Source organism: Providencia sp. Marseille-Q8014 (assembly GCF_965112055.1).
Genome location: NZ_CBCOPT010000001.1, coordinates 749,729 through 807,399, shown reverse-complemented (window position 1 = coordinate 807,399; position 57,671 = coordinate 749,729). Strand labels below are relative to the sequence as shown.

45 protein-coding genes (1 of these 45 cut by a window edge) are annotated in these 57,671 nt (G+C 40.5%); 15 read left to right on the top strand and 30 right to left on the bottom strand.

From position 1 onward, the window contains the following. Positions 1–1,033 carry the 5' portion of a phosphate regulon sensor histidine kinase PhoR gene (gene phoR, locus ACWPW6_RS03430; RefSeq protein ID WP_154624269.1) on the bottom strand. It extends 281 nt beyond the left edge of the window, so the window shows 1,033 of its 1,314 coding nt (coding positions 1–1,033); its start codon is at positions 1,031–1,033; the stop codon falls past the left edge of the window. Between the two features lie 21 nt (positions 1,034–1,054). Beyond that, positions 1,055–1,744 (bottom strand): phosphate regulon transcriptional regulator PhoB, encoded by a 690-nt coding sequence (gene phoB / locus ACWPW6_RS03425; protein ID WP_154624270.1) that lies wholly within the window; start codon positions 1,742–1,744, stop codon positions 1,055–1,057. 316 nt (positions 1,745–2,060) lie between these two features. On the opposite strand from phoB, the gene sbcD reads away from it, so the two are divergent. Both sbcD and ACWPW6_RS03415 read left to right on the top strand, forming a co-directional pair. Continuing rightward, positions 2,061–3,278, top strand: coding sequence for an exonuclease subunit SbcD (gene sbcD, locus ACWPW6_RS03420; RefSeq protein WP_154624271.1), 1,218 nt, complete (start codon positions 2,061–2,063; stop codon positions 3,276–3,278). Further along, positions 3,275–6,952, top strand: a complete 3,678-nt coding sequence (locus ACWPW6_RS03415; protein ID WP_249999871.1) for an AAA family ATPase — start codon at positions 3,275–3,277, stop codon at positions 6,950–6,952. The genes sbcD and ACWPW6_RS03415 overlap by 4 nt, the downstream gene beginning before the upstream one ends. A gap of 66 nt (positions 6,953–7,018) precedes the next feature. On the opposite strand, the gene ACWPW6_RS03410 is transcribed toward ACWPW6_RS03415, so the two are convergent. Both ACWPW6_RS03410 and ACWPW6_RS03405 read right to left on the bottom strand, forming a co-directional pair. Next, on the bottom strand, positions 7,019–8,302 hold the full coding sequence (locus ACWPW6_RS03410) for a cystathionine gamma-synthase family protein (protein WP_196713796.1): 1,284 nt from the start codon (positions 8,300–8,302) through the stop codon (positions 7,019–7,021). A 45-nt stretch (positions 8,303–8,347) separates the two neighbouring features. Further along, positions 8,348–9,382: an isopenicillin N synthase family dioxygenase gene (locus ACWPW6_RS03405; RefSeq protein WP_249999869.1), complete on the bottom strand. Its 1,035-nt coding sequence runs from the start codon at positions 9,380–9,382 to the stop codon at positions 8,348–8,350. Positions 9,383–9,611: 229 nt separating this feature from the next. On the opposite strand from ACWPW6_RS03405, the gene ACWPW6_RS03400 reads away from it, so the two are divergent. The 3 genes from ACWPW6_RS03400 to ACWPW6_RS03390 all read left to right on the top strand — a co-directional run bounded on the left by ACWPW6_RS03400 (position 9,612) and on the right by ACWPW6_RS03390 (position 12,174). Next, positions 9,612–10,472: a MetQ/NlpA family ABC transporter substrate-binding protein gene (locus tag ACWPW6_RS03400; protein WP_196713795.1), complete on the top strand. Its 861-nt coding sequence runs from the start codon at positions 9,612–9,614 to the stop codon at positions 10,470–10,472. Positions 10,473–10,787: 315 nt separating this feature from the next. Next, positions 10,788–11,387, top strand: coding sequence for a nitroreductase family protein (locus ACWPW6_RS03395; RefSeq protein ID WP_154622320.1), 600 nt, complete (start codon positions 10,788–10,790; stop codon positions 11,385–11,387). Positions 11,388–11,871: 484 nt separating this feature from the next. Then, positions 11,872–12,174 (top strand): hypothetical protein, encoded by a 303-nt coding sequence (locus ACWPW6_RS03390; RefSeq protein ID WP_154622321.1) that lies wholly within the window; start codon positions 11,872–11,874, stop codon positions 12,172–12,174. A gap of 92 nt (positions 12,175–12,266) precedes the next feature. Here the strand turns inward: ACWPW6_RS03390 and ACWPW6_RS03385 are convergent, their stop codons facing one another. The 8 genes from ACWPW6_RS03385 to mak form a co-directional block, all read right to left on the bottom strand. Beyond that, complete coding sequence (locus ACWPW6_RS03385) at positions 12,267–13,421, bottom strand: fimbrial protein (protein ID WP_454210129.1); 1,155 nt, start codon at positions 13,419–13,421, stop codon at positions 12,267–12,269. A gap of 81 nt (positions 13,422–13,502) precedes the next feature. Next, positions 13,503–14,711: a fimbrial protein gene (locus tag ACWPW6_RS03380; RefSeq protein WP_163860701.1), complete on the bottom strand. Its 1,209-nt coding sequence runs from the start codon at positions 14,709–14,711 to the stop codon at positions 13,503–13,505. A 7-nt stretch (positions 14,712–14,718) separates the two neighbouring features. Beyond that, positions 14,719–17,187 carry a fimbria/pilus outer membrane usher protein gene (locus ACWPW6_RS03375; protein ID WP_163860700.1) on the bottom strand — a complete coding sequence of 823 codons (2,469 nt, stop codon included), beginning with the start codon at positions 17,185–17,187 and terminating at the stop codon, positions 14,719–14,721. Between the two features lie 14 nt (positions 17,188–17,201). Then, a complete protein-coding gene (locus ACWPW6_RS03370) occupies positions 17,202–17,951 on the bottom strand; it encodes a fimbrial biogenesis chaperone (RefSeq protein WP_196713793.1) in 750 nt (249 codons plus the stop codon). A gap of 86 nt (positions 17,952–18,037) precedes the next feature. Then, positions 18,038–18,550, bottom strand: a complete 513-nt coding sequence (locus tag ACWPW6_RS03365; protein WP_154622576.1) for a fimbrial protein — start codon at positions 18,548–18,550, stop codon at positions 18,038–18,040. Positions 18,551–18,656: 106 nt separating this feature from the next. After that, entirely contained in the window at positions 18,657–18,932 is a 276-nt protein-coding gene (locus tag ACWPW6_RS03360) for a helix-turn-helix domain-containing protein (protein ID WP_154622577.1), read from the bottom strand. A 928-nt stretch (positions 18,933–19,860) separates the two neighbouring features. Next, positions 19,861–21,810: a bifunctional 2',3'-cyclic-nucleotide 2'-phosphodiesterase/3'-nucleotidase gene (locus ACWPW6_RS03355; protein ID WP_249999861.1), complete on the bottom strand. Its 1,950-nt coding sequence runs from the start codon at positions 21,808–21,810 to the stop codon at positions 19,861–19,863. Positions 21,811–22,025: 215 nt separating this feature from the next. Continuing rightward, complete coding sequence (gene mak / locus ACWPW6_RS03350; protein ID WP_249999860.1) at positions 22,026–22,931, bottom strand: fructokinase; 906 nt, start codon at positions 22,929–22,931, stop codon at positions 22,026–22,028. 196 nt (positions 22,932–23,127) lie between these two features. Between mak and rdgC the strand changes: the two genes are divergently transcribed. Continuing rightward, positions 23,128–24,033, top strand: coding sequence for a recombination-associated protein RdgC (gene rdgC / locus ACWPW6_RS03345; protein WP_196713791.1), 906 nt, complete (start codon positions 23,128–23,130; stop codon positions 24,031–24,033). Positions 24,034–24,260: 227 nt separating this feature from the next. After that, positions 24,261–24,776: a GNAT family N-acetyltransferase gene (locus ACWPW6_RS03340; RefSeq protein ID WP_154622317.1), complete on the top strand. Its 516-nt coding sequence runs from the start codon at positions 24,261–24,263 to the stop codon at positions 24,774–24,776. Positions 24,777–24,972: 196 nt separating this feature from the next. Here the strand turns inward: ACWPW6_RS03340 and yedF are convergent, their stop codons facing one another. Together yedF and yedE are read right to left on the bottom strand one after the other, a co-directional pair. Further along, entirely contained in the window at positions 24,973–25,212 is a 240-nt protein-coding gene (gene yedF / locus ACWPW6_RS03335; RefSeq protein ID WP_004926886.1) for a sulfurtransferase-like selenium metabolism protein YedF, read from the bottom strand. Continuing rightward, positions 25,209–26,423: a selenium metabolism membrane protein YedE/FdhT gene (yedE, locus tag ACWPW6_RS03330; RefSeq protein ID WP_250000484.1), complete on the bottom strand. Its 1,215-nt coding sequence runs from the start codon at positions 26,421–26,423 to the stop codon at positions 25,209–25,211. Before yedE ends, yedF begins: the two co-directional genes overlap by 4 nt. Positions 26,424–28,796: 2,373 nt before the next feature. Here yedE and ACWPW6_RS03325 point away from each other — a divergent pair. Beyond that, positions 28,797–29,687: an alpha/beta fold hydrolase gene (locus ACWPW6_RS03325; protein ID WP_247046863.1), complete on the top strand. Its 891-nt coding sequence runs from the start codon at positions 28,797–28,799 to the stop codon at positions 29,685–29,687. Between the two features lie 381 nt (positions 29,688–30,068). Here the strand turns inward: ACWPW6_RS03325 and exbD are convergent, their stop codons facing one another. Together exbD and exbB are read right to left on the bottom strand one after the other, a co-directional pair. Further along, entirely contained in the window at positions 30,069–30,494 is a 426-nt protein-coding gene (gene exbD / locus ACWPW6_RS03320) for a TonB system transport protein ExbD (protein ID WP_154622415.1), read from the bottom strand. 5 nt (positions 30,495–30,499) lie between these two features. Then, the gene (gene exbB, locus ACWPW6_RS03315; RefSeq protein WP_249999858.1) at positions 30,500–31,435 is read right to left on the bottom strand and encodes a tonB-system energizer ExbB; all 936 of its coding nucleotides are present in this window, start codon (positions 31,433–31,435) and stop codon (positions 30,500–30,502) included. 360 nt (positions 31,436–31,795) lie between these two features. On the opposite strand from exbB, the gene metC reads away from it, so the two are divergent. Next, on the top strand, positions 31,796–32,983 hold the full coding sequence (metC, locus tag ACWPW6_RS03310; RefSeq protein ID WP_249999855.1) for a cystathionine beta-lyase: 1,188 nt from the start codon (positions 31,796–31,798) through the stop codon (positions 32,981–32,983). 167 nt (positions 32,984–33,150) lie between these two features. After that, positions 33,151–33,822, top strand: a complete 672-nt coding sequence (locus tag ACWPW6_RS03305; RefSeq protein ID WP_154622418.1) for a DedA family protein — start codon at positions 33,151–33,153, stop codon at positions 33,820–33,822. Between the two features lie 43 nt (positions 33,823–33,865). Here the strand turns inward: ACWPW6_RS03305 and ACWPW6_RS03300 are convergent, their stop codons facing one another. Next, positions 33,866–34,894 carry a MerR family transcriptional regulator gene (locus ACWPW6_RS03300; RefSeq protein ID WP_249999853.1) on the bottom strand — a complete coding sequence of 343 codons (1,029 nt, stop codon included), beginning with the start codon at positions 34,892–34,894 and terminating at the stop codon, positions 33,866–33,868. Between the two features lie 171 nt (positions 34,895–35,065). Between ACWPW6_RS03300 and ACWPW6_RS03295 the strand changes: the two genes are divergently transcribed. Continuing rightward, positions 35,066–35,467, top strand: a complete 402-nt coding sequence (locus ACWPW6_RS03295; RefSeq protein ID WP_154622420.1) for a hypothetical protein — start codon at positions 35,066–35,068, stop codon at positions 35,465–35,467. A 66-nt stretch (positions 35,468–35,533) separates the two neighbouring features. Here ACWPW6_RS03295 and carB read toward each other — a convergent pair whose 3' ends face one another. The 3 genes from carB to dapB form a co-directional block, all read right to left on the bottom strand. Further along, positions 35,534–38,755 (bottom strand): carbamoyl-phosphate synthase large subunit, encoded by a 3,222-nt coding sequence (gene carB, locus ACWPW6_RS03290; protein WP_249999850.1) that lies wholly within the window; start codon positions 38,753–38,755, stop codon positions 35,534–35,536. Between the two features lie 14 nt (positions 38,756–38,769). After that, positions 38,770–39,933 (bottom strand): glutamine-hydrolyzing carbamoyl-phosphate synthase small subunit, encoded by a 1,164-nt coding sequence (carA, locus tag ACWPW6_RS03285; RefSeq protein ID WP_154622422.1) that lies wholly within the window; start codon positions 39,931–39,933, stop codon positions 38,770–38,772. 446 nt (positions 39,934–40,379) lie between these two features. Next, entirely contained in the window at positions 40,380–41,201 is an 822-nt protein-coding gene (dapB, locus tag ACWPW6_RS03280; RefSeq protein ID WP_154622423.1) for a 4-hydroxy-tetrahydrodipicolinate reductase, read from the bottom strand. 298 nt (positions 41,202–41,499) lie between these two features. On the opposite strand from dapB, the gene ACWPW6_RS03275 reads away from it, so the two are divergent. After that, on the top strand, positions 41,500–42,522 hold the full coding sequence (locus ACWPW6_RS03275; protein ID WP_247046868.1) for a TerC/Alx family metal homeostasis membrane protein: 1,023 nt from the start codon (positions 41,500–41,502) through the stop codon (positions 42,520–42,522). A gap of 70 nt (positions 42,523–42,592) precedes the next feature. Here the strand turns inward: ACWPW6_RS03275 and ACWPW6_RS03270 are convergent, their stop codons facing one another. The 6 genes from ACWPW6_RS03270 to ribF all read right to left on the bottom strand — a co-directional run bounded on the left by ACWPW6_RS03270 (position 42,593) and on the right by ribF (position 49,088). Beyond that, positions 42,593–43,252 carry an HAD family hydrolase gene (locus ACWPW6_RS03270; protein WP_249999848.1) on the bottom strand — a complete coding sequence of 220 codons (660 nt, stop codon included), beginning with the start codon at positions 43,250–43,252 and terminating at the stop codon, positions 42,593–42,595. A gap of 86 nt (positions 43,253–43,338) precedes the next feature. Continuing rightward, positions 43,339–44,292 carry a 4-hydroxy-3-methylbut-2-enyl diphosphate reductase gene (gene ispH, locus ACWPW6_RS03265; protein ID WP_154622425.1) on the bottom strand — a complete coding sequence of 318 codons (954 nt, stop codon included), beginning with the start codon at positions 44,290–44,292 and terminating at the stop codon, positions 43,339–43,341. Further along, positions 44,273–44,743 carry an FKBP-type peptidyl-prolyl cis-trans isomerase gene (fkpB, locus tag ACWPW6_RS03260; protein ID WP_154622426.1) on the bottom strand — a complete coding sequence of 157 codons (471 nt, stop codon included), beginning with the start codon at positions 44,741–44,743 and terminating at the stop codon, positions 44,273–44,275. The genes ispH and fkpB overlap by 20 nt, the downstream gene beginning before the upstream one ends. Positions 44,744–44,810: 67 nt before the next feature. Beyond that, entirely contained in the window at positions 44,811–45,311 is a 501-nt protein-coding gene (gene lspA, locus ACWPW6_RS03255; protein WP_154622427.1) for a signal peptidase II, read from the bottom strand. Next, positions 45,311–48,121, bottom strand: coding sequence for an isoleucine--tRNA ligase (gene ileS, locus ACWPW6_RS03250; RefSeq protein WP_154622428.1), 2,811 nt, complete (start codon positions 48,119–48,121; stop codon positions 45,311–45,313). Before ileS ends, lspA begins: the two co-directional genes overlap by 1 nt. A gap of 28 nt (positions 48,122–48,149) precedes the next feature. Further along, positions 48,150–49,088, bottom strand: a complete 939-nt coding sequence (ribF, locus tag ACWPW6_RS03245; protein WP_154622429.1) for a bifunctional riboflavin kinase/FAD synthetase — start codon at positions 49,086–49,088, stop codon at positions 48,150–48,152. A 601-nt stretch (positions 49,089–49,689) separates the two neighbouring features. Here ribF and rpsT point away from each other — a divergent pair. Then, a complete protein-coding gene (rpsT, locus tag ACWPW6_RS03240) occupies positions 49,690–49,950 on the top strand; it encodes a 30S ribosomal protein S20 (RefSeq protein ID WP_154622430.1) in 261 nt (86 codons plus the stop codon). 52 nt (positions 49,951–50,002) lie between these two features. Here rpsT and nhaR read toward each other — a convergent pair whose 3' ends face one another. Then, positions 50,003–50,926: a transcriptional activator NhaR gene (gene nhaR, locus ACWPW6_RS03235; RefSeq protein ID WP_154622431.1), complete on the bottom strand. Its 924-nt coding sequence runs from the start codon at positions 50,924–50,926 to the stop codon at positions 50,003–50,005. 184 nt (positions 50,927–51,110) lie between these two features. Continuing rightward, positions 51,111–52,283 carry a Na+/H+ antiporter NhaA gene (gene nhaA / locus ACWPW6_RS03230; RefSeq protein ID WP_249999845.1) on the bottom strand — a complete coding sequence of 391 codons (1,173 nt, stop codon included), beginning with the start codon at positions 52,281–52,283 and terminating at the stop codon, positions 51,111–51,113. Between the two features lie 394 nt (positions 52,284–52,677). Between nhaA and ACWPW6_RS03225 the strand changes: the two genes are divergently transcribed. Then, positions 52,678–53,526 (top strand): EamA family transporter, encoded by an 849-nt coding sequence (locus ACWPW6_RS03225; protein WP_196713784.1) that lies wholly within the window; start codon positions 52,678–52,680, stop codon positions 53,524–53,526. Positions 53,527–53,580: 54 nt separating this feature from the next. Here the strand turns inward: ACWPW6_RS03225 and dnaJ are convergent, their stop codons facing one another. Together dnaJ and dnaK are read right to left on the bottom strand one after the other, a co-directional pair. After that, positions 53,581–54,723: a molecular chaperone DnaJ gene (gene dnaJ, locus ACWPW6_RS03220; protein ID WP_154622434.1), complete on the bottom strand. Its 1,143-nt coding sequence runs from the start codon at positions 54,721–54,723 to the stop codon at positions 53,581–53,583. Between the two features lie 110 nt (positions 54,724–54,833). Then, positions 54,834–56,747 carry a molecular chaperone DnaK gene (gene dnaK / locus ACWPW6_RS03215; RefSeq protein ID WP_154622435.1) on the bottom strand — a complete coding sequence of 638 codons (1,914 nt, stop codon included), beginning with the start codon at positions 56,745–56,747 and terminating at the stop codon, positions 54,834–54,836. 335 nt (positions 56,748–57,082) lie between these two features. On the opposite strand from dnaK, the gene satP reads away from it, so the two are divergent. Beyond that, positions 57,083–57,649: an acetate uptake transporter gene (gene satP, locus ACWPW6_RS03210; protein WP_154622021.1), complete on the top strand. Its 567-nt coding sequence runs from the start codon at positions 57,083–57,085 to the stop codon at positions 57,647–57,649. The last annotated feature ends 22 nt before the right edge of the window (positions 57,650–57,671 follow it).

Below are 57,671 nucleotides of genomic sequence, written 5' to 3'. Positions count from 1 at the left end.
TTTGCCAACCTACACGAATTGTCGTCCCTTCCGGTGTGTGCATAATGGCATTATAGACAAGGTTCGCTACTGCACTACGTAATTGCTCTTCATTACCATAAACACGTAACTTTTCATCCACTGAAAATACCAATTGCTGTCGGCCTTGGCTTAAACTTATCGCCTCCTGCTCTATCATTTTTAAAATGACCGGAATATTCACTTGTTCATCTAAATTGATATGAGGCGCGACTTCAATACGAGATAATTGCAGTAATTGTTTCACTAAATTATCCATCCGATGTGCTTGCTCTTGCATCACCATCAAGGCTTTTTTATTTGCCGGAGAAGTATTTTCTTGGTCTTCCAATACTTCAAGATACCCTTGAATGACTGTCAACGGTGTCCGTAGCTCATGACTAACGTTCGCAAAGAAATCTCTACGCGATTTTTCTAAGCGACGCTTTTCAGTGACATCACGAGCCACCATTAGGAGCTGGTCTTCGCTATAAGGCAAGATACGAAATTCGACAATAGCGCCACTGTTTAACTCTATCGTTAACGCTTGTTCATAATTTTGTAACGTGAAATACCGACTAAAGTCAGGATAGCGCAATAAATTAAAAATAGGTTGCCCGCTATCTTCCGGCCAACGAAAACCTAATAGGTGCTGGGCATGCCGATTACACCAAAAAATGTTACCTTCAAGAGTCATCATCACAACCGCATCCGGTAAAGACTCTGCCCCACTGCGAAAGCGTTTAATCAATTGGCCTAATTCACGACGGCGTTTACGGTTTCGTTGTTGAAGTTGGTAGATGCCATAAAATATGGGTTCCCATCCCCCTTTGCCATCAGGTGGAAGCATACTGCGATCAAGCCATAACCAATATGAAAGCTTCATCAGGTTATAGCTATGCCAAATTAAGGCCGCCGCCAATGAAATCACTAAAAGCCATGCTAGATGGCCGATGAAAATAGACAATATTAAGGCTGGTAAGATAAATAAAAACAGCCCCCAAACTAGCTGCTTCCATGATAAGCGTTCAAGCAAACTGGAATCTCCTGTTATTTCTCAGTAGCGCACTGAAAAGCGATAGCCAGTGCCACGAACCGTTTGAACCATTTTATCATGTCCTTCCGTCTCTAATGCTTTTCTGAGACGACGAATATGAACATCAACCGTTCTATCTTCAACATACACATTCGCCCCCCACACATAATTAAGTAACTGTTCACGGCTATATACGCGTTCGGGGTGAGTCATAAAGAAATGCAATAATTTATATTCCGTTGGCCCCATATCAATAGGCACATCGTTACTGCTAACGCGGTGAGACGTTGGGTCGAGTGTTAACCCATTCATTTCAATAATATCTTCAGTCGCCATTGGCGAAATACGGCGTAAAATGGCTTTTACTCGCGCGACTAACTCTTTAGGCGAAAAAGGCTTGATTAGATAGTCATCTGCACCAACTTCCAATCCCTTTACGCGATCTTCTTCTTCTCCCCTTGCTGTTAGCATCATCACAGGAACATCGCGAGTATCACTGTCACGTTTCATGTGCTTAATCACTTGAATACCGGATCCGCCAGGGATCATCCAATCCAATAGAACTAGGTCAGGTAATGGGTCAACCAACTGCGCAATCGCGGAATCATAATCATCAGCTTCAATAGACTGAAAACCATTCTGCTCCAGTACAAAACAAACCATTTCTCGGATGGGCGCTTCATCTTCAACAACTAGAATGCGTCTTGCCATGATTAATCCTGTAAATAAGAAGAGATTATTAAAAGTGAAACCATTATGCGTCACTTTTATGACAGAATTATGAATCCCGTCATCCAATGACACGACTCTTTTCTATATTAGTGGTAAATTGTCATTTTAGTGAAATAAACTTGTCATACATAATGCCGTGAATGGATTTATCTTCATACGGCATCATCATCTACTGGGCAATATGCCTAACACCTCTTCCCACTCAATTCGCTATTTGTTCTGATATTGCCATTAACGACCTCTAATAAGGTATACTCATCATCGCAACTCTATCAAGCAGCAGGAATCAGCCCTTATGCGTATCATTCATACCTCCGACTGGCACCTTGGCCAATATTTTTTCACCAAAAACCGAGCTGTTGAGCATCAACACTTTTTAACTTGGCTGATTGAGCAAGTTAAACAATACCAAGTGAATGCCGTGATCGTTGCCGGAGATATTTTTGACACAGGCTCCCCGCCTAGCTATGCGAGAGAACTTTACAACCAATTCGTTGTGTCACTCCAACAAACTGGCTGCCAGCTAGTCATACTGAGTGGTAATCATGATTCCGTTTCGGTCTTAAACGAAACCAGCTCGTTGCTTGCGTATTTAAATACCCAGGTTGTCACCTCTGGCAGCCATCCACAGGTGATCACCTTAAAAAATGCACAAGGCCAACCTGGGGCACTACTTTGTGCCATTCCTTTTCTACGACCAAGAGATATTCAATTGAGCGTGGCAGGACAAAGCAGCGAAGAAAAACAGCTATCACTACAGACCGCGATTAGCGAGTATTACCAAAATAGCTATCAACTAGCAGTACAACAACGGGCATCACTCGGATTAGATATCCCTATTATTGCCACTGGCCACCTAACGGTTGTCGGCGCCGAAGTGTCCGATTCTGTGCGCGATATCTATATTGGTAGCTTGGATGCATTCCCTTCCGGCGCATTTCCTCCTGCTGATTACATCGCATTAGGGCATATTCACCGCCCACAAACGATTGGGGGACAGCAACATATCCGTTACTCTGGCTCTCCTATTGCTCTAAGTTTTGATGAGGCTCAGCAACAAAAAAGTGTCTGTATGGTGGAGTTTGACGGCCATCAAATCTCACAAATTTGTCAACTCCCTATTCCTCTATTTCAGCCACTACAAACATTAAAAGGCTCACTTGCTGACATTGAAAAGCAATTAAAGACATTAAAACATACGCCTGACACCCCACCTATTTGGTTAGATATTGAAGTCGCATCGCAAGACTATCTTGCGGATATCCAACAACGTATAGAGGTCTTAGTCAAGGATTTACCTGTTGAGGTGGTTTTATTACGCCGTGCGCGTAAACAACAAGGTCAGTCTGTGACGATAGCTAATGAAACCTTAAATGAGCTCACTGTAGAAGAGGTTTTTTTACGTCGTTTAGCAGAGGAAGCGTTGGACGATAAAGAGAAGGAACAACGCCTATTATTACTCTTTAGGCAATCCTGCGAAGCACTACGCGCTGAATTAGAGGGAGACGCATGAAAATCTTGAGCTTACGTTTAAAAAATATTAACTCCCTTAAAGGCGAATGGAAAATAGACTTTACCCAAGAACCGTTTGCTAGTCAGGGACTGTTTGCGATTACTGGCCCAACAGGGGCAGGCAAAACAACATTGCTGGATGCTATTTGTTTGGCGCTCTACCATCAAACGCCTCGCTTGAGCACTTTATCTGCCAGCCAAAACGAACTCATGACACGTCATACTGGTGACTGCTTGGCTGAGGTTGAATTTGAAGTAAAAGGTATTGCTTATCGCGCATTTTGGAGTCAACGCCGAGCGGGTAATAAACCTGAAGGTAAGCTGCAATCTCCAAAAGCGGAGTTAGCAACTAGCGATGACGGTAAAATTATTGCTGAGAAAATCAGTGAGGTAAGAGAAAAAATCATTCAGGTGACAGGACTCGATTTTGAACGTTTTACCAAATCGATCTTATTATCACAGGGTGATTTTGCCGCCTTCTTAAATGCTAGCGAAAAAGAACGCGCTGACTTATTAGAAGAGATCACAGGAACCGAGATTTATAGCCAAGTGTCCAGCTATATCTACCGTCAGCATAAGCAAGTTAAACATGATTTAGAGCTGTTAAAAACTCGCGCACAAAGCATTCATTTACTTACCGAGAGTGAACATCAAGCATTCGTCGCCCAGCAAACGCATTTGGCTAGCCAAGAAAGCCAGCTAAATGATACACGCGCCCAATATCAACAGGCCTTATATTGGCAGCAACGTCGGCAACAATTAGCGGCGCGTTTGAGCCAATTACAATATGAAAAACAACAGGCAGAACAAGCCTACAACGATGCACAGCCTAAACTAAAAAAACTGGCAAACAACTTACCAGCAGAGAGTATGCGACCGCTATGGCTAGATTTAGAGCGCCAACAACAATCCCTGAATGAACTCACTGAAAAACAGCGCCAGCTTTTACAGCATATCGAACATCAACACCAACAACTCACCCCGTTGCAAATGCAGCTCACGCAGGCACAAGATAAAGACAAGCAACATCAAGCTTACGTGCAGCAACAAACCTTGTTGATCGATAGTCAAGTTCGCCCTCTGGACAATGAGATCGCTCATTTACATCAGCAGATTAGGGAAGTTTCAGAGCAACAAGCACAAGATCAAGCTGAATATCGTTCAAAACAGGCCTTAATTTCCGATGCCCAACAGCAGGCTAAACTGGCAAATACAGAACAACAACACATTCAGCATTACCTAGAACAAAATGCACAAGATGCCCGCATTCTGCAACAAATTGGATTATGGCGCCAACAAGGCCACTCTATTGATGAGTTAAATCAACGCGTACTGGCATTAAAACAAAAACATCAAGCTTTAACGCAAGAGCAGTTAACCTTGTCCGCCGAGCAACAGCAGCAAGTTGAGCAAAATACGCAAACTCAACAACAGCTCGAACAAGAGACGATGACCTATCAAGCAGTTGAAGCACACTATTTAGCGTGGCAGAACAAACACGATGTTGAGCAGCTTAATCACGCAATAGAACAGCTGCGAACAAGATTGCAACATGCCCAACTATTGCCTTTATTATTATCGCAATGGCAGGAACAACAGAAACAATTAAAGCAAAAACAAAGCCAACAAGATGAAATTACTCAGTCTATCTCTCAAGCTGAACAACAAATTCAACTCACTGAAACACAAATTAATCATCTTCAGCCACATTTAGCAGACTTGACTGCACGGTTACGCTTAGAACAAAAAATCGTCAGTTTGGAAAAGGAACGGCAGCAATTACTCTCGGGCGAGCCTTGTCCTTTGTGCGGGTCGACTGAGCATCCTTCGATTGAACAGTATCAAGCCATTGCGCCGACGCAAACGGAACAGCGATTAGCTGAGCTAACCAAGCAATTAGAAGAGTTAAAGCAAACGCAGATGGCCCAGCATTCACTGAAACAACAAGAAATCCAGCGTCAAGCTGAGAACCAAAGATCACAACAACAATTAATTGCCCAAGAAGGCAACTTACATCAGCAATGGGTAACCGCTTGCCAACAAGCCTTAGCGCCTCAATTAGAGATGACAGATGTTGTTGTTGAACAATTCATTGCTGAGCTTCAGCAACAACTCGCCATACAACAACAATTGTTGCAGGATTTCGCTGTCCTTGAACGCAAATATCAACAACTAAAATATCAATTACATGAAAAACAGTCTTTAAATAAACAACAGCAATCGGCACTTGCCTTGGTAATCGAACGTATTAAGCACTTACATCAACTTATCGATGAAACACAAACCGAGCTGAACATACAGCAGCAACGTCAACATGAGCAAAAGCAGCAATTACACATTGCACTGGCTGACTTTGATCTGCCCATCAACGAAAGTTTTGATAACCGTTTTGCTGTATTAGAACAGCGAGGCCAACGGTATGAACAACAAAGACAAGCAGCTCAAGAGATAGCAAAGAAAATTGCCGTCAATGCAGCAACCTTACAAGCGCAAATGGCACAACAGGCTGATTTAAATAAACGACTAGAGAGCACCTGCCAGCAGCTACAACAATTAAAATTAACGCTACAACAAAAGCAAGCTATGCGCCAACAATTATTAGATGGGCAGCCCATTACAGCGTTTGTCGCCCAACTTCAGGCACAGCAAGACAAACTGACTCAACATAAGCAACAGCTCACAGAGCAAATCAGCCACTGTGAAAAAGCGATTGCATCGCTCAAAGGTAGCCAAACTGAAATTGAAGGCGCAATCACTAAAAATCAGCCTCTATTAGCCAACGCTCAACAGGCTTTCGATACTGCGCTCTCCATGAGTCCATTCGCGACACAACAAGAATTCTTAGGCGCCTTATTATCTTCTGATGAAAAACTTCAACTTGAACAGTTACAACAGAAGCTAGAGCAGTCACGACTACAGGCGCAAACACGCTATACAGAAGGTGAACTAACGTTATCAGAACATTTAAATCAGAAACCTGAAACATTTACCGAGGCCAGCCCAGAAAAATGGCAACAAGAGATAGCCAAACTTGATGAAGAGATCAAAAACCTCAATAAACAACAAGGGCAAATTTTCAGTCAGCTTGAGGCTGATAGACAACAACGTCATCAACAACGAGGTTTGCTGCAAGAAATTGCAGACAGCCAATCTCGCTACGATGATTGGGGCTATCTAACCGAACTTATTGGTTCCGCTGACGGTGATAAGTTCCGTCGTTACGCTCAAGGGCTCACCTTCGACTGTCTCATTTCACTGGCTAATTTACGACTCGATAAACTGCATGGCCGCTATTTGCTAAAGCGCAATCATAATGCTGATCTTGAGTTACAAGTCATTGATGGTTGGCAAGCTGATACTGTGAGAGATATTAAAACGCTTTCAGGTGGGGAAAGCTTCCTTGTCAGCCTAGCGCTCGCACTCGCGCTCTCTGATATGGTGAGTAGCAAAACACAACTCGAATCGTTATTTCTGGATGAAGGCTTTGGTACTCTCGATCCAGAAACGTTAGATATTGCGTTAGATGCATTAGAAAGTCTCAATGCCTCTGGAAAAACAATTGGGGTGATCAGCCATGTCGAAGCGATGAAAGAGCGGATCCCAGTTCAAATCACCGTGAAGAAAACCAATGGCTTTGGCTTTAGTGAATTACCGAGTCAATTTAGAGTTAACTGATCGCACAGCTGTAGTGCGCAACATCACTATCTCAGCAGAGGCCAATAGCCTCTGCTGCCGTTACGTTTAAATCGCCTCTAATGCCTGTGATAATGCTTCTTTTAAGTCATTCACATTTTCAATACCGACAGATAAGCGTACTAAATTACTCTCAATACCAATGGAGCGACGAACAGATTCCGCAATACCTGAATGTGTCGTTGAAGCAGGATGGCATGCTAACGACTCCGTGCCACCTAAACTCACCGCTAATTTAAATAACGCAAGGTGGTTCAGAAAGTTAAACGCATCTTCCTCATTATCCCCAACATTGATAGAAAACGTTGAACCGGCTCCCGAACATTGCGCCGAGTAAACTTGATACTCCGCACTTTCCTCGGCCAGAAACGCAGGGTAATGCACCTTTTTTACTTTTGGATGCTGGTGTAAAAAAGTAGCAAGTTGCTGAGCATTGTCATTGGCTTTTTCCATTCTTAATTGCAACGTTTCTAATGAACGTCCTATCATCCAACTTGAATGAGGGTCAAGTTGAGTGCCAATTGCATTGCGTTGTGCTCGCACTTTATCAAGTAATTCACGGCGTCCAACGACGCCCCCCGCGACCAAATCCGAATGCCCGCCGACATATTTAGTGAGTGAATACACACTTAAATCGGCACCCAGCGCTAAAGGCTTCTGAAATATAGGTCCCAATAACGTGTTATCACAGATCAGTAGCGGTTTTTCACTTTGTCGTGTTTGAGCAATTTCTTGCGCTATCTCACTAAGTAAGTGAATACCAACTAACGTATTTAATGGATTAGACGGCGTTTCGATATAAATCGCCGCAATCCTTTTTTCAGGATCGATACCGTTAATCACCTCTCGAATAGACTCCGCATCGCACCCATTTTGGAATGCCACTGGCGTTATCCCAAATCGAGCTAGCGTATTCAAAAATAAGGTTTCTGTGCCACCATACAGGGGCTGAGAATGTAATAACACATCGCCAGGTTTGAGAAATGCCAGCAAACACGTTGTAATTGCAGACATGCCTGACGAAAAGAGCGCAGCGCTTTCAGCACCTTCATATAAGGCAAGCCTATCTTCAACAATCTCACTATTAGGATGATTGAAGCGTGAATAGACTAGCCCCTGTTTTTGGTTATCGGGTGTAGGTGTGCGCCCACTAACCATATTGAAAAAGTCTTTTCCTTCCTGAGCTGTTTTAAATACAAAAGTTGAGGTTAGAAAAACAGGAGGTTTAATGGCCCCTTCGGATAGTTCAGGATCATATCCATAACTCATCATCAATGTTTCTGGTGACAGTGTGTGTCCATTTAATTCTTTTTTATAATAGCGACTTGACATCGTTGTACTCCAATAAGATCAATCTACAGCTTTATACTGAGTACATCATAAGATATTGCTATTTTTAACAATTTGCTCGTATTCTTCCGGATAAAACTGACGTGTGACCGATAAATGTGAGCGTAATCGCCCTTTAATTGCATTTTTTCCTAGATTGGTAAACATTGGATTCAAGGGGTCACTCTCTGGCCCCAATGCTTGTTGAGCAAGATAATGAGGTAATGGCAATAATGGTACTTCATCGGCAAAAACACTTGGCGTGATGAAATAAGCAATCGAATAACGTGAAACACTATTCTTTTGCCTAACAACTTGATGCACGTTTGCGCGTAAATAACCGTTGGTTGCCAATTCAAACACTTCTCCAATGTTGACAACGAAAGCATTTTCTAACGGAGCAACATCGACCCAACCATTATCTGTTTCGACTTGTAATCCCCCAATATTATCTTGCCATAATAATGTGAGTATTCCCGCATCCTTATGCGCTCCAACTCCTTGCCCACCTTCATTTTGGTCATCCCGTGCCGGATAATGAATCAACTTTAATAAATGTTGAGCAGGCTCGGCAATAATCTGATCAAAACTATTCTCAGGTAATTCCAATGCCACAAGAAACGCCCTGATTAATTTCACGGCAATGTCTCTCATGGCTGATTGCCACGCTAACGCCGCTGTTTTCAATTCAGGTAGCGCTTCAGGCCATTGGTTAGGGCCTTGTAAATTCCACCAAATAGGGTCCTGCTCTGTGAGTGCTAATGCTGGCAATTCTTCCCCAATATCAATTTGTTCCCGGTAATCAGGTTGGTTTCGGGTATTCTCCTGCGTTGAGGCCGTATAACCACGAAAATGCCTTGAGTGGCTCATGTTTATCTTGTCTTTTTCTGTTTTCGGTAAGGCAAAAAACCGTTTCATATTAACAAGCAAATCCTCTCGTTGTTCGACTGGAATAGCGTGGCCAACAAGATAAAAAAAGCCTATTTCACGAGCGATAAAACGTAGCTTTTGATAAAAATGTTTTTGTGTTGCCGGATTATCTAACTCACGAAGATCGATAATGGGTAATTGATATGATGACATAATAATTCCTATTAATATTTAATTATCATAATAGTGGTTTTTTCATCCACACTAATATAAATAAATACCATATATAAAAAAGACTAAAAATAACTTAAAAACATATCGATATAACCTATCTTAATTAATTTCATATAACTAAAAGTTGTTTATTTTTATAAAATGTTATTTCAAAAACACTTATTTATTCTGATTAGATAAAGAAATAAATAACGAATAGGGTAAAAAAATGAAAAAGCTCGCTGTATTGTTGTTAACATTTTCTGTTGCCATCATGAGTGCTTGTTCAGATGAAAATAAAACGACAGAAACTGATAAAACGAATTCACAAGAAAAGCAAAAAATCATTATTGGTAGCCATGGAAGCGATGCTGATATTTGGCAATTTATCGCTCAATCTCAGGCAGCTAAAGATGCGGGATTAGATATCGATGTTAAGATTATAGATGATGGTGTCACACTGAATATAGCGACTATTGATGGCGATGTTGATGTTAATGCCTTTCAATCTTGGGGATTTTTAAAAGATTTCAATCAAAATCACCACCATCAACTCGCGGCGATTACAACTACTTACTTTGAACCTATGGCCATTTATTCCTCGAAATATAAAACGCTAGAAGAGATACCTAATAAAGCATTAGTTGCAATTCCCAATGATACTGCAAATCATGCTAGAGCATTATTATTGTTGCAAAAATCTCAACTTATTACATTAAAACCAGACTTTAACCAAGCCACAGGGTCAGTTAATGATATTGTTGAAAATCCTAAACAACTCGAATTTAAACAAATTAAGTATGCTCATGGTCCACGAGCATTACCTGATGTCGATATTGCTGTTATTGGAAATACCGCTGCACAAGAAGGTGGCTTAAATGCACTTAAAGATTCATTATTTAGAGAACAAAATGATGGTAGTATTAACAATATGATCAATGTACTCGTCGTTAAAACAGAAAATAAAGATAACCCAGCCTTTAATAAACTAGCTGAACTTTATCATACCGACGCGGTTAAAAATTATATTCAGGACAATTTTGGTGGCACAAAAATACAAATTGTTCAGCCTTTATCTACTCTCAAATAAAAAATGTCAGGTATAACGATAGATTACATATGGTTATACCTGTTCCTGACGGCATAAACCTCTTTCAATTTCACTCACCGAACATTCAAAGCACTCTCCAAAATAGGGTTTCAAACCAAAGCAACAAAACATATCATATTGATTTAAAACATCATTAATCCAGCATACACTAGAGCGAAAAATTTGAACCTTATCGTTAATTTTTTTTTCTATGATTTTTTCGCCACAACGCTATAGTAATACTCAACTAACGAATAACGGCTTCTGAAACGTTTAATATAATGCCGTGCGCTAACAAATAGCTAGGAGACTCAAATGTCAAATGCATTTATCGAAATGATTAAAAACCGCCGTACTATTTACAACCTCGGCGATGCATTACCTGTTTCTGAGGAACACGTTACAAAATTAATTAAAGAAGCAGTGAAACATTCACCTTCTTCTTTTAACTCTCAAACATCACGTGTCGTCATTTTATTTGGTGCAGAGCATAAAAAATTGTGGAATCTCACCAAAGAAATCTTGCGTACAATTGTTCCTGAAAAAGCTTTCGCGGCAACAGAACAAAAAATAGACAGTTTCGCTGCGGGTGCTGGCTCTATTTTATTCTTTGAAGATATGGATGTCGTTAAAAGCCTGCAAGAGCAGTTCCCACTCTACGCTGACAACTTCCCTATTTGGTCTGAACAAGCAAGTGGTATTGCGCAATTTGCGGTCTGGACGGCATTAGCACAAGAAAATGTCGGTGCATCACTACAGCACTATAATCCATTAATTGATAACCAAGTTCAAAAAGAATGGGGAACACCGGATAGCTGGGTATTACGTGCTCAAATGGTATTTGGTTCAATCAATGCCCCAGCAGGTGATAAAGACTTTATGGATGATGAAGAACGCTTCAAAATCTTCAAGTAATTCATTATAAAACGATAATAAAAAATGCCCCTATTTGTTATGAATAGGGGCTAATCACCTTCTACATTAAATCGCTACAACTTTGCAATGCCAACCAACACCAAGGGATTCAAAAATGATAAAATTTGGGCGGTTTCTATTTAATACTCAAAATGTTGTCATCAATAACTTTTATCACTGAATATTTACGCCCAAATATAAAAGCAAAAACCGCCCACCAAGCCTCGTCAAACCCACTAAATACGGGATACATACAGATTAAAAATCCAATTAAGATTCATTTTACGAATTTTTATATATCACTCCCGCCTGCCTATCTCGGTTAGAAATCACTCAAAAACAAAATATGCTAAAGAAAATCGATGTTTCTTTAGTACATGTCATATTTTTTACTCGTAACTGAACTAAACTTAGAGATGAGAATTCGTAACGCGCTATCCGTGTTATTAAAGTAGCGCTAGTTCCAACTAGGGGGTAGATGCTAATGAAACGTTTATCTTTAATTGTTACTGTTACTGCTGTACTCATTTCTAGTTTCACTTTCTCTCATGCCGCAACAAACAAAATAGGTGGAGGCACGATTACCTTTGTGGGTTATGTCTATGAACCGCTCTGTGAAGTCACCGTGTCAAATAGTGAGCAAATTAACCTAGAATGTTATCGCAATGGTAAAAACTTGACTAAAACTAGTTCACTCAAGAACGCCAAGCAACTTAGCTCTGATTATGTCAAAGTGGAATATAACCAATTTAACAATAAACCGACCCTCAATATTACTTATGATTAACGTAGTATTTTTTTGAAAGAGTTAGCGATAGTTGGCTAACTCTTTCAACTCTATTGACGACATTATTTTATCGTTATAATTCATAATCTTAACTAATTGGCATTTAACATTATCGTCATTTTGCTATTCGCTCTACCGGGTGTAATTGGAACACCACCGTAGGGAACAAAGCGAGCTAAAAAATTCAGTTGAACTTCATGCGTTGCAGCCCCTGTCGTTGGAATTGGCACGCGAGTCCAATTATTAGTCGCCGGAATTTGCCCTCCTACAACACCTAAATTTAGTAAATTATTACGAACCCCTGAAGACGTTAAGATTTCAATGGCTATGCCAGTTGCTGTTGAACCTAAATTAGGATCTAATAACAAATAGTTCGTTTCATTCTTTACTCTATTTTCTTCCTCAGGTGCAAATCCATAGCTAATTCTTGCGCCTCTTTGGCATTTTAATGTAAATGAAAATGGCACAGGAATAGAAGGAATATCAGCAGCAGAATGCCTTCCTAAATTCACCGTCGATTGTACGGCACTCAAGCCACATGTTGATACGACTCGAGCCCCAACAGGCCTCATACGAATAGGTAAATAACTCCCAGCGCTAGGAAACCCAGCATTCCCTTGAGCGGCATTGATACCCGGCCCAGAAAAGCCTATTGCGCCGCGATCAAATCCTGCAATTGATGTATATGAGTTCGAGTTGGCAGCAGCAGTCGAACGGGCTTGTTCCAAGGTCACGCCTGAAAAATGTTTCATTTTGATATTTATTTTATTGCTATTGACAGGATCGACTTCATAGCCTATTTTTCGTCTACTCACCCTATTATCATACTGATTATCAACCGATTTATTCATTCCTAAAAACATTTGAAAGCTTAATTCAGGTGCCCTTACGGCCCAATATTTAATACCATTAGCAATAAACAGATAGTTGCCATTATCAATAGCTCCACTAGGCAAGTAATACATTTCAAATATATTATCTGCATCCGTTATATCACATTGAAACACGATGGTTTCTAATGTTTTTCCCATTAAAGAGGCCATATTGGCATTGGAAAATGACTCAATATAAAGTTGCGTCCCTGCTGGTTGAAATTCCAATCCATAAATATATAAATCCACTTTAGAACCAAGAATAATGGGTCCACCTGAGATACCACCATTCATTCTTACACAAGCGGCATTCGCCAGCCCCGTAAAAAATAATAATGTAATACCTATTAATAAAAATATACGTTTAAGCCCCATCACAATCCCTCCCTAATGCTATAAGTTTAAATACATAAATAAAGCCAAAATAAAAGTGTGTTCATCAGTAAAAGAAAAATTTTAATTTTGATTCAGCATAAAAGTCGCTTTACTTCTTACAATACCCGGTGTTATTTCTTCACTACCATGTTTTACAATACGGGCTGAAAAATTGACATCCACAGTCGATGTTGAAGTACCCGAAGGAGGAATGGGTAATGGCTTCCAATTATTATTATTTGAAATTTGCCCACCATTTGCGGATAAACTCAATAAAGGGACTCTATTCGTGTTTGCATCTAAAATTTCAATAGCAACACCTTTCGCTGTTGAACCAATATTCGGATCAAGCAGTAATACATCGGTAATATTTTGATTTATATTTTCCATACCGGGAGCAAAACCATATCGAATATTTGCAGCGCCGGTATCACATTTTACTGTCACAGAGAAATTGACAGGGGTTGAAGGAAGCGAATTTCCAGCGTGGCTCCCTAAATTCACATTTGACGTATTTCTTTCTACGGTACACGAATTAACCGCTGTTGTGCTGGCTGCATTTTGTCCAATATTAAAAAATGATCCCGGCGTATGTGGAGCGCCATTCCCTCCATTCGATACCATGGTATCATTGATTCCTGGCCCTTTAAAAAAGACAAAGGCTCTTGATTCATTTGGGATCGTAGCATCAAATCCATTAGCAGTGATGGGCACTTTAGAACGAATTTGATGGTTGGTCACACCCGAAAAATGTTTTGCTTTAACAAGAATAAAATTTGGGTTTGCTGGGTCAACATCATAACCGATTCTTTTTGACCAATTAGGTTGGTTAGGGAATGCCGTCGTCGCGCTAATTCCATTCCCTAAAAAAAACTCATAATCGACCCCTGAAGTTGCAGTATAAGTATTATTGGCGTAAACAACTGATATTGGCCAATAAGGAATACCATTAATATTTTGCGCAGGTGTTAAATTCGAATAATATGCTCTAAACATATAATAACCTTCGAATATCCTAGTCGCATCAGCGGCCGCACAACGAAATAGAACTTGCTCAGGACTCAAGCCATGCGTTGCTGCCATTTGTGCCGCTGATATATAACTTGTTGCTAACGTTGTTCCTGCTGGTTGAAACTGTAAACCATAAATAGAAACTGGATCTGATGTTCCAACATGTATCGCAGGATTTGGTCTAATATAAGTCTCCATCGTACAAATTGCATTAGCAACAAAAGGAGTAGACATTAAACTTGAAAGCAACGCAACTTTATATTTACGGTTAATATTCATGTTAACCTCAATAGAAATAACAAATGGATTCTGAAATAGAATTATTATCCGAGATACGATAATCAAATTTACAACGTTGATTACTATCTTCACCCCATTTAACAAAAACAGTGCCTTGTTCAGATTGAGAATTAAAATGAACTAAACCGCCTTGTCCAACTAAACCAATTTTATTGTTATTTTCATCATAAATATCAGCGCCAAAGGGTACTGCGTTTTTATCTTGCAATGTAATTCGATAAGTAATGTTATTACCTTTCTTCGTATCAAATTTCACGAGAACAGCAGATCCGGCATAAGGAGCAACTTTGATTAAGTTATTATCAAGATCAATATCCGTACTCATATTTTCAGTATTAAGATAAAGTGTGTTGTATTGATAAGGGACTAATGAAGGGACTACTGCTTGCCCATTACCATTAATCACAATATTACTCCATGAAGATACTGCCGCACCTTCCGCTTCATCAGCTTCTACAATAGCAAAAGTATCACTTAAATAACGAGACGGAATAACCCCGCCCTCATATACAACGAGTGCACCACTCGCGCCCATTGAGAGGGATTTAAAATCATGTCCTTGAGAATAACCGGCATTAACCGATGCAGAAGAAAAATCCTTTTGAATATTGCCTGAAAAACTACTATTTGAGTTACCAACATTGCTTGCTGTAGCATTCCACGAAATAGAATTATCTTCACCAAAAGAACTACTAATCGTGGTGTTATTTGCCCAACGATTATCTGAGTCTGAACGAGTGATTGAACTACTCAATAACGTATTCTGTTCTGGATACCAAAGTGAGAATGGCACTGACACGTTAAACATGTAGTTATTATCACCACCCTCTTCATTATTTCGGTACATTTTGATATAGGTAAAGCTATAGCCAATACCTTTAAAGTTATTCATATAACCGGCTTGCAATTGCTTAGTATCAGGCAAATCATCACGCCAAGTTTGCAAAGAGCCGCTGATATACATCGTTCCATAATCAGCTAAATTCTGATTAACCGTTAATATATATTGAGAACGCCTTGGATTAATCGTGCCACCGCTATATAAATAGCTATCACGATAAGAACTCGCTTCATATAAACTTAAATAGTTTTGTGACTCATAGCGATAACCTGCTAAAGCGATATTTGTGCCTGTCGCATTAATGTCTTTATTCCATGTTATACGTGCACGTGCGCCATTATAGGTATGATTATTATCTAATTCAGCTTTTGAGCTTGCCATATCAAAACTAAAGGCACCAATTTGAGTATTAACAGCAAAACCCAATAATCCAGATTGGTATTTATTGCTGTACTGTACTCCAGCAAATGGCGTGAAAATATTACTCAAACCATATTTCAGGGTAGACTGAACAAAAATATCAGAAGAAGTATTATCGCCGCGTAATTTACCACTCACAATACTGTAGTCGATTTGCCCAGGTCTTAATAATCCAGGTACCGTAGAGAACGGAACAATAAATGTAGAAACACTGCCATTAGCCTCTGTAACTTCAACCGTTAAATCGCCGCCATAACCCGTTGCATAGAGATCATTGATCGTAAATTCACCCGGAGAAACATTTGTTTCGTATATCACAAAACCATTTTGAATAACTCTAACTCTAGCGTTACTATTCGCCACCCCTCTGACGGTTGGCGCAAAACCTTGCATTGACTGTGGGCGCATTCGATTGTCAGTCGCTAATTCAGCGCCTGTGTATGAAAAGCTATCGAATAAGCTTCCATCTGTAAATGATTGGCCAATAGTTAATTCGCTTTCTATTTGTGGGATTGCTCGTTGAACATAAGTTCTAATGCTTTCGTGTTGAAATTTATCATCTTGATTGTATTGCAAGTTAGATTGATGGCGAATTCTAAACAAACCTAGATTAAGCCCTGCTGATATATTTCCATAAGCAGAATGTTCATCTTCCCCATGACTACGACTACTATATCCATTCAGGTTATAGTTCATAAAGAAAGCAGGGATACCTTCATTCAAAGCACTGATAGGCACAAAGCCGCGCGCAGAATGCTCCACCATGACTTGAGGAATTAAAATATCTAAGCGTAGGACTTCTTGCTTTAAATTAACTTGGACATCTTTTGACAACGCATTTAAATCTTCACATGCACCATCAGTGGTTATTAAACCTAAATATTCAGGTTTTATATTAAAGCTATCAATATCTTCTTTGGTTAAACAGGGAACCACTCGTCCTTTGCTATTTTCATAAAATCTAACTTCTTTATTATAAATAAACTCGTTATTTAAATACACATCAACAAACCAGTCTCCAGGTGTGATCTGGTCTTCTGATAATTTATCTATTGATATATCTTTAGCATTACCAATTAAGAAACCTTCATTATAAGAATATTTCTTTTCACTTTGGTTTTCTTCTACCGCTAATGCAACCCTACCATACCCTAAGGATAAGTATACCATTATAAAAATTAATTTTATTTTCATAGCAATACCATTTATTATAAATTAGACTCGTAGGAATCTAAGCCACCATAATCATTAATGACTGAGTAGCTAATTTTTTTTGCATTCATAAACTCATTGGGTATTGCCACACCATTTCCACGATTAAGATAAATATCAGAGAATGGCGCAACCATATTACCTTCTAAATTTAGCTTTCTATTCCCATCAGATAAAGTGACAGTTTGGAATGTAATAAACCATGGAGAATTATTCTTTATCAATAACTCATTACCTTTTGATGTTTTCTTTAATGAGAAAGAAAGTTTTTCATTTATCTGTGCTGGTACTTTAACATCTGTAGGTCGATAAAATAATTTAATTCTAGACCTAATTGCAATTTGCATTGTGTTTTTATTTAGTGAAGTTGTCTCTTCATTTTCTGGAGGAACTTCCAACACATTGAGGTAAAAAATAGATTCTCTATCTTTAGGTAATGTGCCTCCCAAATAAGTTAATCTTAAATTTTGACCTGCACCTGGAGACATTTTAAATATTGGTGGAGTAATTGAAAATGGTGTTTTAATATTTTCAGGTAACTCATTAGGATCTCCAGTATCTAACCAAACTTGTACTAAAGCAGGCCATTTATTATCATTGACCAACTGTACTGTTTTACTTTTCGCTTTTTCATTATATATAACCCTCGTTCCATTGATAATAACGCTGGCATAAAGTGATGTTGATACAATGAATAATGAAATAAATAAAATTAATTTATTTATTATAGGCAGCCTAGTTATCATAATGACCTAATCCTACTTAAAATTGTAATAATTTAATTTTTTATTGATCTGTCAGAGGAATAATTTCCTCTGACAGAATTAACTTCTTATGGATAAGTCAATGTATAGTTAACTTGTGCTGTTACCGCACCTGGCGCGGTTACAACATCTTTCGCATAGTAAAATGCTTGGTATGCCAGTGTTGCAGCACCATTAACAATTGGCTGGTTACCAACTGGCGCACCATTTACTTTCGCTAAGTTACCTGCTTGGTCAGCTAGACCAATCTGTACGTTAGCGGGTGCAACGGTAGGAATAAGATTACCTGTTACAGCATCGCCAGAACTTAGGCTTTCGAAGTTAGCAGCAACATCAACACCACTAACGCTACAGTTAGCTAAGTCGATAGTGAATGAGGTGTTTCCTGCTGTCGCACCTGCTGCATTCAATGCTGTTGTTGATACAGTTGGCAGCGTTACAGTGAAGTCACCACCATTACCTGTTGTCACATCACAGGTTGTAGATGTAATTTCACCGTTGAACGTAATAGTACCATCCGCAGCTAATGCTGATGCTGAAATTGACGATGCAATGAATAAAACTAAAAGTGATTTTTTCATATTTAACCTTTGTAAGATAAAACAATTCCAATCCTTGATTATTAAAAATAAGGATGACTAACTACACATATAGGGCTAAATCCATTTAGAACTACATTCCAAAAAATTAGATAATTAAAGTGTTCGCAATAAATATATTCTTATCGTAAATTGTCTTGTCGTAATCAGATAATAAAACTACGATATCCACATTAAATGCATTAGCAAATTTTGCTAATGATTCAACATCTATTCTATTTATTCCGCGTTCAAATCGTGAAATTTGTTGTTGGCTTATTCCAGTTATTTTACCAAGCGTTTCACCGCTCCAACCATTTTGTAATCTTAACGATTTAATTCGTTGTCCAACAGACAATGAATATTTGTATTTTTCAATTTCCATGTAAGAGTACCTCTGAATTTAGAATTTATTATTCATGCTTTGATTCAGATCAGTGCTTGACTAATATATTACGCATTCATAGTTTAAAAACAAATAACATCACTCACTAAAGAGTAGGTGGATTTTTGCGAGTGATATATTTTATTAACCCCACTCTAAAATAAACAACCACAATAAAAACATAATGTTAACCTTTGCAAACAATCCAGAATTAACATCTAAACACTCAGTTTTAAACCCCAACTAAAGGTTTATAATTCCGATTTAAATTGAAAAAACGACATTTTTATCATAAAACATCAATTTTATACTTTAATATATATTATCTTAATTACATTTTTAGATTATCCTCATCACTATCTTACTTCAAACAATCCCCCTCCTTTAACACAACATCACAATATAACCATCATTTATTGACAGTAAAAATCAAAAAAATGCCTTTAATAAGTGGAAAATACTGCAAGGCAATATAACTACTGACAAAAATAGAACCTTTATCAGACGATAATTTCTATTCCTTTATTTTAGATAATCAATAAAACACATTCTTTTTACGAACTATTTTTTAGAGAAAACAATCGCCATAAAGATATATCAATAATAACTAACATGATTAATTATTTAATCTTGTCAGAGCTAGACTTTAATAACAAATCAATTTTATTTATCTATAAACAACATGAACAAAATTACGTTATTCATTTTTATTTGGATATAATATGTATGACAATGCATAATTAGACTAACCATTTTGTCGTATATCAATATTTAGTTACCAAGTTTGTATGACTCAGTTAGTTTATTTGAATGTTCTTCTTTTTATTGAGCAAACAAAAATATTAACCCCCTATTATTAAATCCAGTTTAATAATAAAGGGGGTTTTGATGATTAGTTTTTAATAATAATACTAAAATCGATACTTAGTTATTTTCCATTTAAATTAATTTTGTAAATAGCAAAACCAATATCATCATTTCCTACTTTTTCTAAAGGATACTGTGCCGTCTGTTGAATAAATTTTGCGGCTTTATCACTTTGAGATGTTTCAAAACGAATATCGAGTGCTTTATCACTTTTAATCGGTAAGAAAGACCAATTATTATCGGCTTTACTTTTCACCTCACCTTGTTCTTTGGAAATTTTAGCAATGTAAGATGCCAATACTGAACGATTTTCATCTGGGGAAGCGAATGCGATATGGTTATCACCTGTACCTGCAAACTTACCGCCGTATGCACGATAGTTATTGGTTGCGACTAAGAAAGTGGCCTTTGGATCAATGGGTTTGCCTTGATAGGTAACATTTTTGATCCTATTAGCCTGTGAATTAACTGGTTGGCAATCTACGTCATATTTTGCAGGTTCGGTAAGATCGATTTGGTAATTAATCCCGCTGATAGTATCAAAGTTATAAGTTCTGAATCCTTCCCAATTGATCAAATTTTGAGGTGAGGTTGATTGAGGGTCAATACGGTTAAACATCCCAGCGGAACATTCTAGCCACTCAACGACTTCGGCGCCTGTTGCCTTCACTACGACTAAAGTATTTGGATATAGATACAAGTCAGCCGCATTGCGGAAAGTAAGGTCCCCTTTTTCAACCTCAACAAATTCATCTGGCGCATTTTTACGACCACCAACTTTAAATGGCGCGGCGGCAGAAAGTACAGGAAGATCCGCTAAATCAGGGTCACCTTGAATATAATGCTTTGTATAATCAGTTTGAGCATCATTGACAATCTGTACCGTCGGATCACTCTGTACTAATGCCAAATAGCTATACATGTTATCAGAAGCTTTACCGATCATTTTCCCCACAAATTGACGTGTATCGTTGTGAGGCTTATCGATAATTTTAGCCAACTCGTCATCTGGTTCGACTAGCGGTTTTTTATTGGCTTTGTCGTAGACAGGGCGGGCATGAGCATTTGCTTTAAGCACTTCCCAACGTCCTTTATCATTGCTTAACACCAAGTCAACGACGCCAAGGTGATCCCCCCACTGACCAGGCATAACGGCTGGGATACCATTAACGGTTCCTTTTTCAATATCAACGCCTTTGATATTTTCAAAATCTTTACTTGGGAATACACCGTGAGAGTGACCAAACATAATGGCATCGATACCCGGCACTTCACTGAGATAGTAAACGGAGTTCTCTGCCATCGCTTTATATGGCTCTTGTGAAAAGCCTGAATGCGGAATTGCCACAACCAAGTCCGCCCCTTCCTTTTTCATCTGAGGCACAAATTTTTTCGCGGTCTCAGTGATATCATTGACGGTCACCTTGCCTGTCAGGTTTGGCTTATCCCAAATCATAATTTGTGGAGGAACAAAGCCAATATAACCGATTTTTAAATTATGACGCTTACCGTCTCGATCCTTAACGGGCGTATCAACAATAATATAAGGTGTGAAGTAATTTTCGCCTGTCTTAGCATCAATAATATTTGCGTTAACATAAGGGAACTTAGCCCCTGCAATCGCCTTTTTAAGATAGTCTAAGCCAAAGTTAAACTCATGATTACCAAAGTTACCGACGGTATATCCCATCGTATTCATCAGGCTATGAGCTGGGTGAGACTCTCCATTCTCAAGCCCTTTGGCCGCCATATAATCTGCTAAAGGGCTACCTTGAATCAGGTCACCGTTATCCACTAATACCGCATTCGTCACCTCGCCTTTTGCGGCTTTAATTAAACTTGCTGTTCGTACTAAACCAAATTGCTCAGTCGGCTTATCCTTATAGTAATCAAAATCAATCAAATTACTATGTATGTCGGAAGTTTCCATCACACGTAAATCGACTGTCGCGGCATTGACATTCAATGTCACGAACAATGCTAAAGCAGATAATTTAAAAATGTTATTCACCGTAATTCCCCTTACGTTGATTGATGTAAAATAATCGTTGCCAGTGCTGTGTGCCAAAATAGGGCTAGCACATCTTCATACTTGTCGATAGGCTAACCAGTTCGTATTTTGATAAGTGATAATCAACAATGCCCTTCTTATAAATTGAAGTCACCGTTTATCTTAATTAGATGTGTTTAATTCTAGATAAGTCACAGAATAAATGACGATAGTCACTACTTAGGCCAAAGCCACGCGGCGCCTCGGACACCACTTGAGTCACCATGAATCGCTTGTCGAATCGGCGTATCGCATTCACGACCAAATACCCAATTTTTCACTCGTGTAGGCAATGAGTGATATAACCCCTCAACATTACTCATTCCACCACCTAAAACAATCACGTCAGGGTCTAACATATTAATGGCTTGTGCTAATGCCCTAGCTAGACGAGATTGGTAGTTATCCATTGCCGTTATGGCATGTGGGTCACCTGCTTTCATCAATGTGATAATGTCAGCGCCTGTTTTCGTATCGCCGGAGAGCTTGCGATAATCCGCCATAAACCCAGTACCGGATACAAACTGTTCAGTACAACCTGTTAATCCGCAATAACATTGCTCGTCTTGCAAAAACGCGAAGTCTTGACTGTTCTGCCAAGGTAATGGGTTATGCCCCCACTCTCCTGCAACGCCATTTCCCCCTGAATGCACTTGTCCATTAATTGCGATACCCGCTCCACATCCGGTACCAATAATCACAGCAAATACAACAGTCGCGCCTTTTCCGGCGCCATCCACCGCCTCTGAGACAGCAAGGCAATTAGCGTCATTGGCAACTTTAACTGGCCTTTCAAGGATATTCGCGAGGTCGGCATCAAAAAATTGGCCATTAAGCCAAGTGGAATTGGCATTTTTCACTTTTCCAGTGACAGGGGATAAGGTGCCTGGGATACCGACCCCTACGCGACCTCTCTTTCCTGTTGCCATTTCTGCGTCATTCACTAATCCCGCAATCGCATCTAATGTTGCACGATAATTACCTTTAGGCGTTGCAACTCGCTTCCTAAAAAGTGTGTCACCATTATCTTCCAATGCAATCACTTCAATTTTGGTGCCACCAAGGTCAATGCCAATTCTCATCTTCACCCTCACTGCTTAGCTGTTTTCTGTATCATTGCCTGTATACATTATCAATTTCAAGCGATTAGCTATAAAATTGAGGCCTAATAACATAACAAATGATGCATAAAAGCATTTTTTTTCGCTAAATAATCGACAATTCGTTATCATAGCCACCGGCTAAAATAGGTCATCCATCAACAAAGGTAGGTTTTTCATGTGGTTCAAGAATATATTGGTCTATCGTCTGAATCGTGATTTGGCGCTAAGTGCTGACGATCTAGAGAGACAACTTGCCCCTCTCGCCTATCATCCATGTGGTAGCCAAGACATGATGAAAACAGGCTGGGTGTCACCTATGAAAGGCTCAGATTCACTGACCCATGCTGCTGGCAATCAAATTCTGATTTGTGCTAAAAAAGAAGAAAAAATGTTGCCTTCCCCTGTGATCAAGCAAGAATTACAAGAAAAAATTGAAAAGCTTGAAGCCGACCAAGGGCGAAAACTGAAAAAAACGGAAAAAGACGCGCTTAAAGACGAAGTCGTCCACTCTTTATTGCCTAGAGCATTCAGCAAATACAATAAAACCTATATATGGATTGATACGGTCAATCAACTCATCATCGTTGACGCTGCTAGTGCCAAACGTGCTGAAGATAATTTAGCCTTGCTCCGTAAAAGTTTAGGCTCATTACCTGTTGTACCATTAACATTCAAAGATCCTATTGAGTTGACTTTAACCGAGTGGATCCGCTCAGGCTCACTTCCTCAAGGCTTTGCTGTTATGGATGAAGCTGAATTAAAAGCGCTCTTAGAAGAAGGCGGTATCATTCGCTGTAAAAAGCAAGAGCTCATTTCAGATGAAATTGCGACACATATTGAAGCCGGAAAGCTAGTCACCAAATTGGCTTTAGATTGGGAAGAGCGCATTCAGTTTATGCTGTCTGATGATGGCTCTCTGAAAAGGCTAAAATTCAGTGATACATTAAAAGAACAAAACGATGATATCGGTAAAGAAGATTATGCCCAACGTTTTGACGCCGATTATGTCCTAATGACTGGGGAACTCAGTGCGCTCATTGCACGCCTTATTGATGTTCTTGGTGGTGAAGCAGAACATTAATCGACGCCATATCAACTGATGGCATCACATATCACACTGTGTTGCCATCACTTTTTAGACCTCGCTAACATTGCCATCATTAAGTCATTGACTGCCTACCGAATCTCTGGTGAATTGAATTACATCTTGATAACAAAATAGCTGACATTTTTATTTGTTAAAAAAAAATAATTAAACAAATAATGCAAGCTATTGAATAAGGTTAAACATCAATCGCAGGAATTGCTATGAAAGAGCACATCGAACCGGAAGTGGATGAACATTCACTTGTCACACTGCAAAAAATAACGGCAGATAATTTTTCTGAAATTTGCCTGCTCAGCCATACACTGAGTGAAGCGCAACGCAGCATGGTGGCAGATAATGCCTACTCCATTGTTGAAGCTCAGTTTTCAGACTGTGCGTGGTATCGCGGCATTTATGCTGATGATGTCCCTGTGGGTTTTATTATGTTGCATTCAGGGTTAGACGATGATGAGCTTGAATATGATGGAATTATGCTATGGCGTTTTATGATAGCTGAACCTTATCAAAAACTTGGATTTGGTCGTGAAGCCTTAATCCAAGTGATCCGCTATTTAAAAAAGAAAGGCTATCCACGACTTTATAATAGTTGTGGTGAAGGTGAAGAAAGCCCATTTGAATTCTATAAGAAACTTGGCTTTATCCCGACGGGGGATTATGTCGATGATGAGTGTGAATTAGTGCTTGATTTAACTAGCTGGCAGGAAGAGTCGTCATAAGCGAATGCGCGATGAATAACCTAACTCAGAATACTTATAATCTCAGTGTGAGGGAGTCAAAAACTGAAGTCAGCAGTGCGAGGTCTCAATAATTCGTGTTGCAGCAAGGCCGCCTACCCGTGGTAACCCTAGTCACACCTATAAATAGATGGCTAGGGTCACAAAGCAACCTACAACGCTGCAACTTGAAGTATGGCTATTTTTGGATTAAATAGCGAATAGTCGGTCCATCCTGTTGTATGTCCAGCACGGTATAACCATAATTTTTCGCATCTAAAGGAATATTATTGATGGATTGTGGGCAATCGCTGACCACTTCCAATATTTCCCCTTTTTTTAGCGATGGCATGGCTTCTAACGTCGCGACAGCTGGGTAGGGACAAGGTTCTCCCACCATATCTAATCGATAATCTGGAATGATTTCTTTATGGCTCATACAACCTCCGCTGATGCTGCAACCTGTTTTTGCCCGCGCTTACGGAAAAAGTACCTTTCCCACACCAGCATTAAGATAAACGCTATTGCTAATAATAAATAAGTCACCGCTAACCCACCTTGTGGGCCGAAGGTTTCCAATAGGTTCACTTTATCAAAGTCGGTTGCCAACCAAGGGCCTAAATCATCCCAATAGTAGGCAAGGATCGTGGCTCCGATTATGTTGCCAAAACCGACCCACCAATAGTGAACTTGTCCTTCAACGGCACGATACATCCATCCCGTTTCACACCCTCCTGCTAGCACGATACCGAATCCAAATAATAACCCACCGATGACGGCGTTAGGTCCTGCCCATAAAATTTTTGGCGTTGCACCTAATTGTACATAGCTAAAAATACCTATTGCACTTACGGCCATACCTATAATGATCGCCTTTGCCATATGGGTTCTTCCAGTGATCCATAAATCACGAAAAGCGGAAGTAAAACAAATTTGAGCTCGTTCAATCAGCAAACCAAAACCGATACCGCATAAGATAGCAATGCCTAATACAGGAGAATTCCATAAGGTATAGAAGCCCCATGCGATCGCTAAGGAAAAGATTACCATGCCTAACTTAAAGCGTTTTTTGGCAACATCTGCTCGCTGAGTGAGTGGTGAAGCAGCCGATACTTTTTTCAGATTAATTGGGATCCTAAACATTGGCATTAAAGTGAATTTCGCACCAAAGTAAGATCCTGCCGCCGTTGCAATGGCAAAATACCATGCATGCAGCGAGAACTGGGGAATGCCTGTAAAGAATGCGGCTAAATTACATCCCATTGCTAAACGTGCCCCAAAACCAGCAATGATGCCACCAATAATCGCTTGAAAAATACGAATACGATGTTGTGGCATACGTAATTTAACGTTATTTGCCCATAATGCTGCTGCAAAGCAACCAGCAAACATCCCGATAATCATAACGCCATCGATTCTCTCTAATGGGCTACCCGATAAACCGATCACTTTAAAATATCCCCAGTTTTCAGGTTCGGCCCCAAATAACTGTAGAATATGTCCACCCCAACGGGTAAATTCACCTGTGACGGCCCAAAATGTTCCTGTTAATCCAAAGTAGTATGTCGATAAGATACCCGCAGCAATAACTGCCGGTAGAGGTTTCCAAAAACGGATGAGATAGTGAGATTTAAACTCAGACCAAGTCATTTTAACTTCCAAATCATTCGCGCCAGTACCTGGCAGAGAATTCCGCTGTTGTATTGTATGCACACTATCCCTTAAAGCTACGCCAGCAGCAGTAAGAAAATAACGCCTCGTCCCCACAGCAGATATGGATCACATCATACTCCGATAATTGAATTCGTGAAGTGATATGTTACAAATAATTTGCACTACTTATAGGCCTGCACGCGTTCGATTTTTGCGACTTGAAACCGCTTTTCAACAAGTGACATACCGCTTCATGGACACGCCGATGCCATCGCCTTCAGTGAGTCATCAATATAGCAGACAACAGATTAATAATAGCTACCCTGTTGTTTTATATGTGTATTTTAAGAAAAAAAAAGCGTTATCAGAGATAACGCAGGAATGTGTAGTCTTATTTTATCTATAATAGAGGAGTATAATATGAAATTGCCGTGTTACCGGCGTTGCATGCTATGCGTAGTCTGAAGTCAGCCCATTTGACCTCAGTAATAACATTTATCTACTTAAAAAAACGATTCATTGATAAGTCAAAAAATAGTGCTATATAAATCATTTTTATAAACTCAAGATATCAATCTTATTTTATTTTTCCCTAGTTTGGCGAATAGAAATAAAAAAATTGAATCATGAAAAGTGTTTAAAAGTATTTCTAAATGTTATTGAAGGCATTATAACCCAACATAATTGTTGCGCAAGTGTTTTTTTCATTTAACTTAAATTTTTTATTCTCCATATTTTTTATATTTAAATCAATAGGTTATATAAATTAATTTCAAAATAAAAAAATAAATATATATTTTTAAAAATAATTTACATAATTATCCATTTCTTGAAAATGTTACAAAGCTAATTATTCAATTAACTCTTCTTATATAGATAATAGTTTTAAATTTAATTGTTAGATTTATTTATCCATATATCATCATGTGCACAAATATTAATCTAATTTATTTTATTACTTATTCTACTTGATAACACTTGTCATGGATAAATATAGTGAATATCAAAAACAATAAGAGTAGATTTTTTTTAGTCATAAAAAACATAAGGTTACAATATTGCCATACAGACTAATAATCAGCCAATAATAAAAACTTAAGTGTTATCACTTAAATTTAAACAAAGCTAAATAACCTCATAATAAAGATATAGTTTATTTTTAATAATCACTTAGTGAAAAATCGAACCAAAAAATGAGATTTAATACACAAAAAAAGACACTCATCTCAATATTTAACTTGTTATAAAGCTGGAGTATTAATTCAAAAAACTAATCGTTACTCGCAATACGTTATGCGTGTTAACAGAAAAAATAGCTTAGTTTTTTGCTCCTCTATCACTCCCAAATCGCTCTACCTTGCCAATACTCGTCAAATAATGATAAGAACTGGCTAACTTTGGGAGGCAGATAGCGCTTTGTGGGGTATAACGCACAAATAAAAAATTCAGGTTTGCAAAATTCGTTTAGAGCAGGAAGCAAACACCCTTTTTTAATCTCCTCCTGGCAAGAAAAGCCCCTAGTTGGCAAATACCCTGTCCCTCAATCAAAGCAGATAAAATGGCCTCAGTATCATTTAAAACCAAACGCCCTTTAGGCATATATGATTGTAAATTTGAATTAATTTTAAATTGCCATGGAACGTTATATCCCTTATGTCGAAAAATTAGTCAGTTATGGTATTTAGTGGTTGTAAATCCTCTGGCATACCATGTTCTTATATGTAATGAGGTTTAGCACAAGTTATCAGACGATGCGGAGCGAGTACTTTTCTAACTAAACGATTGTCATCATTAAAATCGATATCGACCTCCACTTCTGCCCATCGTTCTAAATAACATCGCACTATTGGCATCATAAAACGTTTTCCGAATGCAACAGGTACTGTCGACCTTAGTAACCCTTTTGGTCGCTGCTGCCCTTGACCCAATATATTTGCAATTTCGTATAATATTTTAACTCTGGAGGAGCAACAGTGATCATATGGGGTGTTGCTTATGGTGGTGTTTCCGCCACCTTAATGACATGGATGATAGTGCATAGTTTCACCCTATCGAAATTACAGGTTCCTTATACATTTCATTTTTTAATGCGGGTATTGCACTAGGTTCTGCTTTAGGCGGTGTCGTTGTTCTATTAAATAGCTTAGATACAAATCTTATTGTTTCTGCATTGTTATTCGTCAGCGTCCTTTTGACATTACTAACTCACATCGTCAAAAAGGCCATTAACTAAAGATATTATCCAGATTTAAAAGGTGACTACGATAGAGTTTACCTTTAATTCTTGATAATCTTTACTCATTATTATGGCTAGTATTTTCAGTGAAATTACGGCATAAGCAGTACAAAATTCACAAAATTGGAAATAAAATGATAACAAACGCTGAAACAGTACTTTTTTATGATTCATTTGGCATTCCCAAAAACCCTGCTGTCGTACTAATTCCTGGTTTAGGGGGGCATAATATTAGCTGGACGGATGACTTTTGCCAGCAAGTTGCCGATGCGGGTTTTTATATCTTGCGTATTGATAATCGAGATGCCGGTTTATCCCCCCATTTGGATAACTTTCCCTCTATTAATCTCGGCGCACTCATTGAAAAAATGCAAAATAAGGAACAATTTGCTATTCCTTATACTTTGCTAGATATGGCTGAGGATATTGTCCAATTACTCAATAAGTTATCTATTAATAAAGCGCATATTATTGGACGCTCAATGGGAGGAATGATCGCGCAACTGGTTGCGGCTAAATACCCTGAACGTACATTATCCCTCTGCGCAATTATGTCATCAACAGGTAACCCAGAACTCCCACAAAGTGAGCCTGATGTCATGCAGATGCTCATTAGCCCAAGTGCCAACCCTCAAGAAAATTTAGACGCTTATTTATCTGGGCAACTGGCATTTTTCCAGCGGGTCAGTTCCTCGATCTGCCCATTCGATGAAAACTATTACCGTGACTATTTGCTACAGGCTCTGAAACGCAACTATTCACCTGAAGGCACTAAACGCCAAATTGTCGCGGTTGCTGTAACTGGCGATCTGCGACCTTATATTCAGCACATTGACACACCAACTTTAGTTATTCATGGCTCTATTGATCCGCTATTTCCGTTAGCTGCTGGCCAAGATATTGCTAATAATATTGCTAATGCAAAACTAGCCATTATTGAGGGTATGGGTCATGAAACGCCCCCTCTACTCAATCCAAAAATTGCGGATCTCATTATTGCTCATTTACATGAGGCAACGAATTAACTATCCAGTATATAAATAAGGCTCTAACAGAGCCTTATTACCATTCCTCCTTCACCTTATTTCTTATACGGTAGGTAAATAGGATTGGTAGTTGCTAAGATAAAAAGCAGTGAGTGAGTATCGTGATGTTGGATAAGGACTCGTTGTGAGCTTTAAGCTTAACCGTCATGTGATAGCTGATATGATAAAAACATCATACTGATAGCGCTGCCAACGGGTTAATAACCCAGTCAGATGCAAGCAGCACGTCAAAAATGACCATTACGCATAATGAAAATCAGTTTATGGTGTTCGCTTGATAGCACAAAGCGGGAAAATCACGTTTTCCCGCTTTGTTAGCAATCTCAGTTCATTGCATTTTGAAGGATGCCTACTCATTGATTATTTAGGAGATGCGGCTTCCATCCCAACTAAACCAATTTTCAGATACCCTGACTGACGTAATGCATTCATCACATCCATCATCGTTTCATAATCAACACTTTTATCCGCTTGGAAAAAGATCGTGGTTTCTTTATTCGCATTCGTTGCGATATCAAGTGATGATGCTAATTGCTCTTTGCTAACAGCTTGGTCACCAATAAATAGTTGGCTATCCGCTTTTACCGTGAGGAATACCGGTTTCTCTGGGCGTGGTTGCGGTTTCGCTGTCGAAGCAGGCAAGTCAACTTTGATATCTACTGTTGCTAGTGGTGCAGCAACCATGAAGATAATCAGCAGGACTAACATAACATCAATAAATGGTGTTACGTTAATCTCGTGCATTTCACCACTATCGTCTTGTTCGTCACCTAAACGCATTGCCATAATCGTTACCTTGCTTTGCTATTTGCCAGATCCAGATCGCGGCCTAAGAGTAGAGCAGCTTGTGCAGCTACATCACCAACTTGGCCACGGTAGTTATTAATCATTCTGGCGAAAATGTTATAAATAACAACCGCTGGAATTGCGGCGATCAAACCGATTGCTGTCGCTAATAGTGCTTCTGCAATCCCTGGAGCAACAACAGCGAGGTTAGTGGTTTGTGAGTGAGCGATACCAATGAAGCTGTTCATGATCCCCCAAACAGTACCAAACAGTCCAACAAAGGGTGAGATGGCCCCTATTGTTGCTAAATAACCATTCCCGCGTCCCATATGGCGGCTAACCGCCGCAATAGAACGCTCAAGGCGGAACCCTGTGCGCTCCTTAATTCCAGCGAGATCCGTGCTTTGAGCTGACAATGTTCTTTCTAGAACCGCTTGCTTAAGCAGGAAAAGTGTTACGCTGTTCGACTTAAAGTCTTTAGCAACACTCATTGCTTCATCTAAAGATTTCACTTCTCTTAACTGTTTTACTTCAGCTTTTAAACGACGACGTGCCGCCAGCAGTTCTATTCCTTTGGAAAAGAATAACGCCCATGTGATAACTGACGCTAATACCAAACCAATCATAACGGTTTTCACAACATTATCGGCGTTTTGGTACATTCCCCAAACTGATAAGTCTTTATCAAAACCACCTTGGTTATCCGTAGTAATTTCAACACTTTCACTCACGGTCGGTGTTGTTGTATTTTCTGCCGTAGCTGGATTTTGTGTTTCCGGTACATTATTTGCTGGCGTTGAAGACGATGGATTCGTTGTCGCAGGCGCCGCAGCGGCTGGTGTCGTTTGGGCAGACGTTGGGGTTGTTGCTGGTGTGGTTTCAGCACTTGCTGTTCCCATCAGGCCTATCGCCAATAGAATAGAAGCTGTTAGTTTACGCATCAGTTGGCCTTATACTCTCTTTTTCTGTGTTCTATTAATAAATTCGTGCCGATGATTTCACGCTCACCGACTAACCTATAAAAGCGAAATTCACTCGCCCAATTGTTCTCTTTTTTCAAAAGACGGTGCAGATAATATCAAACACAGCGCGAATTGATAGTAATTATCATTACTATTCAATATTTTTTTCGTATTCTTTGTCCTTTCACAAAAAAGCCCTTAATAAGAACAAGACTATTACGCACTGACATGAAAAAAAATCCGATTCAGTCTTTACGCTTGTACATCTTCAACAAAATCATTTAAGTTCAATGAATCTTTTTAGTTTCCTATCGCTCAGTACAAGTTAAAGGACTCAATATGGCAAAGATTAGACCTGAAACACAACTCGTGCATCTAGGCAGAAATCCGACTTATACGCAAAAAGGGGTTAACCCTATTATTCAGCGTACTTCCTCCGTCATCTTCAATACACTTGAAGAAAAGCAGCACGCGACGCGCAATAGGGCAAAATCGGTGCTTTTCTATGGTCGTCGAGGCACACAAACTCACTTTGCCTTCCAAGAAGCTATGACTGAGCTCGAATGTGGTGCAGGTGCCGTGTTGTATCCTTCTGGTGCCGCGGCGATCAACAATGCGATCTTATCCTTTATCTCCTCAGGCGATCACATACTAGTGACGGGTTCTGCTTATGATCCAACACAAAACTTTTGTGATAAGATCCTCACTAAATTCAATGTTGATACAGACTATTTCGACCCAATGATCGGGGCGAATATCGCTGAACTCATTCGCCCTAATACACGCATTGTTTTTCTCGAAGCGCCAAGCTCTATTACGATGGAAATCCATGATCTTCCCGCTATCGTGAACGCAGTTCGCCAGAAATCATCGGATATTATTATTATGATTGATAATACTTGGGCTGCTGGCGTATTACTGAAACCGCTTTTGTTAGGCATCGATATCTCAATACAATCCGCCACTAAATACATCAATGGCCATTCTGATGGCATGTTAGGTGTTGCGGTTGCCAATGAACGCTGTATCGATACCTTACGTGAAAACTCCTATTTACTCGGGCAAACTGCTGACCCTGATACGGTGTATATGGCGGGTCGGGGCTTACATACATTAGCCACTCGGCTAAAACAACATGAGGCAAATGGTCTCGCTATCGCTCAGTGGCTAGAACAACAGCCAGAAGTTGATCGTGTTTTCCATCCTGCTCTGCCTTCTTGTCCTGGACACACCTTTTTTGTACGTGATTTTAATGGCAGTAATGGCTTATTCTCTTTTCAATTAAAATCACGTTTATCTCAAGAACAGTTCGAGAGCTTTTTGAATCATCTTAACCATTTTAAAATGGGTTATTCGTGGGGTGGCTATGAATCACTGATTCTCGGATATCAAAAAGAAGATTTACTCGGTATGCGCCAATATGATGTCAATTTCAATGAAGGAACATTGTTCCGTATTCATGTTGGCCTTGAGCATCCTCAAGATTTAATTGAAGACCTAAAAAAAGCGTTTGAACGTAGCCTATAACTATTTTTCACACTTTCATGATGCTTATTTCTACATGAAAGTGTGCATATTCAACGCGGTTATTTATCCACTAATCTGCTTAATTTAGTAAACAAATCAAACTGGCTACGTTTTTTTCCTGTAATATAGAAAAGAATTCGCTTTTTCGCAGATAGACAGGAACTATTATGGAAGTACTACGCGAAATCGTACTGGCACTCTGGCATCACGATTTCCTTAAACTCTCCAATCCAGAAGTACTTTGGGTTATTTATACCGTTCTCTTCGTTGTCATTGTATTAGAAAATGGGGTACTCCCTGCCGCTTTTTTACCCGGTGACACCCTGTTAATTCTTTCGGGCGCCCTCATCGCAAAGGGTGTATTGCACTTTATTCCAACTGTTTTACTGCTCACAACAGCGGCAAGCCTCGGTTGCTGGCTCGGTTTTCTTCAAGGGCGATGGTTGAGTGAAACAAACGTTGTCAAACGTTGGTTATCGCAAATCCCTCAAGAATATCATCATAAAGCCAACCATATGTTTCATAAACAAGGGCTTTATGCTTTGCTGATTGGCCGATTTTTAGCTTTCGTGCGCACATTATTACCTGTATTAGCAGGGTTATCTGAGTTAAGCCATCGACGTTTTCAACTCTTTAATTGGCTAAGTGGATTGCTCTGGGTTGGTATTATTGTGACATTAGGCTATGTACTGAATCAGATCCCTTTTGTGAAACAACATGAGCAGATCGTTCTCAGTGCCCTCATGATCCTCCCTGTGCTTTTGTTGGTTGGCGGGCTCATAGGGTCAATTATGATGTATTGGAAACATCGTAAGGCCCTGAATAATAAGTCCGAATAATCAAAAAAACCGCCTCATCATGAGGCGGTAAATAATAAGAGGGTTATGCTTGAGTAAAAGAACGGGTTAAAGCCTCAAATAGGTACTGACCAATTTCAGGAGTCATCCAAGTTCCCTGTGAAATAACCGGATTTTCTCGATAGATTTGACGAATTTTCTCCTGTAGTTCAGGATCTCCTCCCGTAAATTGGTTAAACATCGTTAGCCATGTTTGTGCCAATGCCTGTACTTCTGGCGATTCTGGCGATATTCCTGCGTGTTTCGCAGTATATAGTCCAGCGATCAGCTCAGGCCATACTTTTCCTGATTCGAAATAATGTTCTTTCACAAAAGCAAATTGTGATGCTGTCAGATAAGGTTTAAAAATAGCCAACTGATGCTCACTAAAGCCTTTCGCGACATAGTCAATCATCTCTTCAGTAATACCGGATGACGCTGCAAATTCATTATCGGATAAATGAATTTTATTTAATCTTGCAAAAAACTCAGGGTTACCCCCAGTATCACGTTCTAGGGCAGCCATCCACTCTGCTGATATTTGGCGTACTTGTTCAGAATCAACGGCAACACCTTCTTGCATAAGGCTTTTAACGGTTGCTACACGTTGCTGCCACGCTTGATTTTTTAGCGTCTGATCCGTATACAGAGGCATTTGTTCTAACTCTTTCGGTGTAAAATATTTGTCGTACATAGACATCATCTCCAGAATAGAAAACCAATCAGCCTGAGTGAGCACATTACCTGTCCGCATTTGTAATTGCAGTTGCTCTAGTCGATAGCGTAGCTTCTCTGCCTGTTTTATTTGTTCAGAAAGAGAGCAAATACGCTCCTGAAGCATTTGCGCCATATCCCCACTCTGGCCATCTAAGATCTCACCGATGTCTTTAAGTTTAACGCCCACCTGTCTTAACATTTGAATTTGCGTCAAACGTTCGAGACACTGTACGTTATAGAGTCGATAACCCGCATCGGTTCTCGCAGTTGGAACTAATAATCCTATTTCTTCATAATGATGAAGCGTGCGAATGGTTAGCCCAATTTTTTGTGCAATTTCACCCACTTGAAATAGCATATCAATCCTCCTGTGATGGATGTGCAGGTTAGTGCCTCACGTAACGTGAGAGTCAATCTTTTTTAAAAATAATTTTATCTGTTGGTGTATTTGGGATTCTCTTTATCTTCACAAACGCACTGATTATAATTTCTGCCGAATGACCCACATTGAATAATAATGGTGAAATTAATGAGCCTGAAAGCAATATTGATAGGATTGCTTTTACTACCTTCTACGCTGGTATTCGCAAATACTCTAGAGACGGGAGAACCAAGCACGCCAGGGTATGAGAAAGCAGAAGAAGCGAAAGCTTGCATTGACCAATACGCTTTTACGATCGCAAGTCACTACAATCAGCCTGCCAACCAAATCGCCGAGGCCGCACTGGGCTATTGTGATAATAAAATAGAATCATTTCGCCAATATAACCGAGAAATGAGTGTCGCTAATATCCCACAAAATGACCTACGAGAGTTATCGCTACGAGGCGCTGCGCTCTATGCCGCTGACCAACAATTCCATGACCTCAAACTTTCATGGATAAAAGATATTGAATACAAAATATTAAAGCACAGAAACGCGACGCAATAACGTTATACCAACAACAAAAAAGCCCTGTCACTTCAAGTACAGGGCTTTAAACTAAGTTGATTCGTCTTATTTAATCAACGCGTGCATTTCCTGAACTGAGATAACTTTCTCTGTAGGGTCAGCACTTAACGACATGGTTGTTGCAAAACCACCGTTTAACGTTGTGTCATAATGCACTTTATATTGTAATGCGCTACGACGGATTAATTTAGAATCTTCAATCGCTTGTCGGCCAGCCGTGGTGTTAACAATATAATCATATTCGCCATTTTTGATACGGTCTTGAATATGTGGGCGGCCTTCATGTACTTTATTTACCAAGCGTGGATTAATGCCCGCTTCCCCTAATACAATCGCTGTACCGTGAGTTGCATCGAGCTCAAAACCATGCTTCAGCAATTTAGCGGCTAAATCCACCACGCGAGTTTTGTCACCTTCACGAACGGATAACAATGCGCGACCTGATTTTTTCATCGTTGAGTTACTGCCTAACATCGCTTTAGCAAAGGCTTCCGCAAATGTACGACCAACCCCCATGACTTCACCCGTTGAACGCATCTCTGGCCCTAAAATAGGATCCACGCCTTGGAATTTATTGAAAGGTAAAACCACTTCTTTCACTGAATAGTAAGGAGGAATAATCTCTTTAGTCACACCTTGCTCTGTGAGTGATTGTCCAACCATGACACGAGCAGCCACTTTTGCCAAAGGAACGCCCGTCGCTTTAGATACAAACGGTACGGTTCGAGCAGCACGAGGGTTAACTTCTATTAGATAGACTTCGTTATTTTTGACTGCAAACTGTACGTTCATCAAACCACGAACACGCAATTCAAAGGCTAGGCTGCGTACTTGCTCACGCATCACATCTTGAATTTCTTGACTTAACGTATAAGCAGGTAGTGAACATGCGGAATCACCAGAGTGAACACCCGCTTGTTCGATATGCTCCATGATGCCGCCAATCAAAACGGTTTCGCCATCACAAATTGCATCGACATCGACTTCGACCGCATCATCAAGGAAACGGTCAAGTAACACAGGTGCATCGTTAGAAACGCTCACCGCCGTTTGGAAGTAACGACGTAAATCCGATTCATCATAAACAATTTCCATTGCACGACCACCGAGGACATAAGATGGGCGTACCACCAGCGGATAACCGATACCTGCTGCTTTTTCAATTGCTTGTTCGATCGTCACAACGGTCGCATTTTGCGGCTGTTTCAGATTCAAACGGTTAACGGCTTGCTGGAAACGTTCACGGTCTTCTGCTCGGTCAATCGCGTCTGGACTTGTTCCAATTACAGGGACACCAGCCGCTTCTAACGCACGAGCCAGTTTGAGTGGCGTTTGTCCACCATACTGAACAATCACCCCTTTAGGCTGTTCAATACGCACAATTTCCAGCACATCTTCTAATGTGACAGGCTCAAAATACAAGCGGTCTGACGTATCGTAGTCCGTTGAAACAGTTTCCGGATTACAGTTAACCATAATGGTTTCATAACCATCTTCACGCAGTGCTAATGAAGCATGAACACAGCAGTAATCGAACTCAATCCCTTGACCAATCCTATTTGGACCGCCCCCCAGCACCATCACTTTTGGCTTATCTGTGTTCGGGTTCGATTCACACTCATCTTCATACGTGGAGTACATATAAGCCGTGTCCGTCGCAAACTCAGCCGCACAGGTATCCACACGCTTATAAACAGGATGTAGGCCATAACCTTGGCGTAATTTGCGTAATTCCGCTTCAGAGACACCAACCAGTTTCGCTAGTCGAGCATCCGCAAAACCTTTACGTTTAAGCACACGTAAAAAGCCTTTATTCAGCCCATTCACGCCTTGTTCGGTGACTTGTTCTTCTAAGCGAACCAACTCTTCGATTTGGACTAAGAACCAGCGGTCGATATTGGTTAAATTAAAGATCCCATCAACAGAAAGACCTGCACGGAAGGCATCTGCAATATACCAAATACGCTCAGCGCCGGCGTCTTTCAGTTCACGACGAATACGTGTTAACGCTTCTGGATCATCTTGACTGACTTTGGGATCAAAGCCCGTCGCACCGACTTCAAGGCCACGCAATGCTTTTTGCATAGACTCTTGGAATGTGCGTCCAATTGCCATGACCTCACCGACTGATTTCATCTGCGTTGTCAGACGGTCATTGGTACCCGCAAATTTTTCAAAATTAAAGCGAGGTATTTTTGTCACAACATAGTCAATAGAAGGTTCGAATGATGCCGGTGTACGGCCACCAGTAATATCATTCATGAGTTCATCGAGAGTATAGCCAACCGCAAGTTTGGCTGCGATTTTCGCGATAGGAAAACCTGTCGCCTTAGAAGCCAATGCAGAAGAACGTGACACACGAGGGTTCATTTCAATAACAATCAAGCGACCATTTTTGGGATTGACAGAGAACTGAACGTTAGATCCCCCTGTTTCAACACCAATTTCACGCAACACTGCCATCGATGCATCACGCATGATTTGGTATTCTTTATCCGTTAGCGTCTGTGCTGGTGCAACGGTAATTGAGTCACCGGTATGGATCCCCATTGCATCAAAGTTTTCAATCGAACAAACAATAATGCAGTTATCATTTTTATCACGTACAACTTCCATTTCGTACTCTTTCCAGCCAATCAGCGATTCATCAATGAGTAGCTCATTGGTTGGTGAGAGATCAAGACCACGCGTACAGATTTCTTCGAATTCTTCACGGTTGTAGGCAATCCCTCCACCGGTTCCCCCCATCGTAAATGAAGGACGAATAATACAAGGGAATCCGACATCTTCAGCCACTGCATAGGCTTCTTCCATATTGTGTGCGATACCTGAACGCGCCGTCTCTAAGCCAATTTTTTTCATTGCCTTATCAAAACGTTGGCGATCTTCCGCCTTATCAATCGCGTCCGCGGTTGCACCAATCATTGTCACACCGAACTCTTCTAATACACCTTTGCGCTCAAGTTCAAGTGCACAGTTAAGCGCCGTTTGCCCGCCCATAGTAGGCAAGACAGCATCAGGGCGTTCCTTTTCGATGATCTTACGCACAACTTCCCAATGAATCGGCTCAATATAGGTTGCATCGGCCATTTCAGGGTCAGTCATGATGGTGGCAGGGTTTGAGTTGACTAAAATCACGCGATAGCCTTCTTCGCGTAGTGCTTTACACGCTTGTGCACCTGAATAGTCAAATTCACATGCTTGGCCGATAACAATCGGGCCAGCCCCTAGAATCAGAATACTTTTTATATCTGTACGTTTTGGCATTTTTCTGCTCCCGATTATTTTGCGTTATGACGAGGTTGGTTCTGGCGATATTCATGAATCAATTCAATGAAGTGATCGAACAATTTAGCCGCATCATGAGGACCAGAACTTGCTTCAGGGTGCCCTTGGAAGCTGAAAGCAGGCTTATCTGTACGATGAATACCTTGCAGAGTGCCATCAAACAATGACTTGTGTGTCACGCGTAATGTATCGGGTAATGTTGACTCATCAACGGCAAAACCGTGGTTTTGCGCCGTGATCATCACGACATTCTGATCTAAATCTTTAACAGGATGGTTAGCACCGTGATGACCAAACTTCATTTTCATGGTGCTTGCACCGCTCGCAAGCGCCAGTAACTGATGTCCTAAGCAGATACCGAAAACAGGTATTTCTGTGTTTAAGAAATCTTGAATCGCTTTGATAGCATAATCACAAGGCGCAGGGTCACCAGGTCCATTTGATAAGAAAATACCATCTGGATCCATCGCTAATACAACGTCCGCTGGAGTTGTTGCTGGCACGACAGTCAATCGACAACCGCGATCAACTAGCATACGTAAAATATTACGCTTAGCCCCGAAATCATAGGCAACAACATGCAATGGCAGCTCATCTTCACTTTTTGCACTGAGTTGCCCGTCTTTTAACGTCCAAGAGCCTTGAGTCCAGCTGTAAGCCTCTTTGGTACAGACTTCTTTTGCTAAATCTAAACCGTTTAAACCCGAAAATGCGCGAGCTTTTTCTAATGCCAGTGCCGCATCAGGGTTATCCCCCGCGATAATACAGCCGTTTTGAGCACCTTTCTCTCTGAGTAAACGTGTCAGTTTACGCGTATCAATATCGGCAATCGCAACGACATTATGACGTTTCAGGTATTCTGATAGGCCTTCCTGACCGCGAAAGTTACTGTAAACCAATGGCAGATCACGAATTATCAAACCTTGTGCATGAACTTCTGGGGATTCTTCGTCATCGGCATTAGTGCCGACATTACCAATATGGGGATAGGTGAGAGTAACAATTTGGCGGGAATAGGAAGGGTCGGTAATTATTTCTTGATATCCGGTCATTGACGTATTGAAAACGACTTCTCCAACAGCGGCCCCTTCAGCACCAATGGCGCGCCCGTGGAATTCGGTTCCGTCTTCGAGAACCAGTATAGCTGACTTAATCAAAACACCCTCCAGGGAATAATAAATCACAATTAGTGCATATTAATTCAGATTTGAGGATCTAAATCAATGCCAAAATGCGTTTTTAAGCAAATTTTTGGCAAATTGCGCGCATTCTAATGATGAGATGGAGTCTTGTCTAGAAAAAAACACATTTTTTTCATTTTTTTCTTACTTTTTTGCTTATCAGCCTGATTTTTACTGGAATGAGCATTAAAACCAGCAGCCATAATAACAACGTAAACGGTTGCAAACTAAATTAACTGAATAAGTTATGGTAATACTGAAAGAAAGATAATAAAAGTTTATTTTTTAAACAAAAGACAGAAATTAAGGTAGGAAAACAGAGATAAACACAACAAATAAAACAAAATTGAATTATAGATTGCAAATCATAACACATCTAACAATAACATCATGATTTGCAATCAATATATAACACTATAAAACTACAAATCTTCCAGGTTAAGCACATCTTTCATGTTATATAACCCTGATTTTTGAGACACCACCCACCCAGAAGCTCTAATTGCCCCATTAGCAAAAGTCATTCGACTGGATGCCTTGTGAGTAATCTCCACACGCTCGCCAATATCTGCAAACATTGCAGTATGTTCTCCAACAATATCTCCCGCACGCACGGTCGCAAAACCAATTGTTCCTGCTTCACGTTCACCTGTATAGCCTTCTCGGGTATACACAGCACAATCCTTAAGGTCTTTACCCAGTGCGGTAGCGATCGATTCCCCCATTGCGAGTGCAGTCCCTGAAGGAGCATCAACTTTGTGTCGATGATGCGCTTCTATAATTTCAATATCGGTGTAATCTCCCATCACTTTCGCCGCTTTTTCTAGCAATTTCAGCACTAAGTTAACCCCAACACTAAAGTTTGCGGCAAAAACAATAGGGATAGATTTAGCGGCATCTGCTATCGCTTGTTTACCCTGTTCATCAAACCCCGTAGTCCCTATTACCATGGCTTTTTGATGTGTGCGACAAAATGCCAAATAACACAATGTTCCTTCAGGGCGAGTGAAATCAATCACAACATCAAAATCATTGACCACTTTATCCAAGCTATCAACAACAGAGATACCCAATTTACCCACTCCCGCGAGTTCACCCGCATCGGTTCCAATCAAAGATGAACCTTCTCGCTCAATTGCAGCACCTAACTGTATCCCCTCTTGATTCTGTGCAGCTTGAATCAGCTGGCGTCCCATACGCCCACCTGCACCAACAATTGCAACTCGTACCGTCGAATGCGTCATTTCATATCCTTTTTAGCCGTTTCGCTGTGATTGTATGGCTCGATAAGCCATCGCATCTTCTCACTGCATGGTCATTTGAAAAATCATTGTGACATAGCTTAACGAGCCTCTTGATACTGTGCTAGTTCTAATCATGAATTATTAACAAAAGCGTATAACAACGAGAAATTATCAGAAAAAGTTGTCACTCCTGTTTCGGCAAGACATGCTAAAAATGTGAGCTAGATAGAAAAATGGTTGTGCATCTTGTCATAACAGGATTAAGCTTATTAGGTATTACCATTGTTTAGGGATTATTATGGTTTCCACACATATTGGCTTTCCCACAGAAACCGTTACGGTCTTTGTGATATTAGCCATCGCAGCGATTGCGATCGATTTATTCATGCACCGTTCCGACCGCCCCATTACACTCAAAAATGCCATTTTCTGGTCCCTTTTTTGGATTCTGATTGCGATGGCTTTTGCAGCATTCTTATATTTTCATCATGGCTCAGAAACCGCTAGTTTATTTATCACCGGCTACGTACTAGAAAAAGTCCTTTCTATAGATAACTTATTTTTAATGATGGCTATCTTTTCATGGTTCTCGGTACCAGATCATTATCGACATCGCATTTTGTACTGGGGAGTTATCGGGGCAATGGTCTTTCGAGGTATTTTTGTCGCCATAGGTACAGGACTTCTCAGCTTAGGGCCTTATGTTGAAATGATTTTTGCACTCGTTGTTGCATGGTCAGCTGTAATGATGCTAAAAAATCAAAAAGTGGAAGAGAAGATCGAAGATTACTCCCAACATCTTGCCTATCGTTTGGTTAAACGCTTTTTTCCTTTATGGCCTAAAATTCAAGGGCATGCTTTTTTACTCACCCAAAAAGAGGTCGATACTGAGCTCAGTAAACCTGAAAATAAAGACATCATGATAGGGAGAAACAGTAAAGCAACCTATTACGCGACTCCACTACTGTTGTGTGTCGCGATTATTGAATTATCGGATGTCATGTTTGCCTTTGATTCTGTGCCTGCAATTATTGCAGTCAGCCGTGAGCCATTAATTGTTTACAGCGCGATGATGTTTGCCATACTCGGTCTACGTACACTCTATTTTGTGCTTGAAGCACTAAAACAATATTTGGTCTATCTCGAAAAAGCCGTTGTCATACTGCTGTTTTTTATCGCAATTAAACTGGGCTTAAATGCAACAGATCACTTGTGGCAGCATGGCTATAGCATTTCAACAAACATGAGTTTATGGGTTGTGCTTGGTGTGTTAGCGTTAGGCGTGATGGCCAGTGTGCTATTTCCAAAGAAGAAACTCTAGTGTAATCACTTTGAAGCAAAATTATCAGCCTGTTGAAAATGACTTCTCAATAGGCTGGTAAGTAGTGCCATTAATCTTTCGCGACTACCTGTCGGTGCTTGTAGTGATAATGCTTTTTATGGAAATGGCGCCAGTGTGCGTCTTGAGCGGCTTGCAATAATTCAAAATCCCCACGAGTATCCCCCCAAGCGCGTAAATGATACTGGGTTAAATCACCATACACTTGTTCTAAGCGTTTAACTTTTTGTTCTCGACGACAGTTTTGTCCAACAAGATTACCGGTTAATTTCCCATCGACAATTTCAAGTTCGGTACTAATCAGTTTTATTCCCAGTCTTCTGGCAAAAGGTTTAAGCACCAAAGAAGGAGAGGCAGAACAAATCGTCACCTCAGCACCGCTCTCTACTTCAGCAGCAACACCTAACACCCCTTCAGGGCGCATTAGTTTAGGCCAATAAATTTCACAAAATTGCTCTGCTTTTTCTCTCAGCCATTTTTCATCAATCCCGGTCAGAAAGGTTTTAATTAGCACTTCTTTTAATTCATCACGGGTAAGCTTTCTTCTCGCGCATTGCAGAGTCGGTAAAACTAATTTAATAATCTTGCGAGAAAAACGGTATTTGCCAAAAACAAACTTCAAAAATGGAATAAAACTATCGTGGTACGTTAATGTGCCATCGAAATCAAAAACAGAGAGTACATTAACTGAATGGTCGGTATTATTAGACACGACTGAAGACTCCAAAACGATGCCTTCCTCTGAGCTGCTTTCAATCAGCAGATCAGAGGTATTATTAGTCGCTAAGGTCACTCGCCTTAGCTAATTTGTTTGACTTCAACACGTAGCTCTTTAGGCACTTCAAACACGATGTTTTCTTCACGGCCTTGTAGTTCCACTACCTCATTCGCACCAAGTTCTTGAAGCTTATCGATAACCTGACGAACTAGAATATCCGGCGCCGAAGCTCCCGCTGTTAAACCGATAATATTTTTATCAGATAGCCACTCAGTTTTAATATCTTCTGCGCCATCAATTAGATAAGCCGGCTTTTTCATCCGAGAGGCTAACTCTGCCAAGCGGTTTGAGTTCGATGAGTTTTTCGAGCCAACAACCAGCACAATGTCAGCACGTTCGGCAAGTTCACGGGCGGCTTCTTGTCGGTTAGTTGTCGCATAGCAAATATCATCTTTACGTGGTCCAACAATACTTGGAAAACGTTGTGTTAAAGCATCGATAACATCTGAGGTATCATCAACAGAAAGCGTTGTTTGCGTCATAAAACACAAGTTGTTTTCATCTTTCACTTGTAGTTTCCAAACATCTTCTGGGCACTCAACAAGGTACATTCCGCCTTCTGGGTTGTTATACTGCCCCATGGTACCTTCAACTTCAGGATGACCTGCATGACCAATCAAGATGGCTTCTTTGCCTTTTCGGCTCGCACGCGCTACTTCCATATGCACTTTCGTGACCAATGGGCAGGTAGCATCAAATAGCATCGTTAAATCACGTGAACGTGCTTCTTGGCGGATCGCTTGTGAAACACCGTGAGCGGAAAAAATAAGGATAGAACCATCGGGTACTTCAGAGATCTCTTCAATAAAAATAGCACCGCGCTGACGTAGATCATCCACCACATAACGGTTATGAACCACTTCATGACGTACATAAATAGGGGCACCATAAAGCTCAAGTGCTCTTTCTACAATACTGATTGCGCGGTCTACCCCTGCACAAAAGCCACGAGGGTTAGCCATTAATATTTGCATTTTGACTCTCCAATTGCGGGTCAATTTCAAGTACTTCAATATCAAAAGTGATTTCTTGCTCTGCTAACGGGTGATTAAAATCAATAGTGACTGACTCACCTTCTATTGATTTTACTACCCCTGGCATTTCACTGCCATTCATTGCAGAAAAAAGCATAATAGTCCCTATCTCAGGTATCCCTGTTTCAGTGAAATCACGTAATGAAAAGTATTGAATTAAATCAGGATTATGCTTACCGAATACGGTATCTCCTGGCAAAGAAAAACTTTTCTTCTCACCGACATTTAGCCCCAATAGCTGCGCTTCTAACTCAGGAGAAAGCGAGCCATTACCTAAACTAAATAATGCAGGTTTCCCCTGACTAAGTGAAGAATCCGCCGTTGAACCATCTTCTAATTTCAAGGTGAAATGCAGTAATACGGCACTGTGCGGTTGTACCTGAGTAGACATAAATCGAACCTATTTTGCTATGATAAAAATCAGCCCGGCAAAACCGGGCTGAGGGTTATTATATCAGTTAATTTGCTTTCTTTTTGTCCTTATCCGGTAAGAAACCCTCTAAGATCACTAAAGCAGCACCAATACAAATCGCAATATCTGCAAGGTTGAATGTTGGGTAATGCCAATTACCAATATAAAAATCAATATAATCGACAACGAAACCGTGCATCAATCGGTCACTAAGATTACCAATTGCTCCACTGATAATTAGTGCATACGCAATATTGCTTAAGCGTTTTTGCGCACTTTGGCGATACATCATCACCATTAGGATGATAGATATCGCGATGGCTACCCCAGCAAAGAACCAGCGTTGCCAGCCGCCCTCATCAGCAAGAAAGCTAAATGCAGCACCGAAGTTCTGTGCATACATTAAATTGAGATAAGGCATGACTGGATGCGCATCATACAGCGTCATCTCTTTCAAGACTAACTGTTTGATGCCTAAATCCAATGCTATCAATACAACGGTTAACCACAGCCAGCGCAATCCAGTAGAACAAATAGGTTTCTTCATTATGCAAATTTACGTATTTCACCGTTTCCGGCTACGTTAGTGACACAGCGACCACACAGTTCAGGGTGATCCGCAACGGAACCTACATCATTAGCATAATGCCAACAGCGAGGACATTTCTCACCGGAAGCTTTGCTAAAGCCAATTTTTAAACCACTCAGTTCAGACGCCTGTGCATCCGCTGGCGCTGACGCAATATCAACAACGGAAGCTTGAGAGGTCAAAAGAACAAAGCGTAATTCATCTGATAAACTGTTCAGTTTAGCGGCTAGATCTTTATCTGCATACAAGACAACAGAGGCTTCTAACGAACCACCAATGTGTTTATCCGCACGAGCTTGTTCAAGAACTTTGTTCACTTCACCACGAACAGCGAGCAATTCAGCCCAGAAGTCATCGTTCATCTCTTCAGATGCCGCTAAGCCAAACAAGGCATCATACCATTCTTCAGTTAATACAAACTTAGCACGCTCACCCGGCAATTCGTTCCATATTTCATCCGCGGTGAAAGAAAGCACAGGTGCAATCCAACGAACAAGCGCTTCCGCAATATGGAATAGTGCAGTTTGGCAGCTACGACGCGCTAAGCTGTCACTTTTCGCAGTATATTGGCGATCTTTAATGATATCCAGATAGAAAGAGCCCATTTCGATAGAACAGAAATGCATTAAACGCTGAATGACGGATAAGAAATCATATTCATCATACGCTTTTGTGATCTCTTTTTGTGCTTCTAGCGCACGTCCCACCGCCCATCTATCCAACGTCACCATCTCTTCAGGCTTCACCATATCCGTTTCAGGATTAAAGCCATTTAAGTTAGCAAGTAAGAAGCGCGCGGTGTTACGAATACGGCGGTAAGAATCAGCGGCACGTTTTAAGATTTCATCAGACACTGCAATTTCACCAGTGTAATCTGTTGATGCTACCCATAAACGTAAAATATCCGCACCCAGTTTATTCATCACATCCTGTGGACTGATCGTATTGCCTAAAGATTTGGACATCTTACGGCCTTGACCATCGACAGTAAAACCATGCGTCAGTACTTGACGATAAGGTGCTTTACCTTTCATCGCTGTTGACAGCATTAATGACGACATAAACCAGCCACGATGTTGGTCTGAACCTTCAAGGTACATGTCGGCTGAGTTACCATGATACTCTGGGCGCGCATCCACAACGGCAAAGTGGGTCGACCCTGAGTCAAACCATACGTCTAATGTGTCTGGCACTTTACGGTAGATTTCAGCTTCATCACCTAATAGTTCTGCTGGATCCAGATCCCACCATGCTTGGATACCATCCACTTCAACACGTTTAGCGACTTCTTCCATCAACTCCAACGTGCGAGGATGTAGCTCTTCAGTGTCTTTATGCACGAACAGCGACATCGGGGTGCCCCAAGTACGCTGACGAGAGATACACCAGTCAGGGCGATTTTCAACCATGGCTTCAATGCGTGCACGACCCCAACCAGGGATCCACTGAACGATATCAATCTCTTTTAATGATTGCTCACGTAAACCGTTTTTATCCATGCCAATAAACCATTGTGGTGTAGCACGGAAAATAACCGGCGTTTTGTGACGCCAGCAGCATGGATAGCTATGTGAAATTGCTTGCTTATACAGCAATGCGCCTTTTTCTTTGAGTAATTCAACAATGACATCGTTAGCCTTGAAGATGAACACACCATCTAATGTTGGGTATGTGTTCGCAAGGAAGCAACCATCTGGACCGACTGGGTTCGCCGTTTCTAGACCATATTTTTGACCGACGACATAGTCTTCAGGACCATGTCCCGGTGCAGTATGTACTGCCCCTGTACCTGCATCTAAGGTTACGTGATCACCTAAGATAGCAGGAACATCAAAGCCCATAAATGGATGCTGGAAGCGCAATAATTCAAGGGCACTACCTTCACATTCACCCAGCACCTTCCAAGACTCAATGCCCGCTGTTTTCATGACATCTTCAACGAGATCAGCAGCAAGGATAACCACTTCGCCATTGGCTTCAACCAGCTGGTATTTAAACTCAGGGTTCAGTGAGATAGCGCGGTTCGCAGGTAACGTCCAAGGCGTTGTTGTCCAAATAACTAACGCTGGCGTTTTATCGCCCGCCACACCGAATTTTTCGTACACCGCATGACTATCTATCGCAGGGAAGCGCACAAAGATAGAGGGTGACGTTTTATCATAGTATTCCACTTCTGCTTCGGCGAGTGAAGAACCACAAGCTGTACACCAGTGAACAGGTTTTGCCCCTTTCACTAGATGACCATTCGCGATAGTTTTCCCTAAGGCTCTGATAATGTTTGCTTCTGTTTTGAAGTCCATCGTCAGATACGGCTTATCCCACTCACCCAAAACACCAAGGCGAATAAAGTCAGCTTTTTGGCCTTCAATTTGCTCTTTCGCATATTGACGGCATTGTGCGCGAAATTCAGCGGCGGAAACTTTTTCCCCTGGCTTACCGACTATTTGCTCAACTTTATGTTCAATAGGTAAACCATGGCAATCCCAACCAGGGATGTATGGGGAATCATATCCCGCCAACCCTTTGGATTTAATAATAATGTCTTTGAGAATTTTGTTAACTGAGTGACCAATATGAATACTACCGTTAGCATACGGAGGGCCATCATGCAAAATAAACGTTTTCTTACCTAATTTTGCCTGACGGATAGCTTGATACAAACCTTCTTTGTACCAACGTTCTAACATTTGTGGTTCGCGTTTAGCGAGATCGCCACGCATTGGAAACCCTGTTTCTGGTAGATTCAGGGTATTTTTATAGTCACTCATCGATTCTCAGTTCCATTTTTCCGCTAAATTATCTGACATTCGTTGCAGCTAAGTAATCTCTAGCCACAATCACATCTTTAGCAATTTGCTCCTTAAGCGCGTCTAATGAAGCAAACCGCTGTTCGTCACGTAACTTCTTACGTAACACGACATCAATATGACGTCCATATAAATCCATATTGGCATCAATTAGATGAACTTCTAATTGTTGGCCTTTACCAGATACTGTTGGTCTAGTACCAATATTTGCCACGCCGGGTAGAGGCTTATCCCCTAAACCATAAACTTCTACAGCATACACACCCGTCACTGGTGTGACTAATCGTTTTAACGGCAAATTAGCCGTCGGGAAACCAATAGTACGCCCAAGTTGATTTCCATGAACAACGCGTCCACTGATACGATATGGGTGGCCTAATAACGTTTCCGCTAATGCCAGATCGTTATCTTGTATTGCTTTGCGAATCGCAGTACTACTGATACGTAGCCCTGAATCACAAAAACTTTCAGTATCCGCGACTTCAAATCCATACTGATCGCCTGCTTGCTGTAGGAAAGCAAAATCTCCCATGCGATTCTTGCCAAAACGAAAATCATCGCCAATAGCGAGATATTTCACGCCCAGTTTTTTTACCAGTAACTCTGCAACAAACTCATCGGGTGTTAAAGAGGCAAAGTGTTGATTGAACTCAACACATAGTAGGTAGTCAATCCCACTATCAGCCAAGTATTTCACTTTATCTCGTAAACGAGTCAGACGAGCAGGTGCTTTGTCACCGATAAAAAACTCAAGAGGTTGTGGTTCAAAAATCATCACAACAGTGGGTAACCCCAACTGCTCACCTTTTTGCTTCAAATTTTGAAGTAAAGCCTGATGCCCACGATGGACACCATCAAAATTACCAATAGTCAGCACGCAACCATGATGGTGCGCCCGGATATTTTGTATACCGCGAATTAGCTCCATAACAGGCTCAATACCGAGGAAATTGCTGGATTATACCTTGTACGACGCTTAAGGTTAACCCAAGTTCGTAAAAGGTTGCATTCAATCGCCATTTTTTGATCAAAATATCACTTAAAGGGAGCTTTTGGCCCAGATAAACCATACTGCTTAATGACTTTTAACTGGTCAAAATTCTCTATCGCGAATATAAAGATCAAAATATAGGGATAACCAATGGATTATCAATACAACAAAATTGCGCTGAGGTCTCGAAAAATCGTAAATTTTTCTGACTTTCGTACAGACTTATGCAACCTATTGTTATCAATGGATAACAAATAACCAATTTTTGTTCAATAATCATACCCGTCGCTATTATCTTCACCTCAAAAATTTTTTCAGTAAAAATTTTTTTTATTATGTGTCATCAAATACGCTTTTTTTCGTGTGAAGATCTGTATTCCTCTAGCATTTGCTGGTAGAATCTTGCACCATTCACAACCGCACATGCGTCGATGTACACGACGTTTATTTGCACAAATCCATTGACAAATGAAGGCCGAAAGGGCATATTCCTCGACCTTTGAATTGTCCTCAATAGAATACATTTGGGAGTTGGACCTTGGCTAATATCAAATCAGCTAAGAAACGCGCTATACAATCTGAGAAACGTCGTCAGCATAACGCTAGCCGTCGTTCTATGGTGCGTACTTTTATCAAGAAAGTTTACTTTGCGATCGCAGCTGGCGATAAAGAAGCAGCTCAGAAAGCATTCAATGACATGCAACCTATTGTTGATCGTCACGCCACTAAAGGCCTGATCCACAAAAATAAAGCTGCTCGTCATAAAGCTAACTTAGCAGCTCAAATCAAAGCGATGTAATATTGCTTCTTGATTAGCTAAAAAAACCGGCTCTTGCCGGTTTTTTTGTCTGTCATACTTTTTTCTCAAGTTTATCAAATGGCGCAGAGAATAAATTGGAAAAATCTTTATTACAGACACGCTGAACGGCTGGATGTTGGATCATACGTTCTGCAAAAATCACAAAATACTCTTCTTTAACGCTATCTAACCTGCCTAGTTCGATAACATCCTCACCTTCCAAAATATCCGCGGCATATAATGATGGCGCCACAAAGATTGCATTATGAGACACACCAAAGGCTTTCATTAACGCAGCATCATCAAATTCACCCAGTACTTCAACTTGCAAATTCTTATTACGGATCCAAGTCAATAAGTGGCGTCCCAACATTGAACGGCGACCCGGTATTAATAAACGACGTTCTTCTAGACATTCAGGAAAAGGTTTCTTAGGTATGGGTTGACGGCAGAAGAAACTGACGCTGCATTCACCTAACTTCACAGAAAATAAGCCTTCCTGCTGTGATGAGTCCACTGGACAATCCGATAAAATCATATCCAGTTTATGTTGGCTCAGTTGTTCGAGTAACATTTCGTGCGTCGATTCAAAACAGCGTAGATGAATCTGTTCATGTTCAACGACAGCAGTTTCTAAAACGCGACTGACTAATTGTTTTGATAACGCATCGGCAACGCCAACATCAAACAAAAGGTTTGATTCTCGACTGTAGTTAACTATGTCAAGCATCTCTTGGCTTAACATAAACATTTTATCTGCGTAGCGAAAAATGAGTTGCCCAAGCTCCGATGGAACTAATCCACGCCCTTGACGCTTAAATAACTTGCCACCTAATCGTTCTTCTAATGCTTTTATCTGTCCGGTAATCGTTTGAGGCGTTAAATACAGCGCTTCGGCTGCCCCAACGACAGAACCTTCTTTACATACATGCCAAAAATAATAAAGATGATTAAAATTAAGATGTGAAACCCGCATATCGATTCCTTCTGTACCGCCAATAATAATCAATACTGACCATACTGTTTTTCTCTGCCCCTTTTGCAGGAGTTATTATGGAAATACCCACAACACGAACAATGCGTGTTGTGGGTATATCATAGTCCATTAACTCGGGAATTCTTACTATTTATTTCTGAAATTATCGGAATTCAGACAATAGTTACTTTTGTTGAATCTTCGGTAAGACTACTCTTAATAAAAAATAACCTAAAAATGCAGCGAGTGTTGATCCAATCAAAATTCCCAGTCTTGAATAGGTGCTATAGCTATCATCCAGCCCGTCAAATGCGAGTCCTGTAATAAAAATAGACATAGTAAAACCGATTCCACATAAGACTGAAACGGCAAATACCTGTTTTAAATTGATAGACTCAGGTAACTTCGCAAACCCAAGTTTTACCGAAATCCAGCTAAACAGAAAAATACCTAATGGTTTACCAAATAATAAGCCCGCAGCGATACCCAAAGGTAATGTGCTTATTAATCCATCGAATGTGACGCCGTTTAATTGTACTCCTGAATTTGCAAAAGCAAAGATAGGTAGAATCATGTAAGCGACCCATGGATGTAGCACATGTTCGAGTTCTTCTGATGGTTTGGTATTGTTAGTACCACGCAGCGGAATCAAGAATCCAACGATAACACCAGCAAGCGTCGCATGAACTCCAGACTTGAGAATACATACCCAAAGAATCAGTCCAATGACTAAATATGCCGCGGTGTTTTCAACTCTTCGCCAATTCATGAAGACCAATAAGGCAACACACAAAGCGGCTAGGCCAAGCGCAACTAGCGATAATGAACTCGTGTAGAAAAAAGCAATAATTACAATGACACCAAGGTCATCAATGATCGCCAAAGCTAACAAAAAGACTTTCAGTTCTGTTGGTACCCGCCTCCCTAATAGAGCCATTACACCTAATGCAAAAGCAATGTCTGTTGCTGCGGGTATTGCCCAACCTTGGCGAGTGACCTCATCTGCACCGTTAAATAATAAATAAATTAACGCAGGAGCTAACATTCCCCCTAATGCTGCAATCGCGGGAAAAATCGCTTTGTCTTTCCCCGCTAATGAACCTTCAAGTAACTCTCGTTTAACTTCAAGGCCCACAACAAGAAAGAAAATAGCCATCAAAAAATCGTTAACCCATAAAATTAACGGTTTATCTAGTTCTAGTGATGAAATTTTCACGGAAATAGGGATATCTAAAAATTGCTGATATAGCCCCTGAGCTGGCGAATTCGCCATAATTAATGCGACTATGGCAGCAATAATTAGGAGTAGCCCTCCTGCTGCTTCTAACCTTAAAAATTTACGGATGATTGCTGTCATATGTTTAACCCCAAAATAAATAGAGTGTTAATATTATGCTAATCATTAATTCGTAAAAAGTCGTTTATTTATCAATAATAAATCGATATTACCGAATGATATGCGAAATTGCTCACTCTTTTTGCTAAATTATCGTTAAATTTAAGTATAAATAAATTATTTTGATTTTATCTTTTTCTTTTTTCAGCAGCAGACTCGATTCAGTTTCTTTAGCTAAAATAAACGACTTTTGCTGTGTAACGAGGCGATTTTTAGACAAGACTGTTTTTGTGCGTATAGGCTCGTAAACCTGTATTTTGGTTTGCAAAAAAAAAGAGAAACCTCTCGAAGCGCTTCACAAAAATGTTCCATTACGCAATACTGGGTAACTATTTTAAATAAATGCTATTTTCTTATGACGACGACTATCTTACTGGCTGTATTATTTGCCGCATTTTGTCACGCGTGTTGGAATGCTTTAGTTAAATTTGGTAACGATCGTTTTTTTGGCCTCGTCATGATCGCCTTTTTTTCAGGAGTATTAACGCTACCGGCCCTATTTCTACTTGGACTGCCTCCCGTTAATGCCCTCCCTTGGTTAACTTTGTCTGTCATTTTTCATATTGGCTATACCTATTTTTTGAGCCAAGCATACACACATGGTGATTTAGGGCAGATTTACCCGATTTCCCGTGGTTCCGCCCCACTGATTACCGCATTACTCAGCCTCATCATTTTTAATGAGATGCTTTCATTATCTGGTTTTCTAGGTATTTTATTGATTATAAGTGGTGTGGTGATTATTGCATTTGCAGGTAAAAAATTTACCTTTAATATCAAGGGAAAAGCACTATTTTACGCATTATGTACCGCGTTTTTCACTGCCTGTTATACCTTATCAGATGGGCAAGGCTCTCGCGCCAGTGAAGATCCGATTATTTATACGTTATGGCTATTTTTACTGAATGGGATAGTGCTCATCATTCCCGGCATAATAAAATACAAAACAACATTATTTCAAGGTATTAGGCAGTATTGGCGTTCTGGACTAATGGGAGGGCTAATGCAGCTGATAAGTTATGGCATTGCCATCTGGGCTATGAGCCAAGCCTCTATTGTGTTAGTGGCAGCCATCAGAGAAACCAGCGTACTTTTCGCAATGTTTTTATCCATCGTTTTCTTAAAAGAAAAATTTAATATGATGCGAATTATTGCATGCTTAGTCATTCTATCCGGTGTATTACTTGCAAAGCTGGCTAGCTAATCAGCAATTATAATCACTGATAAAAAAATACCCGCAGCTAGCGGGCATTTTCAATTATTTATTAGTCAGGTCATCAAAGAATTTTTTAACACCGTCTAAAAAACTTTTTGTGCGCGGACTATTTTTTTCACCGCTGCTACCACCTAGTGACTCACCAAACTCTTTGAGTAACTCTTTTTGTTTCTCATTTAACTTAACTGGCGTTTCAACCACAATGTGACACATCAAATCACCTTGTAACCCACCACGAACGGATTTCACGCCTTTACCTTTCATACGGAAAATCTTGCCCGTTTGCGTTTCCGCAGGGATTTTGAGTTTTACACGTCCATCAAGAGTTGGGACTTCAATTTCTCCGCCCAATGCCGCAATTGCAAAGTTAATCGGAACTTCACAATGCAGGTTATTACCTTCACGCTCAAAAATATTGTGTGGTAATACATGCACTTGAACGAATAAATCGCCTGCTGGTGCACCATTTTCGCCTGCTTCACCTTCACCAGACAAACGAACACGGTCGCCAGTATCTACACCCGCTGGAATTTTAACGGATAATGTTTTATAGCGCTCAACACGTCCATGACCATGACACTTGTTGCACGGATCTTTAATGACCTTACCGCGGCCATGACACGTAGGACAAGGCTGTTGTACCGAAAAGAATCCCTGACGCATGTGGACTTGTCCCATACCATGACAAGTTGGGCAAGTATCAGCACTCGTTCCGGGTTTAGCACCACTACCATGGCAAATATCACAAGTTTCCAACGTTGGAATACGGATCTCTTTGGTCACTCCACGGACAGCCTCCTCAAGAGTCAGTTCCATGTTGTATTGTAAATCAGAACCACGGCTTGGGCGCTGCTGTCTGCGGCCGCCTCCAAAAATATCACCGAAGACGTCACCAAAGATATCGCTAAAGTCCGCACCGCCGCCAAAACCACCGCCGCCACCGCCAAAGCCACCTTGTTCAAAGGCTGCATGACCATATTGGTCATAGGCGGCGCGTTTCTGCTCATCAGAAAGGACTTCGTAAGCTTCTTTTATCTCTTTAAATTTAACTTCTGCTTCATCTTTTTTATCCTGATTACGGTCAGGATGGTACTTCATCGCTAAACGCTTATATGCGCGTTTGATATCTTTATCAGAAGCATTTTTTTCGAGGCCTAATACCTCATAAAAATCTCTTTTTGCCATTTATTTTACCCTTAACATGCCGACACGGGCGTAGAGTTTCCTCGACGCCCGTGTTCGGTATCAGTAACCATTAATAACCATTAGCAAGGTCACTGCGCCCGCTAAGGGCATTATTTTTTATCTTTATCGTTAACTTCTTCGAATTCCGCATCAACGACATCGTCATCTTTCTTAGCTTCTGCGCCTGCATTCGCTGAGCCAGCCTGAGCTTGTTGCTGTGCAATTTCCAGAAGTTTAGCAGAAGCAGTGACCAAAGCTTGAATCTTCGCTTCGATTTCTGCTTTATCTTCGCCTTTACTTACCGCTTCCAGCTCAGATGTTGCTTTTTCAATGTTTTCTTTATCTTCAGCAGGCAGCTTGTCGCCAGCTTCTTCGATTTGTTTACGAGTACCATGAATTAACTGGTCAGCTTGGTTACGAACTTGAACTAACTCTTCAAATTTACGGTCAGCTTCTGCGTTCGCTTCCGCGTCACGTACCATTTTTTCGATTTCCTCGTCATTTAGACCAGAAGAAGCCTTAATGGTAATGTTTTGCTCGCGACCACTGTTTTTATCTTTTGCTGATACATGCAAGATACCATCAGCATCGATATCAAATGTCACTTCAATTTGCGGCATGCCACGTGGAGCAGGCTGAATACCATCTAAGTTAAACTGGCCTAATGATTTGTTATCACTTGCACGTTTACGCTCACCTTGCAGAACATGAATAGTCACCGCTGCTTGGTTATCTTCCGCTGTTGAGAACACTTGGCTATGTTTAGTAGGGATAGTGGTGTTCTTCGGAATTAACGACGTCATCACGCCACCCATCGTTTCGATACCTAAAGACAGTGGAGTCACGTCAAGTAACAGAACGTCTTTAACATCACCAGCTAATACACCACCTTGAACAGCGGCACCAATAGCAACTGCTTCATCTGGGTTAACATCTTTACGTGGTTCTTTACCGAAGAAATCAGCAACAGCTTTTTGAACCATTGGCATACGAATCTGACCACCAACTAAAATAACATCGCTGATATCATTCACATTCAGACCCGCATCCTGTAGAGCAACTTTAACCGGCTCCATGGTGCGTTTAACTAAATCTTCTACCAGTGACTCTAATTTTGCACGAGTCACTTTAATGTTCATGTGTTTAGGACCCGTTGCATCCGCAGTAATGTACGGCAGGTTCACATCGGTTTGTTGTGCTGAAGAAAGTTCGATTTTCGCTTTCTCTGCCGCTTCTTTCAGACGTTGCATTGCCAGCGGATCATTGCGTAGGTCAACACCTTGCTCTTTCTTGAACTCTTCAACTAAGTAGTTGATCAAACGGTTATCAAAGTCTTCACCACCTAAGTGAGTATCACCATTGGTCGCTAGCACTTCATACGTTTTTTCGCCGTCAACTTCATCAATCTCAATGATTGACAGGTCAAAGGTACCACCACCTAAGTCGTAAACCGCAATAGTACGGTTACCGATTTCTTTATCTAAACCATAAGCCAATGCAGCTGCTGTGGGTTCGTTGATAATACGCTTAACATCTAAACCAGCGATACGGCCCGCATCTTTAGTTGCTTGACGCTGAGCATCGTTAAAGTAGGCTGGTACGGTAATAACAGCTTCTGTTACTGGTTCACCCAAGTAATCTTCTGCTGTTTTTTTCATTTTTTTCAGAACTTCAGCTGAAACTTGTGGTGGAGCCATTTTTTGGCCTTTCACATCTAACCAAGCGTCACCGTTATCTGCCGCAATAATTTTGTATGGCATGATAGAAACGTCGCGCTGAACTTCTTCGTCTTGGAAACGACGACCGATCAAACGTTTGATCGCAAACAATGTATTTTCTGGGTTGGTCACTGCCTGACGTTTTGCTGGCTGACCGACCAGAATTTCACCGTCTTGTGTGTACGCAATGATGGAAGGAGTAGTACGATCACCCTCGCTGTTCTCTAGAACACGAGCAGTTGTGCCATCCATAATTGCAACGCATGAGTTAGTTGTACCCAAGTCGATACCAATAATTTTACCCATCTAAAACGCCTCCAAAGGAATTCTTTCTATTCAATTTCGATATCAATCTATATGAGGCTCAATATTTCATTTTCAAGGGAGTTTTTACTCCGAGACTCAATTTTTTTGCTTTATGCAATAATTCGATTGATCACGAGTGATGCTGTAAAGATGGGGTCGTAAATTCATTCATCAAGGGGACGACTTAAAAAAATTTCATATTTTTTGCAAAAAAAACTGTCTTTTGATCATTGTTTCAACAATAAAAACTGCGTATTATTCGCCGCCAACTGAGAACAGCTGGCGGAGTTACTTTATATCTTATTGAATATTAATGATTTTTAACCAGAGGTTATATGCAATCTAGCGCTATTGCTAATCCGGGTCCACTTGGTTTATTGGGCTTTGGTATGACAACAATTCTGCTTAATCTCCATAATGCAGGTTTTTTCCCTCTCTCATCGGTTATTTTGAGCATGGGAATTTTTTATGGTGGTATTGCTCAGGTGATTGCCGGACTTATTGAATATAAAAAAGGAAATACGTTTGGCGCAACTGCATTTAGTTCATATGGCATGTTTTGGTTAACATTAGTTGGCTTATTATTTTTGCCAACAATGGGTTTAGCTGAAGCAACGTCTCCAGACTTCTTAGGTATTTACTTACTCATTTGGGGTATCTTTACCTTCTTTATGTTCCTTGGAACATTCAGAGCTAATTTCGCCCTGCAATTCATCTTTGCTAGCCTCACCGTACTGTTTGCATTACTCGCAATCGGGAATTTAACGAATAATGCAACGCTGTTAACCATTGCGGGTTATGAAGGGATAATATGTGGCGCAAGTGCATTTTACTTGGCCATGGCTGAGGTATTGAATGAGCAATATGGCAAAACCATTTTGCCTATAGGGCAACGTCACTGATTTTAAAGGAATAGCTGTCAGG

Coding starts and splice junctions, on each gene's coding strand:
- phoB (WP_154624270.1), bottom strand. CDS start 1,744: ATGGCAAGACGCATTCTAGTTGTTGAAGATGAAGCGCCCATCCGAGAA.
- sbcD (WP_154624271.1), top strand. CDS start 2,061: ATGCGTATCATTCATACCTCCGACTGGCACCTTGGCCAATATTTTTTC.
- ACWPW6_RS03415 (WP_249999871.1), top strand. CDS start 3,275: ATGAAAATCTTGAGCTTACGTTTAAAAAATATTAACTCCCTTAAAGGC.
- ACWPW6_RS03410 (WP_196713796.1), bottom strand. CDS start 8,302: ATGTCAAGTCGCTATTATAAAAAAGAATTAAATGGACACACACTGTCA.
- ACWPW6_RS03405 (WP_249999869.1), bottom strand. CDS start 9,382: ATGTCATCATATCAATTACCCATTATCGATCTTCGTGAGTTAGATAAT.
- ACWPW6_RS03400 (WP_196713795.1), top strand. CDS start 9,612: ATGAAAAAGCTCGCTGTATTGTTGTTAACATTTTCTGTTGCCATCATG.
- ACWPW6_RS03395 (WP_154622320.1), top strand. CDS start 10,788: ATGTCAAATGCATTTATCGAAATGATTAAAAACCGCCGTACTATTTAC.
- ACWPW6_RS03390 (WP_154622321.1), top strand. CDS start 11,872: ATGAAACGTTTATCTTTAATTGTTACTGTTACTGCTGTACTCATTTCT.
- ACWPW6_RS03385 (WP_454210129.1), bottom strand. CDS start 13,421: ATGGGGCTTAAACGTATATTTTTATTAATAGGTATTACATTATTATTT.
- ACWPW6_RS03380 (WP_163860701.1), bottom strand. CDS start 14,711: ATGAATATTAACCGTAAATATAAAGTTGCGTTGCTTTCAAGTTTAATG.
- ACWPW6_RS03375 (WP_163860700.1), bottom strand. CDS start 17,187: ATGAAAATAAAATTAATTTTTATAATGGTATACTTATCCTTAGGGTAT.
- ACWPW6_RS03370 (WP_196713793.1), bottom strand. CDS start 17,951: ATGATAACTAGGCTGCCTATAATAAATAAATTAATTTTATTTATTTCA.
- ACWPW6_RS03365 (WP_154622576.1), bottom strand. CDS start 18,550: ATGAAAAAATCACTTTTAGTTTTATTCATTGCATCGTCAATTTCAGCA.
- ACWPW6_RS03360 (WP_154622577.1), bottom strand. CDS start 18,932: ATGGAAATTGAAAAATACAAATATTCATTGTCTGTTGGACAACGAATT.
- mak (WP_249999860.1), bottom strand. CDS start 22,931: ATGAGAATTGGCATTGACCTTGGTGGCACCAAAATTGAAGTGATTGCA.
- rdgC (WP_196713791.1), top strand. CDS start 23,128: ATGTGGTTCAAGAATATATTGGTCTATCGTCTGAATCGTGATTTGGCG.
- ACWPW6_RS03340 (WP_154622317.1), top strand. CDS start 24,261: ATGAAAGAGCACATCGAACCGGAAGTGGATGAACATTCACTTGTCACA.
- yedF (WP_004926886.1), bottom strand. CDS start 25,212: ATGAGCCATAAAGAAATCATTCCAGATTATCGATTAGATATGGTGGGA.
- yedE (WP_250000484.1), bottom strand. CDS start 26,423: ATGACTTGGTCTGAGTTTAAATCTCACTATCTCATCCGTTTTTGGAAA.
- ACWPW6_RS03325 (WP_247046863.1), top strand. CDS start 28,797: ATGATAACAAACGCTGAAACAGTACTTTTTTATGATTCATTTGGCATT.
- exbD (WP_154622415.1), bottom strand. CDS start 30,494: ATGGCAATGCGTTTAGGTGACGAACAAGACGATAGTGGTGAAATGCAC.
- exbB (WP_249999858.1), bottom strand. CDS start 31,435: ATGCGTAAACTAACAGCTTCTATTCTATTGGCGATAGGCCTGATGGGA.
- metC (WP_249999855.1), top strand. CDS start 31,796: ATGGCAAAGATTAGACCTGAAACACAACTCGTGCATCTAGGCAGAAAT.
- ACWPW6_RS03305 (WP_154622418.1), top strand. CDS start 33,151: ATGGAAGTACTACGCGAAATCGTACTGGCACTCTGGCATCACGATTTC.
- ACWPW6_RS03300 (WP_249999853.1), bottom strand. CDS start 34,894: ATGCTATTTCAAGTGGGTGAAATTGCACAAAAAATTGGGCTAACCATT.
- ACWPW6_RS03295 (WP_154622420.1), top strand. CDS start 35,066: ATGAGCCTGAAAGCAATATTGATAGGATTGCTTTTACTACCTTCTACG.
- carB (WP_249999850.1), bottom strand. CDS start 38,755: ATGCCAAAACGTACAGATATAAAAAGTATTCTGATTCTAGGGGCTGGC.
- dapB (WP_154622423.1), bottom strand. CDS start 41,201: ATGACGCATTCGACGGTACGAGTTGCAATTGTTGGTGCAGGTGGGCGT.
- ACWPW6_RS03275 (WP_247046868.1), top strand. CDS start 41,500: ATGGTTTCCACACATATTGGCTTTCCCACAGAAACCGTTACGGTCTTT.
- ispH (WP_154622425.1), bottom strand. CDS start 44,292: ATGCAAATATTAATGGCTAACCCTCGTGGCTTTTGTGCAGGGGTAGAC.
- fkpB (WP_154622426.1), bottom strand. CDS start 44,743: ATGTCTACTCAGGTACAACCGCACAGTGCCGTATTACTGCATTTCACC.
- lspA (WP_154622427.1), bottom strand. CDS start 45,311: ATGAAGAAACCTATTTGTTCTACTGGATTGCGCTGGCTGTGGTTAACC.
- ileS (WP_154622428.1), bottom strand. CDS start 48,121: ATGAGTGACTATAAAAATACCCTGAATCTACCAGAAACAGGGTTTCCA.
- ribF (WP_154622429.1), bottom strand. CDS start 49,088: ATGGAGCTAATTCGCGGTATACAAAATATCCGGGCGCACCATCATGGT.
- nhaR (WP_154622431.1), bottom strand. CDS start 50,926: ATGCGGGTTTCACATCTTAATTTTAATCATCTTTATTATTTTTGGCAT.
- nhaA (WP_249999845.1), bottom strand. CDS start 52,283: ATGACAGCAATCATCCGTAAATTTTTAAGGTTAGAAGCAGCAGGAGGG.
- ACWPW6_RS03225 (WP_196713784.1), top strand. CDS start 52,678: ATGACGACGACTATCTTACTGGCTGTATTATTTGCCGCATTTTGTCAC.
- dnaJ (WP_154622434.1), bottom strand. CDS start 54,723: ATGGCAAAAAGAGATTTTTATGAGGTATTAGGCCTCGAAAAAAATGCT.
- dnaK (WP_154622435.1), bottom strand. CDS start 56,747: ATGGGTAAAATTATTGGTATCGACTTGGGTACAACTAACTCATGCGTT.
- satP (WP_154622021.1), top strand. CDS start 57,083: ATGCAATCTAGCGCTATTGCTAATCCGGGTCCACTTGGTTTATTGGGC.